This window comes from Candidatus Spechtbacteria bacterium (genome assembly GCA_016188605.1).
GTDB lineage: Bacteria > Patescibacteriota > Minisyncoccia > Spechtbacterales > JACPHP01 > JACPHP01.
Window position 1 is genome coordinate 1 of record JACPHP010000009.1, and the last position, 57,671, is coordinate 57,671.

The window sequence follows — 57,671 nt, forward strand, 5'->3', positions numbered from 1 at the left end:
GCCGTTGCCTAGTTGGATATTCTGGTTTAAGGTGATTGCGGCTTGTGTTAGGCCGCTGATTAGAAACACTGCTATGATAATACTGGCTATAGCGCTCCAGGTTTGTCTTTTTTTTAATATGGGTAGCATATTATATATATAGTTTAATGAATAAGAATATAAACTGGCAGACCTATGAATATAGTATATCATATAATCCCCCCCCCCCCCCTGCGATGGGTAGGGTGTGGATAAGTCTATGGTTGAGGATGGCGCGCAGGACGGACCGACCCTCCTGCGAGGAACATGGAAAACCGTCGGCATAAAGTCGACGGTTATAATAAAAATTATCGATGCGGCAGTTCGAGTAATGAAGCGATGTAGTCAGCATCCGCAGGAACAACCACCGACCGATTAGCGACGGAAAGAGCGGTTGTAGGATCTTTCAACCCATCTCCCGTAAGTGTGCATACCACGATATCACCATCAGGCACGCGCCCTTCTCGCCACGCTTTCAAGAATCCCGCAACTGGCGCGGCAGAAGCCGGCTCCACAAAAATTCCTTCTTGTGTAGCAAGCAATTTATAAGCATACAAAATTTCTTCGTCAGTTACTTTGTCAATTAACCCTTTTGATTCCCGCACAACTCTCGTGGCATCTTCCCACCGAGCGGGATTTCCAATACGAATTGCTGTTGCAACCGTTTCGGGGTGTTCAATAATATGCCCTTCAACAATCGGAGCAGCGCCCGCTGCCTGGTAACCCATCATGCGCGGTAAAACACCCATTAAAGAAACCGACGACGCCCCCAAAAATACGCGAAAGCCAGCATGGTGTCCTATGACCAACCAATTTAGATATTCTTTGTATCCACTCCAATACGCAGTAATATTGCCGGCGTTACCAACGGGAATGAAATGAAAATCTGGAAATCGCCTGCCTAATTGCTCCACAACTTCAATTGAAGCGGTTTTTTGCCCTTCCAGACGATAAGAATTTATAGAATTAACGAGTGTCGCCTGATACTGATTCGCAAGCCTGCGTACTACAACAAGAGCATCATCAAAACTTCCCTCAACCTCAACCAGGCTTGCGCCAAACATCAGTGCCTGTGCCAACTTACCAGGCGCAACATTTCCATGCGGCAAAATAACGATTGCTTTAATGCCTGCGCGCGCGGCATATGCCGCTGCCGAAGCAGAGGTGTTGCCAGTTGAAGCGCAAACAATTGCCTGACTCCCAGATTCTAGGGCCTTAGCAACGGCAACAACCATTCCTCTATCCTTGAAAGAACCAGTAGGATTCTTTCCTTCCAGTTTAAAATAGAGCTCCCCATGAAAACCTATTGATGCAGGAATGCGCATTGCGCGAACCAAGGGGGTATTACCCTCATTCAAAGTTATAGCAGGAGTTAGTTTCGTAATTGGCAAAAATGGAGCAAACTCTTTCAAAATTCCGCGCCATTGTTTAATAACCACGAACTCCTCCCTCTTTAAGGAACTTGCTTATGCCCTTTATATCCCGCTAATTGAACAAAATGTCAACGCCCCCCCCCTGCATCCGCGCTTGAGTCAACTGAGCTCATGCGCTAAAGTAAACTCATGGAAGCATACGCCCAAAACAAAAAAGCCTATTTTGAATACGAAATTGAGCGTAAGATGGAAGCCGGCATCAAGCTTTTTGGTTTTGAGGTGAAAGCTGTAAGGGCGGGGTTGGTTCAGCTGTCCGGAGCCTTCGTTACCATCAAGGGAGGCGAGATTTTTTTGACAAACGCTCATATTAGTCCCTATCAGCCGCTTAATACGCCATCCTCATATAACCCAGAACGACCGCGAAAACTCCTGCTGCACAAGAAAGAATTAAGTTCACTTATAGGCATTTTCCAGCAAAAGAACTTGACCATACTGCCAATTAGCATGTATAATAAGGGCGATAAGATAAAGATTGAAATCGCCGTCGCGCGTAAGAAGAAAAAATATGAAAAGCGCGAAACGATTAAACGAAAGACAACTGAACGAGAGATTGAGCGTGAGATGAAAAAGTAGTCTGCCCTCCTTCGCTCTCTAAGAGCTTCGGAGGGACGCACCTTTTTGTCCGCTCTCAAGGTATCCAGCTTCGCTGGATGAATCCTCGTGTTCTAATATTGCCTGCAGGCGTGGGAAATGGAAAATAAGTTATCTTATACGTTCTAATTCAATTCGCCTAAAGGTATCCAGCTACGCTGGATGAATCCTCGTGTTCTAATATTGCCTGCAGGCAATATTAGAACACGAGGATTCAGGGGACGAAAGGCCTCGATAGGAGTTCTTTATATAGTATGCAAGCCGCGTACTCCGGAATCGCGAAAAACCCTCCTTCGCCCCTCGGGGCTTCGTAGGGGTAAACTTCCGGAAAACAAAATACGTGCAAACGCATTTTCACAGCAAGTAGCGAGCCTTTTTAAGGTTCAAACACCTGCTTTAGCTATCGCCTAACTAAAATTAGCGCAGACAGCCATCCCAATAGATTGATGCTCGATAGGTCTTGAGGGGTGTCATATTTTTTCGAGCTCGCGCTTCTCTGCTCCGAGTGAAGCGCAAAACAAAGGAGCTAGACGCATTAATATTTCGATATCTTCTTAATTAATGCGCCGAATACTCTCGGGGTTAAACTTTAGAGCCACAAGATATCTAAGCTTGAAGAAGTGCTATATAATATCTTTCTACACGCGGGTTCAATTCCCGCCGTCTCCACCATTCTTCGTTCGCCAAAGGCGAACTTCGAATGGCACAGCCATGAGAAGTAGAAGAATGCCCTTCGTAGCCTTGGCGCAGAAGGGTATAAATTGTAGATTTGCCTTTGCTGCATTACGGAATAGTGCAGCACTTAAGTAGATGTATTACATTTATATTATCCAAAGCATTAATTCTCCAAAACAGTTTTATACTGGCTTTTCAGAGAATATTAATAACAGATTGGATGATCATAATAGCGGTAAGTCTACTCACACAAATAAGTTTAAACCATGGAGGCTAATTTACTGTTCTATTTTTATTAATAAGAAGAAGGCATATGATTTTGAAAAATATTTAAAGACAGCGTCGGGAATTGCCTTCAGAAATAAGCGATTAATATAAATTATTTTATAAATCCTATTTGTGCCTAACTACAAACGCTACAGACGACCAGTGCGAAAAGCGCCGATAGCGCTGCCTCGCACCAATCAACAAATTACAGCCCTCGAGGTCCGTCTTTTAGGTGAAGAGGGAGAAAATATTGGCGTTGTTTCAACGCAAGAAGCTCTCCGAATGGCTCGCGAGAAAGGATTAGACTTGGTAGAGGTTTCTGCCAAGGCCGTGCCGCCAGTTGCGCGCATCATTGAGCGTGGCAAATTCCTATACGAATTAGAAAAAAAGGAGAAGAAAACAAGCAAACAACAGAAGGTAGATGACCTAAAGAGTATACGCCTTCGACTAAGCACTTCGCCTCACGATCTGGAGCTAAAGGCAGAGCAGGTAGACAAATTTTTGAAAAAAGGATATAAAGTACAAATTGAGCTCCAACTACGTGGACGAGAGAAAGCGCAAGAGGGAATGGCAAGGGATAGGATCAAAGCCTTTCTGTCTAATATCCATGAGCAGTACCACGTTGGACAGGAGCCAAAAAAGAGCATGAGGGGCATACAGGTTCAAATAAATAAATAACACTATGGCTAAAAAAGGAAAAACAAGGAAGGCATTGACCAAACGATTCAAGATTTCCTCAAATGGAAAGGTTAGACGACGCGTCGCGAGCCAGAACCATTTCAGTGCAAAACAGACACCAAAGAAACGCCGCTCAAAACGCAAAATGGTTGGCCTCTCAAAGTCCGCATCAAAAATGATTCGCCGCATGCTTTCACGATAATTTTATATTTATTAGATCAGGACTTTAAAATTTGAGCGCATTTCTAGGCGCGGCTGAGTACCGGAGTAAACCGTATATAGCATACGGTGTCGAGGAACGGAGGCCGCAACAACGAAATGCGCCAAATTCTAAAGTTCTAAATGTAATTATGACACGCGTAAAACGAGGAACAGTACGAGCCAAAAAGCGAAAATCCCTTTTAATCCATGTAAAAGGTTTTAAGTGGCGCCGAAAAAACGTCTACCGCTTGGCGAAGGAAGCGCTTATGCACGCGCGCGCGGCCATGTTCAAAGGACGCAAACAGCGCAAACGAGATGCTCGCCGCCTCTGGAATGTACAGGTTAACGCGGCTTCAAGAATTGAAGGACTCACCTATTCAAAGCTTATTCATGGAATGAAAGAAAAAAATATTGAAGTAGATAGAAAAATTCTCGCGGAGCTTGCCAAAACTAAACCGGAAGTTTTCAAAGCAATCGTAGAAAAGGCCAGATAAAACAAAAACTAATCCCACGCATGCGTGGGATTAGTTTTTGTTTTATCTTAATTTTGAATTTCGCTTAACATACACGGCCGTGTACGATAAGCTAAATTCAAAATCTGTATTCTAAATCCTGTATTCTTATTTATGTCCATCCTTCAGCATCGCGAGCATCTCTTTCATAGGTCGAGTGTTTATAATATCACTCGCCTCCGCCCAACCTCGGCGAGCTTGGGCAATACCGTATTCCACGTACGGCAGGTGCGCCACGTTATGCGCGTCTGAATCAATAGCCATTTTCACATTCTTTTCAACCGCCATACGAATATATTCGTCTTTTAAATCCAACCTCTCTGGATAGCCATTAATCTCCAGCACCGTGCCGGTATTTTTAGCCTCCTCAATGATACGCTCCACGTCCACTTCATATTCCGGCCGCTGGCCGATGATACGACCCGTTGGATGAAATAAAATATCCACATTCGGATTATTCATCGCTCGCAAAATGCGCTCGGTCATTTCTTTTTTGCTCATGTGAAAAAACGAGTGCGCGGAAATACCAACAACATCAAGCTCGGCCAAAACTTCGTCTGCAATATCAAGCGATCCGTCCTTCATTATATTTACTTCAGCGCCGGTTAGAATTGTAATGCCCGATATTTTCTTATTAAGATCTTCTATTGCCTTCATTTGCTCGCGTAATTTCTTCTCGTCCGAGCCGCCGGTCATTGCCAGTGATTTTGTATGATCAGTAATTGCGATATATTCATGGCCAAACTTTTTTGCCGCTTCCGCCATTTCATCAATTGAATTATTGCCATCAGTCCAATTCGTCTGAATCTGCAAATCTCCCTTCAGGTCGTTATATTTGATGAGTTTAGGAAGCCTACCCTTAAGAGCAACTTCTACCTCGCCCGAAGCATTGCGAATCTCTGGCGGTATAAAGTCCATGCCGAGCTTTTTGTAAACATCTTCTTCCGTTTTCGAAGCCAAAAGAACTTTGCCTTTCCACAGCCCATAATCATTCAAAAGCCAGCCCTTTTTCTCAGCCAATGTCCGTATGGAAATATTGTGCTGCTTACTTCCAGTCCATGCTATAAGCGCCGAGCCCAACGATTCAGAAGACATAACGGAAATATCAGCATCAATATCCGAATCTAAACGAACCAAAGCTTTATGCTGGCCCTGTGAATATACGTGCTTGACCACAGGAAATTTTAGAAATTTTTTAATAACTTCTGCTGGCTTGGTTGAAAAAACGATAAAATCAAGGTCGCCAACTGTTTCCTGCCTGCGGCGCAAAGACCCGCATTCAAACGCGGCCTCAACTTCTTTTATCTCTTTAAGATCTTCAACAATTTTGCGCGCCTGCGGCAACGCCTCTCCTAACAATAGTCTGCCCGAGCTCTTTTTCACAAACTCAATTCCCCGCAGGATATTCTCCTCGGTCTTTTTGCCAAGTCCAGTGATACCGTGAATTTTCCCAGCTTTAGCCGCCTTCTCTAAATCCTTTAGAGTTTTAATGCCTAGTTTTTTGTAGAGCAGTTTTATAGTCTTTGGCCCCAGCCCTTCCACAGATCTAAGCTCCTCAAACTTCACCGGCATCTTCTTTTTCAACTGCTCGTAATATTTAAGTTTACCAGTTTTGATAAGCTCCTCAATATGCTCTGCAATAGAAGCCCCAACCCCCGGAATATTCTCTAGGGCCTCCCGGCCGCCCTTTTTATAGACATCGCTAACTTCTTGATCTAACGATTCCAAAACTTGAGCTACTTTTTCGTAGGCGCGCGGCTTAAAAGGCACATCCTGCATTTCAAGGTAGACAGCAATATTTTTGAATATTTGTGCGATTTGAGCGTTGGTCATATACCGTCATTATTGCCCATCACAAACCTATTGACAAGATTTATGATAGGAGTATAATGATTTCTATCGCTGGAATCAATCATGCATGCTTTTATATAGCAGCGCTTGATGACAGCGGGGTACCAAGCACCTATTTTAGATCTGATACAAGAACACTGAAAATTACGACAAGCTCTTGACAGAAATTTGGTACGGGACTGTAATAGTTTTTACAAAAAATCGCCTCACAATCTTTCTTCTCTACACAGCGTAGAGGGCAAGGATGGTGAGAGGATGAATGTCTGGGTGCCGTGAATTGCCTCACGGAATTGCATCCAGAACTACAAAGCCTCTCTACCACCTCTGATAGGCGGTACCCCGCCTATCCCGCTCCCTGCATAAGCAGAGGGGCTGGTCTACCTAGGTTAATGGTAGGCCGCGAGTTCACCGCAAGAAGACTAACAAAATCTTCTTGCGGTGAACGCCTCCTCTTTCTTCTTCACAGTACGTGGAGGGTAAAGAGGAGGAGGCGTTCCTGTTGGTATCCACTCCAACGGGCTTGAATAACGCCTAGCCCCTCCTTAAAAAGGCGCCAGCCCCTTGCTGGCAAAGACCGCCGGATTATATCGCGCACTCTCGAGTGTCGAATGATACCGGCGGCCCCACCTCTTTTTTCTTCAGTAATTTCTGGAGGCAAAAGAGGTGGGGATTGTGCGTTATTAACGCTCTTGCAGAGAGGGAACCTTTCTGTGTACGGGGCGACAGATGACGCCTACCTCAACCGCTTGTTGAAAAATTCCAAGCTCTCGAGCTTGGGGGTTCACGGAGAATCCGGCAGGAGGATTAGCTACCCCCCCCCCCCTGTCTCTCCACGGTTGGCCTCTATTCCCGGTATCTCGGGCGTGAGGCTCGTCTCTCGTTTTGTCTACCCATCCGTGGGAAGCAACGTAAGCGGGAGAGGCACCCCGCGCGAGAGAGACGGCCTGCCAGTACCTCACGAGGTGCCCTTGTGAGAAGCCTGGCTAAACCGTAGAATTTGTTCTTTATTGGGCTGTGCAATTGCGCAGCCCTCTCCCTACCTAACGTTGTTTTCTAAACGACTTTAGATAGGGGGACGTTGCGTAAAAACCGGAAGTACCGGCGCTACAGCGCGCACGTCTCTGGTAGTTGTAATATTTAGAGGAGGGCACCTAGTGAGCGTTGCCCGAAGTCCTCCGCCTTAAATTCGGAGGAAAAACAAAAACACAGCCGTCCCGACGCCGTCGCCTGGAACTATCGGAATTGATTATGCCGACCGGACGACGGCGTAAAAACCAGTTCTTTGAACGACCCCTCGAGAAAGCTCGCGCAGGAAAAAATTGCGGAGCTTAGAGGAATAGTAAGAAAGGAGCGACTATGTCGCCGCCCTCCACCGCGACCCCGACCATGTGTTACTGCAGAGCCTGACCACCGGCGCCCCCGCGACCCTGTAACCCCCACGCCTGGTTCGCCAAGGAAAGGAGAATGACTTTAGTGTCAATCTGACAAAGGCCCCGATGCAATGCGTCGGGGCCTAATTTTTTATAAAATGAATAAGTACACCTAGATTGCTTCGTCGCTGCTGCTCCTCGCAATGACGAAAGACGAAATTGGAGATGATAATCAATCCCTGTATTCCGTATTCTCTATTCTGTATTCTATTTAGTTTTTTGTAACCACAAATAAATATCTTCCAAGGCTTTTACGCCGTCTCCCATGGAGATGTTGTTTTGTTTATAGAGCACATCGCTTACATCTCCCGCCGCCCATATACCCTCTTGTGACGTGCGCTGTGTTTTATGATCAACTACAACCTCACCGTGTTCGCTAATAGCAACCACTTCTTTTACTAATTCGCTGTTTGGAAGCGCGCCAATTTCCACAAACACGCCGCCAACTTTTAGTTCGTGCTCATCTCCCGTCTTCCCGTCCTTGTAAGCGATAGCGGAAACCATGCCGTCGCCCTTCACTTCCGTTGCCTGCGCATCAACTATTGCCTTCATTTTCGGATCCGCCAGCACGCGATTAACTGTTACCGGGTCTGCCTTGAATGAGTCGGAATACTCCAAAAGCGTTACTGATGTCGCGTAAGCCAGTAGTTGTTGCGCCGCTTCAAAGCCGGCATTACCACCACCAACAACCACCACGTCCTGCCCTTTAAAGAGAGGTGCGTCGCATGAAGCGCAATAAGATATACCTTTATTATCAAGTTCTTCGGCGCCCTTAACCGCGAGTTTGCGCCGCCTGCTGCCAGAGCACACCAGCACCGCGCGCGCGCCATACGCCGCGCCATCGTCTACCTCAACGGAAAAAGTTCCGTCTGTTTTTTTTACTTTTGTAGCTGTATAGCCATCTTTAATTTCAAGAACTTCATCGGCATAAGTTTTCACATGCTCCTCCAAACGCTTTGCCATTTCAATACCCGACACTGAGGGAATACCAACAAAATTCTGAATATCCGAAGACACGACGGACTGCCCACCAAATACCTGCGCAATAAGCAAAGTTTTAATTCTTTTGCGAGCCGCGTAAATTGCCGCCGCGCTTCCGGCCGGCCCGCCACCGATAATTATTAGGTCGTATATCATACTGCAATGAATAGTGAATTATGAATTATGAATCATGAATTGTGAATACTAAACCCGAATGCATAATTCGTGATTCATGATTCAGTATTCAAGCTTGGTTTAATGTTTCGGGAACGCCACCGTCTGCCCTTCTTTCGGGGCTATGGATTCACGAATATAAAAATATCCCGCTACACCGACAAAGTTCATAGTGGAAGCTACTATAAACAACGCTTTAAAACCAAATGCTTCCGCCAAAAACCCTCCCGCCATGCCGGCAACTCCAGCGCCCATTCCAAGCGCGGAACTTTCAATCCCCCACACCTCAGCTTCTTTGCCCTTATTCATATGCCTCATAAAAATACCACCCCACGGAGGAGAATACATCGCCATGCCCAAACCATACAATGCTTGCAGTACATAAATATGCCACGCTTCAGCTGCAAGTAGATAACCAAGCGGCACGAAACTCACAATTCCCATTCCAACAACCATAAACCAAAAATCATCCTTTTCTCCATTATTGATATCTAAGAATCTCCCGATAGGCACTTGAGCTGCTGAACGCACGATAAGCCCAATGCCAACTGCAATACCCGCGACGTGTAAATCTCCCGCGCTAATTGACCGCACGATAAACACTGCAAAAATAGGAGCAATAAAACCCCAGCCAGTGAAAATTACCAAATCTGTTAGTATTAATGTTTTGATGACTCTATTAAATGGAAACATGATAAATAATCTCAAAACGCAAATCTCAAATGTCAAAACTACAGTATCGCCTGCGACGATTTATATAAGTAAATTTTCTAAAAGAAAATTTACACCTTAATTTTGAGATTTGAGATTTGCATTTTGAGATTTAATGAATATACACCGCCGTCCCTACTTCCGCGTAATCATATATTTCTTTCGCCGCTCCTACGCCAAGACGAATACAGCCGTGGGATACTGGCCGCCCCAGATGATCTTCGCCTTCGCGATATCCGTTTGGCCAATATGGCAATTCATGAATATAGTACGCGCCGCTAAAGTTTAAGCTATATGGCATCCACAAGCCGTATGTTGCTGACCAATGATTCTTCTGTTTGCTTAAAATCTTAAACTCCCCCTTTGGTGTCGCGTAGCCCTTTTTGCCACTTGAAATTTCAAAAGCCGCGAATACTCTTCCATCTTTATACATTACCATAACCTGCTGCGAAAGATCGACATCAATGTATTTTCCTTGCGTATATTCTGGCGCGCTAAGCGTAGCCCATTTTCCGGCCAACCTACGAAATATTCTGCCTTGCTGAATATCCGGTAAAGCCACGGGTTCCGTATCTATTACAGGAATCGTTGACTGATCTAATTGAGCTTCAATTTTATTATCCTGCGCAGATGTTTGAAGTGCATTCGACTCGCTCAGCACAGGTACATTCAACTTGCTCAGTACAAGCTCTGCTTGCGCGGGATATAACCTCCAAGCCCAGATTATCGCGCCAGCAATCAGCCATAACTGGCACCAAATAACAATAGCTAGAAATTGTTCCTTTTTATTTAGTCGCGACCATCGCATAACCTTTTGTGGAAGCCTGGCTTCTACGAATTTTATTTTTTATCTCTATTTGGAAATAACATTTTCATTATACGAAATGTAACAATATCAGCGCTCCAGCGAATTAAGTAGACGATGCCCACTAGCGCCACGATCACGTCCCCTATGCGCACTATCAAGCTAAATGCCGCGCCGGTTTCAGCGCTAAGACCGAGCAAGCTAAATGCAAACGCGTGCCCCGCCTCTTGCGTACCAAGCGCCGCTGGCACCGGAATGGAATAGCCCAAAAAGAAAAAAGCAAACGCAACAACTCCAGCGCCAACTTGCAAACCCTTGCCGAGCATAAATATAGCAAGTATATTACGCACCAGCTCAACTCCATTCTTAATAAAAGAAAGTGCTAGCGCTTCCCATAGCCCAGGGTTTCTTACGTTATAGAAGCCCACAACATCGTGTTCAACATCTTGTAAAAATTGCCCTCCAGCGGAATTTTCAAGGCCTAACTGGCGAAGTACAGGCCCAACGATTCTAGTACCATGAAATCCTAACAGGAACAAAATACCGATTGCCGCTGCTAAAAAAGCAAATATCAATATTCCAATAGTTAATGATTTATTAAGTTGCGGCAATCCAGCCTGATAAACAAAAACTATAATAGCAGCAAAGATGAATAAAATAGTCATTGTAAGTTCAGCGATTTTATCAATCGCGATTGAACTCACTCCCTTGCGCATAGGTATTGAAAAATGCTCTTTCAACAACATAGCGCGCACGGGTTCACCGCCGCCAAAATATGTCACATGCGTAATATATGTAACGGCTTGACCTGCGTATCCTATCCCGAAAAGATGTTTGAACGGCAGTTTCATTCCCTGTCTATCCAGGATACGCTTCCACCGCCACATGTTTATTGTATAAGCTACGCAAGTAAGGGCTATGATAGGCACGATACTCCACCAAGGGAATACATAGAACGCGGCAATTACATTTTGTATGCCAAGATGGTTAATAACGCCATACATTAGCATGCCGCCCAATATCGCCAAGGCTATAAAAATGATAGAGCTTTTCATTTGTTGTATTATAACATTTTAATCCTACGGACACTCAAAATAGCGCCTTCTGCGGCTTTGGCTCTTCGCCTTCTTTAAAAATATGAATTTTGCCGTACACGCCGTCATAGCCCGGGTCTATCCATACTTTACCTTCGCGCACTCGCGAGATTCCCTCCGCGACTTCCAGCGTAGTTGCTTCCTTTAATTCATTTTCTGGTGTCTGTAAGAGGATTGTCAATTCGCCCCCCAATTCAGTTAGTAGTTTCTCGTATTCCTTTTGCACGCGCTTGCTTTGAGCGCCCACGCTCCACACATCGCCAATTATTTCTTGCAAAGGTATAAGATTCTTAAACGGTATAGAATCTTTTGGAACAAATCCTTCCGGCCTGTCCGCTAACTCCTCTACCCTACTTAGCACACCGACAATAAGTGGCCTGCCGCATACCGGACACGCATTTGTTTTTCGCGCCAAGCGCTCCGATGGATGCATACTTACATTACAATCCCTATGACCGTCGTAATGATATTTTCCTTCCTCGGGGAAAAACTCTATTGTGTATAAAAATCGCGTACGATCTTTTTTGCGAATCGCGTCCATAATGCCGTTGTACGATAGCTCTGTTTCAAATACGTTTGCTTCGCGCGCGATCTTCGGCGAAGAATGACAATCGGAATTAGAAATTAGTGCAATAGAATCTAGCTGCGACAGCCGCCAGTTCATCGCGGGGTCTGAAGAAAGTCCCGTTTCAATCGCGTAAATGTACGGTGTTAATTCTTCAAAACATTCTTCTAAAGTATCAAAGCCGGACTTGGACCCGAACACAGAAAACCATGGCGTCCACGCATGTGCTGGAATAACCATGCAGTCGGGCGAAGCGTCAAACGCAATTTTAGCAAGTTCCTTTACATCAATGCCAAGAATCGGCCGTCCGTCTGAATGAAGGTTGCCGATTTTTCGCAGTTCGCCGTTTATTTTTTTTACTACTTCGAATGAAGGCGCGAATAGAAGTGTGTGCACCTTACGCACCTTCCCGCCTTTGGAATAAATCGCACTGATTTCTGATGTCAAAACAAAACGAGTGCCTAATTTATCCTCCGTAGCTCGTAGCGATAGCGAAGATGCGAAGGAGGATGCGCCCTTCAACTTATACAGCCCTTCCTCCGCCGGTTCCAGATTTTCCTCCAATTCCTCCAGCCATTTGTGATGTGTAAAGTCACCCGTTCCAAGCACAGTCACGCCTTTTTTCCGCGCCCAAAAATCAAGGTCAACAACATTCATATTTTTTGAAGTTGCCCGAGAATAACGAGAATGAATATGGAAGTCGCCGACGATATGCATGGTTGATATTATACATTATTTTATAGTTTACCCGAGCGGGGATTTAACAGCGACGTTTCCCTTGTATACTACTAGGGGCGTCCGACGACCCTAGTAGTTTTATCCACTGCAGGAGCCTTTATAAACATTAAACCCTGCCGCAAGCCCCGCCACAAGCCAAAAGAGCAAGTTTGTTTGTTGAATCGTCCAGAAATAATGGTCATACATTCCCGCAAGGACTACAAACAACAGGGTACAAAAAAGAAAAACTTTTGCAATGATGTCCGAACGAGATTGCCGCCCTTCGACAAGCTCAGGATAAACTCCTTTGCAATGACGAACTGACCACAGCTCGCGCAGCAACCCGCCGATCAACGACCCCAAAAATGATATAAAAATAATTGCTGCCGATATCCCCGACTCTGCAGCTATCAGTAAATAAATGTTGTGTATTGGCTGATAAATAGAATCTTTTAAATATGTAAACGTCTCGCGGAAATATGATGTGAAGTTGCCAAGGCCGACACCCCACAGTGGATGCTGTTTTATCGCTTCAATGCCAACGACATTGAAAAGATAACGCTCTCCCACTGCCGCCTCGCCCCCCGCTTCAATCGCCATGGCGCGCGCGCTTAATTCTGGCCACAGGAGAATTGTTAAAAACAAAATCTGGATGATGAAAATTGCCGCTAGGAATGTGAGGCTTCTTTTATACGAATTATATATCTGAATGTCATCTCGAGGAGTAGTAACTCCGAGAGATCTCTCGCGCCGCGCTCGAGATGACAGACCATGTTGCGCATTACTCAATAAATACGTAAATACTACAAGTGACAGTACTAAAAACGTCAGCAAAACACCGCGTGAAAATGTTACAAATAATCCGCATAAAAGGACAAATTGGCAAACCGCAATCAATGCCTGTATCTTTTTATTGCCCTTGTATTCCAAAAACAAGAAGAAAGAAAAAAATAGCGCTACGCTCAAAAACCCCGCCAGCACGTTCGGGCTTGGCATGGTGCCATACGCGCGAATCATGCGCGCGCCGTTGACCATAATCTGCGCAACTCTATCGTCCCCTATCACAAGCGGACTTTCACGAAAAATTCTTAATCCTAATGACGATTGCATGGCAAATTGGGCAAACCCAATTATGCTTTGAGCGATGCCAGTACTAACCAGAAGCCAGATAATTTTTTTCTGCGGCAAGATTAGCGGCATTCGCACGGCTATGTAATAAAATAATAAAATCCCCTCGGCTATTTTTACAACGTGATACCAACCTGGTAGATGATTATTACCTACGAGGGTAGATATCACTACGGCAATAAAAAAGATAACAGCTAGAATGAATAGTTTTTTTCTGACACTGTTGAGGCCAGGCTTCCACGGCGTCCACCTTTCACGGCTGTCATCTCGAGCAGCAGCGAGAGATCTCTCGCCCCGCTGTTGCAGGGCTCGAGATGACATTTCTTTTGCTTGTGTGTGTGATAAAAACCCAACAGCTAATAAGACAACGAAAAGCACATCGCTTGCGTACAAAAAAACCGACTGCCATTCGTTGAATGGGTCGGTTGCGTGCAGAACAATTCTAGTCTCAAACGGCAAAGAAAAAATGAACAGAGCCGCGAGAAATGCTTCTAATTTTTGCCACGGCATAGCACCGACGTAGAATAAATTAAAATTAAAAGTCAAAAATTAAAAGTTTAGGTATCGCCTACGGTGATAAATATATCCGTCCCGCAACTGCGGGACTCCATAACTTTACCCTTTTGACTTTTAACTTTACATTTATATTCTATGATTCTTTAGAAAACTCAACACGAACACGAGCAGCACTCTCCTCTTTAGACAACTGAATATCCATCTTGGCGTCTTTATGCGCGCTGACAATTTGCTTGCCAATGCTTATTGCAAGCTGATTCTCACTGGTATGAATTTCAAAGCCATCTTCGCCATACGGCTTGAATGATAAAATTCTATCCATCGGGTCGCGCTCATTCGCCCTATCGGCAATGTGATATATAAGCGCCTCCACTTCTTTACGAATAGCGTCCGGAATATGTTCTACGATAACCATTCCCTCAAATGTATTATCGCGCTTCATGGTGCAAGCCGGACATAATACAAAATTCACCTCCTTGTCCTCTGTTAAATGAGCATAGTCGTCTAATTGGTTTTGATGATGCCAATTCTTGTTAAAATATACCGCCGAGCACTCGGAGCAAATAGCAATTTCTTTTTTACCGGGACCATATTCTTGCTCTTCTTTGCGTGAATCTGGAATATGGCTGTTTAATGAATTTTTTGATAGTTTGTTAACTTTCATAATATTATATTTGTCATCTCGAGCGCGGCGCGAGAGATCTCTCGTACCGCCAAGCGGAACTTCGAGATGACAAACTAAGATAGGTACGAAATCAAATCTTGATTATAAAGAAATAACAAAATTATATATCTCATATACCGCCCCCGCGACAAGAAGCATACATATAGTATACACTGCGATCGTGCCAAATTCTATCTTGTACCCCGGCTCCTTGTCGCCGTTTTTCTTTGCTTGCAAATATATAAGCGCGACAACAACACCGTCTAACGCTCCCATCACGGCTCCGGTAAAACCAATAATAGGAATCAGTTCTCGCAATCCAATAAAGAAAAGGATTATCGGAGCAAATATAGTCAAGCCAGTCGCCAAGAACCCGGGTATTCTAATGTCGTATATCTGCACATTTTTAAGCGCGATGCCAAATAGCAGAAAAGAGGTTCCGACTGCCAACAGGCCGAATAGCGCGCCGACGGTTGTAACCACCAGGCCAAGCTCTGGCACTAGTCCTTGTATTGCTTCAGGTGATGTAGCAACGCCCGATACCCCTACTACCGCAAGGTTGAACAACAAGTATAGCAGAACAGGAATAAATGTTCCCAGAATTATTGCATTTCTAAAATTCTTACCATCAATTGTAAATATAGTGCGTATCTCGGGGATTGCCTGTATACCCATTACCGCGAACAACACGACACCATAAGGCAAGAAGATATTGCTTGGATTAAATTCCCGCAAATACTCTAGGTTAATATGCGGCACACTTGTGCCAATTACAAATATGAGTGTCGCGACGAGAACAGCGGTTAGAATAAGCTCTCCCCTAGCTACTGCTTTGATTCCTTTCCAAATAAGTATCGCGCCGAAAAACCAAAAAACAATACTCCACCAGAACGGAGAAAGTACGCCGGGAAAAATTGTATCCAGAAAATATCCAGAAGCTATAATATAAAGCAAAAGTCCCGCGTATCCGCCAAAAAGAATTGAAAAAGCTACAATGCCCTTCGCCTTTGGACTTAAATATCTCTCCGCATAACCCGCAAGACGATGTATGCCGTTAGTGCGCTCCACTACTTCGCCGTACATCAAATGAAGCGTAGCCATAGCCGTGCCCAGAATGACAATATATGCCGCTCCAACCATAAATCCTGCCTTAGCGGAAACATAAGGAATACCAAAAACACCGACACCAATTATAGCGCCGACAAGACTTGCGACGGCAAATATGATTTCCTTCTTCATGGCACTATTGCAGACGTGTCTTATGTGGGGTATCGGATACCCCACATAAGACAGGAGTAGTCCACATCATTCCGCGAGTACCATTAGAGGTAACGCGCCTCTAATGCGACTATTCTTTTCCCATATTATCTATCTTTTTGGTTTTTTCTCCCTCCGCTCGTACGGTCGGAACTTCAACCAGTTTTTCTGTCCTAACTAATTCCAGCACCTGCTCGATGAGGCGCTTGGGGTCAGAGTCGTATACAATTTTTCCCGGACCGCGATGCATTTTAGACACTATATCCTGCAGCATATCTGCCACACCTCCAGTCCCAAGCAAAACGCCTATTGGTTTATTATCTTCAAAAGCAATTGAAAATTCGTTGAATGTGCCCATACGTCCGCATACGAATATTACGGCATCGGCCGCGCGAGTAAGAATTAAGTTTCTACCGGCATAATTAAACCCCGTATACACTATGATATCAAAATTATCTACTGGAAGTTTGTAATATTTTATATGTTCTTTCTCTGATACCGCTGGAGAAAATCCAATAGACATTCCTCCCTCTTCTTTTGCGCCAATTGCCGCCCAGTAGGGCGCGCCGGTTGTAGCGCCAGTAACCAGCACTCCGTTATGGCGAATAATCTCCTTACCTACTTCTTTTGATTTCTCTAAAGCCTCTGGAGCGCAGTGGCCGGTTTCCGCGGCGCCTGAAACACAAATTTTGTATTGCATAAATGAAAATTATATTTATATAACAAATGATTCTCCCGCGGTTGGCGCGACCGCGTCAACGCCTAGATTATCGCGCAATAATTGCGACAAAGCCAAGGCCGCCGCTTCTTCTCCCTGCACCACAAACACTTTGTTCAGGTGACCCATTTTGTTCATTTCATTAATCCAAGAGTAAAGGCCATCCTGATCTGCATGAGCAGAATATCCGCCGATTGCCTTAATACGAGCGCGCACGGTTACGTCTTGACCAAGAATTTTTACTTCATCCGCGCCATCCAGCAGCCTTCTTCCGAGAGAACCGGCAACCTGATATCCAATGATTAGCAACGTACTGTTTGGATCGGAGAGATATCTAATCTCATGATGCAGTATCCTGCCACCAGTCGACATACCGGAACCCGCAATAATAATTTTGGGCGCTAGGACTTCATTTATCTTTTTTGACTCATCGCTAGTATATGTAAATTGAAGACGAGGAAAATCAAAAAGCTTGTCTCCTTTCGCAATAAGATGCATTGCTTCTTGATTGTAGTATTGCGGATATTTTGCGTAAATCTTAAGCGCGTCGATTGCCATTGGACTGTCAATAAATATTGGCACTGAGGGAATACGATGGTTTTCAATAAGCAAATTAAGCTCATAGAGAAGCTCTTGCGTGCGCTCGACCGCAAACGATGGAATCATCAACACCCCTCCTTTAGTGATTGTGTCTTCTATTGTGTCCTCCAGCATATTCTTTCTTTCCCCCGCTTCCTCGTGGCGCCTATTACCATAGGCTGATTCAATAATAGCATAATCAACACCCTCAATGTTTTCCGTTGGCCTAATTAGAACCGCGGAAGGATTTCCCAAATCGCCCGAGAATGCAATTTTCTTCTCCTCCCCTTTTTCATTCTTCACCCATACCTCGATAATCGCAGATCCTAATATATGGCCTGCGTCACGAAATCTAACTCGAATATCATTGTTTATTAAAAACTCCTCGTTATAGTCCACTCCCCTGCAATGCTCCACCACGTCCTGCACGTCTTCTTTGCTATATAACGGAATTGAATTTTCTCGCCTAGCCTCTGCCTCTAATAAATCCTGACTATCCTCCAGCATGATTTTAATTAAATCTTTGGTGGGATTTGTGGAAATCACTTCGCCCCGGAAGCCGTCTTTGAATAGTTTTGGCAAACGACCGGTGTGGTCGATGTGCGCGTGAGTTATTAAAACCACAGTAACTTGCTTCGGGTCATAAGCAAAAGGCAAGGTGTTTTGGTCTTCCGCGTGCTTGCCTCCTTGAATAAGCCCGCAATCAATAACAATCTTTGTCTTTTCTGTTTCTATGAGATAATTTGAACCGGTGACGCTTCGCGCCCCGCCGTAAAAAGTAAGTGTTGTCATATTAAATGTTTTTTAACATTTTTTTGTTAAAAAATATATCTCGTTACTCAACAATGCCAATAAGAGTTATAAAAAGGAGGGGCTGCCCCTCCTTTTGCCCGCCTTGTATTGCGGATCAGTTGTTAGCACGAGCGAGAATGATTTCACGCGTTCCAACTACATCGGATATTTCGTCAACAACAAAAAGTTTTTCAGTTTGCGCGAGTGGACCATCATACTCCTCACCTGCCCATGTTTCACCGGGAATATAGATACCAAAACAATTTGCTTCGAGCGCTGGCACAACATCCCACTTATAGGCATTGCCCACGCTCACAACGATGTGGGTAGAGAATTGAGCCGAAATTTCATTAAACACATCTGGTGTTTTTTTCATCTTAATATAAATGGCATTTCTCCCAAACCACCTATTGAGCTGCAGTGCTAAAATTTTTTCAGCTTGACAGCGCGGATCTCCGCGCGTAAGCAGTGTGAGCGCATCGCCGTATTCTTGCAACGCGTTAAGAGTTGCTTCCGCTCCGGGTGCTAGCCCAAGCCGTCTATAGTATCGTGGCTCAAAAGCACGCATGCCTATATTATAAACACACCTCGCAACCGATTCATCGTATTGCATCCTAAACTGATGGCATAATTGTTCGTAACAACGCGTAAGCGCTGTGGGGAATCGTTCGATCGTAACTCCGTAAATTTCGCCTGTTTGAGGATTAACTTCCTCCAACATTGCTTGAGAAATAGTTTCTACTTGCCGCGCGATTCTTCCCGCGAAGGGAAGCGCTCTATGTCTTATTACTTCGCTTTCAAGATATTTATAAAAAGCAATAAAGGCGCGGCTGAAACATCGTTCATTCCAAAATAGGGTATCATCAAGATCAAAAATCCATAGAATTTTTTGACAATCCAATTCTTTACCTCCATAAATTTTAAAAGTACCTTTTATTATGCCCCCGAGAGGGTTCGGCTGCGAAAAATTTCCGTTAAGAAATTTTTCGCAGCCCGCCCTGTAATATGACAATATTGACACACTACTTAAAAAAGGACAAGCTTAATCTAGGTCTTTTACTTGCGGGGAGGTGTAAGATGGATTTTTCTCATCTTCTTTATGATAGCGATATTAGATTATATGATAAGGATAATTGGTGGCAGAACGTGCGTAACGCCAGGGAAGCGTCTGGGTGCATAGTTAGAGCAGTTAAGCTTCCAAAAGAAACCGTTGATAGGCCCAGGAGCCCTCTTACGGTTGTGTTTGTTATAGACCATGAACTCTCTGTCGTAATAAGGAATACCGTTGCCCGCGTATCTTTGGGTTTCAGAAAAGGTGTGACTAGTTGTTCGCTCGAAGGCCATCATGACATAGAACCCTTCAAGAGACCCGTTATTCGGATCCTGGGCACTATGGAAGGTACCTGTGTCGTTCGACAATACCCCCCCTACACTACTGATCGCAAAAATGTCGCGGGAATTTTTATTACCTTGCCCGAATCTCTGATTGTGGACGAAGCTCGTACAGAAGAATTAATACGCCAATGGCTAAAGCGCTGCGGCTATGTGCTAGGCGATATATTGAGGCTATACGGCCCGCCTCCCGTGGCTTCGGCGTAATTAATTTTTTGCTAAGGGCTCTTTTTACAAGAGCCCTTTTTATTTATTCTACCAAGTATTTACAAGATATATTTTTATGATATAATTTTATAAGGAGGTGACCTTTGAAAAAACGGTTTATTGTCTCTGGTATCGTCCCTAATATTGGCAGTATACGAGAGTTTGTTTCGGCTTATTCCATCAAACAAGCACTGCTTCTTATTGCTAATCGCCTCAAGAAAAAACACGGTCACACCGTCGTATTTCTTGGCGACTGTGTGGTCACGGAACGCTGAAAGCCCTTGGAGAAATTCGAGGGCTTTTATTGTGGCCGCTTGGAAACTCCTTGAGGTTTAGCCTCGAGGAGTTTCCAAATTCTCAATCGCCTCCGCTTCTAACTTTTTAAACTCTTCACCTAGATTAGCTTCCGCGCCTTCTACATCACCGATACGCGCTTTAGTTTCCGGATGCAGGGGCACAAAAAGTGAGCAGCAGTCCTCGTATGGCTGGGTGGAAATATCATAAGTTTTAATACGCCTTGCCCACGCGATTGTTTCCTGTTTATCTTCTCCGATGTTCGGACGAAGTATTGGAACGTCTGACGCCTTGTCTATTACCGCGATATTTTCCAGCGTCTGTGACGCCACCTGACCAACGCTCTCCCCTGTTACAAGCGCGTGCGCTTGCAAGTCTCTTGCAATGTGGCTTGCAATGCGAATCATAGAACGACGATATAAAATCACGCGCAATTTATCCGGAGCATGCGCGCTAATTAATTTTTGAATATCAAGAAACGCTACCGCATATAGGCGAAGCGGCTCTGGCGACCAATCCTCCAAAACGCGCATGAGATTCTGTACGTTCTCAAGTGATGCGCGAGAGGTTTGAGGATAACTATGAAAATGAACAAACGCTGGAGTACATCCCCGCTTCATCATCTTCCATGAGGCAACGGGCGAATCAATGCCGGAAGAAATTAAAGAAACGACCCTCCCCGCCGACCCCACCGGCAACCCGCCGGGGCCGGCGTATTTTTTGGTGTAAACATACGCTCGGTTTTGCACAACTTCTATATATATCGTCAGGTCGGGATTCTGCATCTGCACTTTTGCTTGCGATTTTTCCTGAACATACGCGCCGACTTCGCGGTCTATATCCATGGAGGTCATGTGAAAATTTTTCTGCGCCCGGCGTGTTTGTATTTTGAATGTCATGAATGATTCTTTCTGCGCAAGACTCCATACTAATTCTTTAAGTTCCAATAAATCTGGCTTGCATTCTTGAACGAATGAAAAATTGGCAATGCCAAAAACCTTTGACAATTTTTCTTTAGCCAAATCTTCATTCTCCCCCTCTACGACTATTCGTCCTTGCAAGACGTTAATGCGCTTAAGCCCTTCGACTCCGCTCAGGGCTTTTTTAATGTTGAACGCCAGAAGATTTTCAAATGTTTTACGATTGCCTCCCTTCAGCCCAATCTCATTATAATGAATAATTATCATACTATTTATCCTGAAATACTGCTTGCATTTCGTTCCAAACTTTATCATCTCCTCCCTTAACCTTCGTCCAATACCACCACTCTGCACCCCACAAGTACGCCGTGTCAAAACCAGTTTGACGCACATAGGCAATATTATCCGCCAGCATATCCGGGCTCATGGTCTTGTATTGATCTTGCAAAGAATACCGTGAAATAGGCGGTTGCACAACCCATGGCTCGGCTTGCACCTCGCTGAAAATAACATCGTCCAAAGGAAACAGCCAGCGCGCCCAAAGCATTTTTCTATAATACATCACCGGCGGATAAGGATAATGCACATAGCCAAGAGTCGGATTATGAATTACGCGATAAAGAGTACTGCCTATAATATTTGCCCGCTGGCCCGCCTCAATCCAAAATGAATTTTCTCCGGTGTCAGAAACTATTATCGGCCGCGACGGATCAAGTTCGCGCACCAAGTAAAGTTCATCGTCTAGCAATTCTTTGTCTCGCGACGGACAAACGCCAAACCGCAACAGCGATTCGTTTTCCACCTGCCACGCCCATATCGTGGGGTCGTTTTTGTAATGCATCACGACGACGCGCAGCATCTTAAAAAGGCGCGCGGATTTTTCTTCCTCGCTTAACCCTTGATACCAACTGGGGAACCTACATTCCGGCCAGCGTGGAAGTTTAAATCCAATTACAAGTATTGCTTTGCCATCGCGCTTTTTCAACTCCTGCAGTTGAAAATCCCATGGCGCAAAATCGTATTCATCTTTTTGCGGCTCAAGCTCGTCCCAATATACGGGCAACCGAAAATTTCTCACCCGCATGTCATCGAGTAGCGCCATGTAAGTTTCCTTCCAATCAAGCCCTAAATCTTTTGCTTGAGATTGCCCAAAGGTAACACCCCATGTAATCTTTTCAGCGGGCTTTGCTATGCCCAGAAATAAATATCCGGAAATAAAGATAAACACAGCCAACACGCCGAACAAAACCCAAAAAAGATAACGTATTAATTTCTTTGCCATATCATTGCTTCAATAAAATAAATAGCCCTATTGCCAACAGCGCCACTCCAAGCCCCCTAACTATTAATGATTTTCCGCTTAGCGTTTCATGCAAGATTCTTGGATCGCGTATGCCAAATACTACAACCATCACCACTAGAAATAAGTACTGCACCCCTTGCAACGCGTTGATGATGGCAATTTCGCCGACGTTGGCAATTGCGATAGCATATTGCTGGGCAAGAAAACCCAACGCCCCACCGCCCTTTCCCATTACCATTGGCAATAGAATATTTTTTCTTTTCAACGGGTTATGCGCAAATACAGTAGCTCGTACTCCGGGAATAATAAGGAGCGAGGCCGCAGCCAAGAATCCGCCAAAACGCATCCAGATAAATCCATTAACAAATGGCAAGAATTCAAAAACCATCTTTGCTGATACAAATCCTGCGGCAAAAAGAAAGGCGGTAATTATAGCGTGAATTAAATCCGTGGCAGATGGGACATAATGCCTTTCTTTAGGGTCGGCGGCCAAAAGGAATGTTGCCGGAAGAAGTATAAATAGCGCGACTTGCAGCTGCTTTGACAGAGAAACGCCTTCCAGCCCATCGTGCAAACTAGAAATTAGTATCAGTGTCATTATGGGCAAAAACGCCCCCACCAACGGTACAACTCTAGAGACATTGCCGTGCAATGTAGTGTGATATAAAGCAAACAATGCTAGCACGCTTATTATTCCCGCGGCAAAACTAAGCGCGATAATCCATAATTGTGGAACAAAAAATCCAAAAGGAATAAAAATAACCGCGGCAATGCCGGTTATTCCCGTATAAAACGTGTAGACTAACGGACGCTGTAACGGACCAGCCAAAAGATAGCGGTCAGCAAGAGATGAAACTGCTAAAAGAAAATACGCGAGAATGGCAAGAAAAATCCAGAGCATTTTATAAAAATGAAAAATGAAAAACTTTGGTATCGCCTATGGCGATAAATATATCCATCCCGCAACTGCGGGACTCCTTAACTTTTCACTTTTAGTTTTTAATTTAGGCATAAATTGAAGTTAAACTTCAATTTATGCTTCGCGTCCGGCAGATTTCTCCGTATATCTTTCCGCTTGGCCGCATGCGCCGCTTGAATGTTTCAAAATTTACTTCCACCAAACCAAATCGCTTAGTAAATCCTGTTTCCCATTCAAAATTATCAAGCAGTGACCAATAGAAATATCCACGCACATCAATCCCTTCCTCCATCGCCTTGTGCAACCACATTAGATGGTCATGAATATACGCAGAACGCTGATCATCATCTTCGTCTGCAATTCCATTTTCTAAAATATAAAGTGGCTTTTTATATCGCGCAGCATTTTTAACCACACGATAAATACCCTCGGGATAAATCTCCCAACCGCGATCGGTTACCTTCTTATTCTCATTCTGATTAAACCACTTCTCGTAATGAGACAGGCGCACGTGAACGCGATTATGATTGTAATAATTGATACCAATGAAATCCTGTTCTCGCCCTATGCGATCCCAAACCCAATTATTGATTATGTATGAAATTATTGGAACAAATAGACGCGAGGCAAGCTCGTTGTGATAGGCATCAAAAAAATTATTCGCCTGCGCCATACCGACTTGCGCTTCATTATTAATTCTGTGCAAAATACGGTACGCGATTTTATGCGCCCTCACCATATTACTAACGGCAATTCCATACCCCCAAAAACTATTTTTCTGAAAGGGAGGCCAGTCGCCAATACGATAGCCGTGAGACCCAAAAATCATCGGCTCGTTTATTGTGACCCAATACTTAACTCCTTTAATATGGCTAGCTACAAATTCAACATACCTACTAAAATACTCTGGCATCTTAGAATTATTCCACCCTCCTTTTTCAGCAAGCCAAATTGGATTAGTAAAATGATGAAGTGTCACGAACGGCTCTATCCCTCTCGCGCGCAAAGCATCAATAACTTTTTGATAATGCTCAATCTCTTTTTCATCAAACCTTCCCTCCTCCGGCTCTATACGCGACCATTCAATTGAAAAACGATGGGCGTTCGTGTTTATTGATTTTGCCAAATCAAAATCCTCCTCGTAGCGATTGTATGAGTCGCATGCTCTGCCGGATCTGTACTTTACGCGCCCGTCCTGCTCTCCCTGCCACCAATCGTTATTGGTATTATCGCCTTCCACTTGGTGCGCGGAAGTTCCGGTGCCAAAATAAAAATCTTTAGGAAATACTATTCCCATCTGTTGCTAACGTCATTGCTTCGCCCCGCCATAGCAGGGCGAAGCAATGACGCACTGAAGCTAATTTCTTGAGTTGCGGATGAGTCCGCCGCAAGGTTCAATGGCGACTCCTTTTTCCTCTAATGTGTCTAAAAATAAATTCATACCAATTGAGTCGGAGCTCATATGTCCAGCTACTATCACGTTGATATGCGCTTGATCGGCGAACTCACGATGCTTTTCTGATTGATGCATCGCGATCACCGTACCCACGCCCGCCTGCGCCATTTTTTCGTAAATATCAGGCGCGCCCTCGGTGCCTCCAGTTATTTCCGTAACCGCGATAATGCCAGCGCGATTTTCTCTATTGCCCGCAAAAAGTTGCGGACCAAAACCCATACGCGTTGCCTGCTTGTATTCGGGAACTTCCATCAGCATATCAAAAACCTCACCAACACGATAAGGCTTTTTTGTTTCAACAAGATTTTTCAAGAATTGAAACGCCATGTTGTCGGTCACGGTGTGCGTGCACATAAATGGCATGTCTGCCAAGCGCGCAATTTCCACCACGCGGTAATGATTGCCGGGAGAAAGATTGCGTGTAACTTCTAAAATACGCTTGTTGAGCATCGCCTCGGCAACATTGATTGGCACGCCATAATCGTTCAGCACGTCTGCCTGCATGTGCATCACGTCGTCAAGCCCGGCAAGCGCGATGCCCTCTGGGTGATGGGCAATACACGCCTCTACGTTTCCTAGCTGCTTTGCAATAATAAGCTCGCCGTCATCAATATCAATGCCGACCATCACTTTTTTTATTTCGCGATCACTCCCGCCGTACAATATGCGCGTATCAGAATAAGGGTTTTCCAAGCGCTCCATGTCGTAATACGCTTTATCTTTTTCTTTCATCGCCTCATATGCCTTGCGATTTTCTTCCAAAACACGACGAGCTCCCTGCTCTCCTCGCGGGTCAGCTTTCATTCCTAGATCCACTGCTTGCTTGTATATATCTTGTAGTTTCATAAGTGAAGATTGGTTTTATTGAATAATTAGTATTTGTCATCTCGAATCCCGCCGTAGCGGGTGAGAGATCTCTCGTCGTTGCGACGACTTCGAGATGACAACACAAATAAAGTATTAAATTACTCAACAATAACCATTGCTAATTATAATTGCACCACTAATTCCGCTCGTATCGGAAAATCGTGTTTAACATGACCGCTCTTGAACGGCGCCGAAAAACGATCGGCCACATTAGATGCCGCGGCAGATTCTGGCTTGATAAACACATCAAACCCAAGTCCGCGCGCCATGCCCACCACTTCTTTAATCATACTTTTAGTTGGCCCGCCCTCGCCAACGTCAATATGAATTTCAATGTTGTGGCGTAAAATCGCATCACCGCACTCAAGCTCCGCCGCGCGCTTCTTTAATAGCATACCCATCTCACAAGCGAGCCACGCTTCGGTGTGAATTTTCTGCTGCATAGTATTAATATTTTCTCTGCGCACGCGGGTAATAAAAAAACGCCCGCCTTGACCCACGCGATGAATGGTTATTGCGACTGGAAAATCTATCACGTTATAACCTTCTCCATCAGATCCAACCGCAATCCGATATTGGCGCTCCGGCGCGTCATTGATGTATGAGCTTAACTCAAAAATTACTTCATCAATACTGGTTAAAACGCCTTTTGTTTGATTAAAAAACCGCATAATGAATACTTCCACCCTACCACGAGATGCTGTCTTTTTCCAGCCCGCCGCCAAAGCAAAACAAAATCCCGACACGATACCGTATCGGGATTATATATTTCTTCTCCATAAAAGAACAAAAAACGAAATGCCTAGGGGAATGAAGAATATCCATCCCAAGTCTTGTTTTTGAGGTGCGGTAACGAACGCCTGGCCTGTATCTTTCAGCTCGCTGCGCAAAATATTGACTAGCTCGTCGTCCTGATACTGTTCAAGGTAAATTCCGTTTGTCTGCGCGGCAAGGTTGCGAAGCCACTCGCTCTGTAAAAAAGAAAAATATTCCTTACCGTTTGATGTGGCATAAGAACCAGTAAAGATACCATCCTCGTCAACCAAGGGAATTGGCGCGCCGTTTTTAGAACCAACACCCATAACAACAAGTTTTAAATGTTGAGCTTGAAATTCGTCTATCATTTGATCTATTGCGCCAGATGAATATCCAGAACCTCCGTCTGTCAGAAGAATTATATGGGACACGTCCTTGTACATCTCTGATGAGAAAATTCTTTTGGCTGCAACCCTGAGAGCATTTATAATATCAGATCCGCGTTCCGGAATCCTGTCTACCACCATTTCATGGGTTATAACTTCCCACAGTATATCCCTATCACACGTAACAGAACTAACAGGAAAAGTTAATTTGGAAAAAAGAAACACTCCGAAGCATGCCTCTGGAACACCATCAATTATTTTTTGCATGACACTTTTTGCTCTATCAAGCTGCGAGGGAGAACTTGGCCCTTCTCGAGCAGCCATACTCGTGGAAGTATCTACGACAAACACATATTGTCCGCTAATCCCTTTTTGCGCCGCGACACCGATAAAGTATGGCTGTGCCATAATTATTATCAGCGAAACCAGGGCAACACAACTCAAAATAAACTTTAATAAAGCGTCTCTCTCCACCCTTTCGTGGTCTTCGTGCAAAGCCTTGCGCACATCTCGTTGTTTTCGCGCCTCTCGCGCGATAAATACAGCAATAAGCGGCAATACCATCAAACCGATAACTGCATAGGGAAACTCTACTTCCATTTAATAATCCTTGGGAGATTCGCCGCGTCCATAACCATCTCCTTTATCATTTCCTTGGCTCGACTGATCCGATTGTTGTTGAGCGGGCGACGACAAGTCCTTCTTATCGGTTTCGTTCTGATGCCTTAGAGAAAGTAAAATTTCTAGATTCAGTTTGGCGTCTTCGTCCCGCGAATCCAGACGCACTGCTTGCTTCAAGGCTTCTTCTGCCGCCCGCGACGGGCCATAGTCTTTGTTTTGAGCGAGTCCCGTGCCAAAATTATACGCGCTTGCCTCGCGTACCTTTTTATCTTTCGCGTCTGACGCGAGTCTAGAAAAAATCTTCAACCCGTCTACTTGTTCTTGTTCGTTTTTCATTGCCCTACTCGCATTGTTGTATAATTCCATGTCATAAGAGAATGGATATGGCCAAAACCACACAACGACAGCTAGCGCGCATCCTGCGACAAAAATCTTTTTCCCCAACCCAAGCGGCCATATAAAGCGTCTTAGCTTGCGCAAAATTTTCATTACGCTCTCCTTTCGCTGTTATAACGATTGGCGACCATAAAGAAAATGTTTTCGGAAAGAAAAATCAAAAGCAACAGCGCGAAGAAAAAAGATGCCGCGGCATAGAATCTTAGGCTTGTATCATATGCGCGATTCGGTGTGTTGAGATCGCGTTGGTATTCCGTATTCTCAATAAGAGAAAAAGCTTCTTTAGTGTCTGCTGGTGATGTTGCGGAGAAAACGCGCACATCATCATCTTCAACGAATACTCGCTGAATATCTTTGGCAACCTCCTGATTTGTGGCAATGCCTAACACATAAATACGAACTCCTTTGGCGCGCAATCGCTTTATTGAATTAATTAACTCTTTGGGATTATCAAAAAGGTCTGTGATTAACAAAAATACTTTGTCGTTCGCGTATTCCGCTTCTTGAAGTATTTTTTCTCCTGCCAAAAATGCTTTTGGCGTATTTGTGCCGCCGGAGAACGAATATAGCTGCGATAGATCATTCTTTGCGGAGATATCATCTTGGAAAAGCACATTTTCCAAAAACACCATATCGCGTGAAGGATATGTGACTATAAAGGAATCATTGCTAAAAAGAATCAGGCTAATGCGTTCGTTCTTTTGACTCCTTACGATTTCTCTAAATGATTCGCGCGCTAATTGATAAGGTGTTAATCCTTCCTCTTTGTCATAACCCACTGATACGCTCATGCTGTATGAAACATCCAACAGCACGATAAAATGCTTGAATAATTCCTTGCGATTTGTTTGGGTAATGTCCTGGGTCGTAATAATCCTAGGATCGGCCAATGCAACAGTAAAAACAAATATACCAAAAACAAGGAGTATCGTTCGAAGGTTTTTCATAAAACCAGCTCTACTGCCGCGCGGCAACAAATCAATATCGCTTACGCTAAATGCATATTGTTTTTTTCGTCCCAGTGATTGATATACCAGCGCCGCAAGATACGGCACGGCTATCAAAAGCAACCAGGGGGAGGAAAAATAAAAAGTTCGCAAAATATCAAACAATGCGCTCATTGTTTTTCCCCCCTTCTTTCAAAGTATCGCCGCAAAATTATCCCTAGTAGTTGATAAGCAAGCACCGCATCGCTCTCTTTGGGATCGTATCTGGCGTACGCTATCTCGATCAACGCCCACAAATTCCCCCATACCGCGCGTTGTTCTTTAGGGAAATACTTCCCCCAAATCTGGATCGATGTAAAGCCCTCGTCTTTTGCAAGACCGTGCGCAAATAACTCAATCTCAAACAGCGCTCTTCGCGAATCATGTAATGTTTTTCCAATTTCTTGATATCGCAGCCGCAAAAGATCATTTTGTGACATAGACGATATTATGCGATTCCGATGCCTCAATTTTCTTTCTATGAAAACAATAATTGGCGCACTAACTAGTGAGATGGCAATAACTGCCGCGTAAATTCTTGTGAGCCATCGCCAATTAAAAATTTCTTTCTTGAGCGGGGCGAAATCAGCTTCTTCGGCGTTCACGCGACGTTCAATTTTTATAATAGTCCGCGGCACACCAATTGTATTCCTTTGAGAAGTTGCTGGGTCTAGAAAGCTAATTTTCGACGGGCCAATCGCATAACTCTCTCCTGGAATTATTTCTACCGCCTGCAAAAGATATTTTCGCGAATAACTTACAATATCGCCCTTCATGCTTTTCTCTTGCGCGTAAGCAATAATATTATCAAACGGTTTAAGAGAAATAGAATTATTTAACTCCTGCTTATCTAGTTCTACAAGCGAAGGCCGGTATGTCACTGTCGCCACAAACCAAAATTCATTACCTGCGTATATGGTTGTCGGATTAGTATCCGCGGTAAAAGAAAATTTTTCTCCGGCGTTTAGATTGCCTACACTAATATTGGCACTATCATATGGCACAAGTACACACGCCGCCAAAGCAATTAGGAGGGCCGCAAGAATGCGCGCGCTCCTACCTTTTACTGTGATTAGTCTGACAAATATTTCCATCTTGCGCCCTCCTTTCTTTAACCAGAGTGAAGTCTTTGCCTAGTTTTGCGACTAAGAAAAAAGTTAGAAAAAACCCCGAATAACCCCCCAAGACTATAGTCGTCAATGTGTATCGACTCAATGCCCGCATTGCGAAAAGCGGCTTGCAGCTCTGTAAATCTTTTTTCATTAGCCGTTTTGATTTCACGCTGATCTTCCGGGGTTAACCACAATTCCCGCTGACGTTCTGCTTCTTCGTCGTATAAGACAAAACTAATGGGAAAGTCAAAGACGGGAAAAGTGTATTCCAGATCGTCTTGCACGATGACTGGAATAATATCGTAGCGATGAGCCAGTTGCTTAAGAACCTTTTCTCTTTCGTCACCCGAAACATACAAACCGAGAAAATCAGAAATAACAAACACGATACTGTGTGGCTCAATTGTTCTGTGCAGATGTTGATATAGCGCTAGAAGAAAATCTTGTTTGCTCGATTTCTTATCTTGCCCGCTCCCCAGCCTCCGATAAAGAGAAAGGAATTGTTGTTCTCCGCGTCGAGGATTAAGATGATTTTTCCAATCGCCTAGAAAGGCAAGCTCAAACGAGCTTTCGTGTTTATAAGCAGAAAAAAGCAACGTGGCAGCAGCGTTAATCTGAATAACTTTTTTACTTCTTAATCTCATAGACGCCGTTGCATCGCCATAGATTACAACAGTCAAATCGCGCAGCGTTACGCGATCAACGATCGTCTGAACGCCGCGTTTTGCGCTAATGCGCGGGTTTACGCGCCTGATATTATCCCCGATACGATAATCGCGAAGAGAATCGATATCAAACCCCTCGCCGTGATACACGCTATCCCACTCGCCGGGCAAAATGCTTACCACTGGATGCAACGGGACCAGTGGAACGCGATATCTTTCCAAGGCTACTAAGAATTTATCCATCTATTTTTCCCCTCTAATCACTTCATCGCAAACCTTTTGCACAAAATTTTGGATTGCTTTTTCGTCCTCCTCCACGCCTAGTTCAAATACTAAACGGTGACGAAGAATACGCAGAGCAACACCTTGAAGATCTGCTGGCGATACATAATTACGTGAATTAAGCGCGGCATGAACCCGCGCCGCCTCAACTAGCGCAATCGGTACACGAGGAGAAGCGCCACCAAAATGGGCAATAATACCCTCTCCGCATTGATCTTGCTCCGGACGCGTTGCCTGTGCAATTCGCGCGGCAAGTTCATAGATACGCCGTTCAGCATGAAGGGAACGAATAGTATCGCAAATTTCCAATACGGTTTGCGCGTCCATTACTTGGGAAATAGCGATGTCTTCTTGTTTTTGCGTAGAATAGCGCCTAGCAATTTCTATCTCATCCTCAAGTGAAGGATATTGCACAAGAACTTTCATTAAAAATCTATCAAGCTCCGCTCTGCCCAGAGGATATGTGCCTTCTGCTTCAAGAGGATTTTGTGTAGCCATAACCATAAATGGTTGCGGCAATGCGAGTGTTTCTCCTCCCACCGTAACTTGCTGCTCCTGCATCGGCTCCAAAATCCTGCTCTTTGATTTTGTACTAGCGCGGTTAAGTTCATCACACAGAAAAAGATTGGTGAATACGGGCCCTCTTTCTACAAGTTTGGTACGTTGATTTTCACTATCAAATACCTCCACGCCCACAATATCCCCGGGCAAAATGTCAGATGCAAACGAAACACGCCTGCAATCCAAAGACATTGCCCTTCCCAAGGTTTTTAGCAAAAGAGTCTTCCCAAGCCCCGGTGCGCCTTCAAGCAACACATGCCCGTTGCAAAACAAACATATAAGCACTGATTCTACCACATCATCCATGCCAACAATAACCTTGCGAATCTCTTTCTGAAGCATGGATATTTCCCGCACCGCCTCACTAATTGTCATGACGCTCATTTTGTTCCTCGCTTTCTTTATATATTGTCAAAGTACGCTCGCCCCTCTCTTTTTACAGAAAAAGGACAATTCCTCTGCACGAATTAATATCGCATGCAGAAAAATTGTCCTTTTAGGGATAGAGTCGGCGTTGCCTGCCATAATGGAAGCAGCTTGCCCTTTCCTTTCCGAAGGAATCGCGCATCATATTGTTACTTGAATGGTTTATCGTTTTTCGTACCACAAAACCTAGCTGGGGTCAACTGTTTTCAGCTTTCTGTATTCTTCTCTGACAACCGTGCGATCGTCCCAAGGAATCCTTCCATCTTTCACCATCATCCACGGCTCGCATCCCTTGCCGGTGACAATGACCACATCGTCTTGCTTGGCTATGTTTAGGGCATGTCTTATTGCTTCCCGACGGTCTAAAATTTCATTCGGTTTCGAAATTCGAAATGCAAAATTCGAAATTCCAAATTTTATTTCCGATAAAATCTGGCTGGGGTTTTCGTTGTAGGGATCCTCATCTGTCAAAATAATTTCGTCGCAATGTTGCGCCGCAATTTTGCCCATCTCCGGCCGCTTCCATTTATCTCGCCCTCCGCCGGCGGAACCTAGCACGCAAATTAATCTGCTGCTAACTGCTGACAGTCGACCGTCTACCGCTGACCGCTGACCGCCCTCGTAAGCAGTTGTCTGTTGTCTGTTGTCGATTGTCTGTTGTCGGTAGACTTCGAGCGTTTTATAAACATTTTCCAACGCGTCTGGCGTATGCGCGTAATCTACAAATACTGTAAACGGATCCTTAATTACTATTTCCATACGTCCTGGCTCGCCTTGCACTTCCGCAAGCGCCTCTTTTATTGTTTCTAATTTCACGCCCTGTGCTTTTGCCGCGCATATTGCCGCCATCGCGTTTTGTACATTAAACTCGCCGAAAAGATTAAGACCAATTCTAGTACCCAGTACATCGAATGAAGTTCCGTTTTTTCCAAGTATTGTATTTTCAGCTTCTATAGTTTTGAATTGCGAATCATGAATTGTGAGTTGTGAATCTTTATGACTTAATTTATAAACCAACTTTCTCTCCGCGTTAAACTTCAAAAAGTAATCCGCGCTGGGATCATCGCCGTTCACCACCATTGTTTTTACGCTCTTGAATAGTTCGCTTTTTGCCTTGCGATAGTTTTCAAATCCGCCGTGACTCTCAATGTGCTCGGGCGTAACATTGGTAAGCACCGCTGTATCAAAATTAATAAACTTATGACGATGCTGCGCGATCCCCTCTGACGTCACTTCCACCACAGCGTACTTGCAGCCGGCATCCACTGCCTCGCGCAAAAACCTCTGCGTCATCATTCGCCCGGGCATAGTCATTTTTAAAGTATTCAAAGATTCTTTTCCCGCGACGCGAAATCTAATAGAAGAAGCGGATGCCACAAGTTGATTGTCTTTTTCCAAAATACGCGCGATTAAATCAACGGTTGTTGACTTGCCATTAGTGCCAGTAACCCCAATTAGCACCATCTTTCGCCCAGGAAAACCGTAATAAGCCGCGGCAAAAAAAGCCGTAGCCCAGTAATACCAGTCCAGCAAAAACCGCGGGATGAGTTTTTTTAGTATACTTTTCATTATCTCTACATTCTATATCTTACCTTTCAATGTGTAAAAAAAGTAAGATATTTTGTTTAAAACAAAGTCGTATGAACCAATATAGTTCACTTCCCGCCCGCCGAACCCTCGCTTGAATCTTGTCACGCCTGGCCATTTTTTCTCATCAATACCCCAAAAATCATAGGTCTCATAATTTTGCTTTTTTGCCTCTTTTATGATTTCCCAGTGCAATTGATATGGCGCCATTAAGTTTCTATGTCCGTAATCGGACGCGCCGTGAAGATAGTAGGCTTGATTTTCAAAAAATAATACTATTGCTCCAGCTAATATCTTGCCATTCTGTTCCGCTAAAAATATTTTGCACGCCGCTCTGCTTTCTACCCCATCCCCCATACCAAAAAATGAAAGTAAAACACGGTAGTATTCTTTTTCATGTGTAAAAAATTTATCTCGCTCCGCGGTTTTTTGAAGAAGATTCCAAAAAATTTCGTAGTCCTCTTCTATATTTTCCAACTGCCTTATTTGCACGCCATTTTTTTGCGCTACACGGATGTTGTAGCGAGTTTTAGGATGCATGCCGACCAGCAATTCTTCTTCGGTCTTTTTTAGATCCATTACAATCGTTGACTGTGGTTGAATAAACTTGGCTGATTTCTTAAATCCAACTTTCTCCAGTACATCAACTTGCCTGGCATCTTCCATCATCGGCTCAAATTTAAAAAACATCGCCTTTATTTCTTGGGCGATTTCTTTTACTTCACTTAGTATCTGTGGGTTGTAGCTTGCGCCAGCCGCGTACAACGACTTTTGCCCAAACGGCATTACTCTTTCCAATACCAGCATGCCATCACTTGTCCGCCAAGTTTTTCGTTGAAGCGCCTTTTGAAATTGCTCCCACTCTTTTGATTGTAAGAAGTGCATAGTGTGTGTAAAAAATTTTCAATTTTCAATGATCAATTTTCAATCAATGACCTAATGTCCTAATTTTCTCCGCCTGAGGCGGATCAGCCTATGGCTGAAAACACACGATTAGAAATTGAAACATTGAAAATTTATTGCGTAGAGCAACGTGGTTGCCACGCAACTCTACGTTGTAAATTGAAAATTGATCATTGAAAATTCAGTTATCGTCCCCCTAAAATCTTCAGCGCCGCTTTAATTTTCTCTTCGGGCGTCACAGGGCCTTCGGGAAGCGCTCGCAAAACTTTTTGCGCATCGCCTCTGGAATAGCCAAGAGTGGCTAGCGCCTCCAGCACATCAGTTTCTTCTTTAATATTTCCTGGTAACGTGCCCCACTCTTCGCCGTACTTATCTTTTAATTCCAACACCACTTTTTGCGCGATTTTATTGCCAATGCCAGACACACGCGTCAGCATCGTAGTATCACCCGAAGCAATGGCGCGTTGAAGCGTATCAACCGGCGCGGCATTCAAAATCCCCATCGCGCCCTTCGGCCCGATACCCGAAACTGTCAGCAAAATTCTAAACATCTGCTCGTCCGCCTTAGTCGGAAAGCCGTAAAGCTCCATCACTGTTTCGCGAATATAGTGAAAGGTATAAAGAGTTTTGTCTTGGCCTATTTCGCGCGCAAATTGCGGAATATCGCGCGGCACGCAAAAAATCCGATAGCCAACACCCTGCACGTCACAAAGCACGGCGTTGTCCTCTACTTCTAGTATTTTACCTCGTAGGAATCCTATCATAAGCCAATTATGGCACTATTTACCCTAACCCTCAAGTTATGCTATAATAGTGTGCTTTGGAAAGTAACAATGAATATGCGTACGTAAGTAAGAGTGTCATCTAGAACGCCCTGCCGTTGCGGGGCGGAGAGATCTCTCGTCGTTGCTACGACTTCGAGATGACAAAATTAGGGAAATAGATAAGCTAGGTAAGTAACTTTATGAAATTCAAACTTGTCTCCCCATTTAGTCCCACCGGCGACCAACCCCAAGCAATCAAACAATTGTCCGAGGGCGTTTTGACTGGAAAGAAACATCAGGTTCTGCTTGGCGTTACAGGATCAGGTAAAACATTTACCGTGGCTTCGGTGATTGAAAAAGTACAAAAACCGACGCTGGTTATGTCACCCAACAAAACTCTCGCGTGGCAGCTGTATCAGGAGTTCAAGGAATTTTTTCCGGACAACGCTGTGGAATATTTTGTCAGCTATTACGACTATTATCAGCCGGAAGCATATATACCCCAGAGCGATACATACATAGAAAAGGACGCGCGTGTTAACGAAAAAATCGACCAGATGCGCCACCAGTCAGTGCAAAGTCTTTTAACTCGCAATGATGTTATAGTCATCGCTTCTGTGTCGTGCATCTATAACCTTGGCTCTCCCAAAGAATATCAAGCTGTTAGCGTGCGCATCGCGCAGGGGCAAAATATATCACGCCAACAATTCTTGCACGAGCTGGTGCGTTTAGGATACACGCGAAATGACATTGCTCCGGGCCCGGGAAATTTCAGCGCTAAAGGCGCGCAAGTAAAAGTGCATCCTTCAACCGGCCTTAATGTAGTACAGATAGAATTTGATAAGAATACTGTAAGTAAAATCGCGATGGTAGATGATACGAAGATGTTGAAGCTTAGCTTCAACGAGCTCGTTGAAGCTAAGCTTCAACATCTTGTGGACACAGTATCAATCTTCCCAGCGCACTTTTGGATAACGCCGGAAGAAAAACTGCGTATTGCAATTGTAAATATAAAACAAGAATTGCAAACAGCTCTGGCGAATTTGCGCGCGCAAGGAAAACTGCTTGAAGCGCAACGCCTGGAAAGCCGCACCAATTACGACATTGAGCTGATTGAGCAAACAGGCTGGTGCCACGGCATTGAAAACTATTCTTCGCACTTGGAGTTCCGCCCGGAAGGTTCTTCGCCCTACACTTTGCTTGATTATCTCGCCGAGTCACAAAAAGATTTTCTCACGATTATAGACGAATCACATCTTGCAGTCCCGCAGGTTGGCGGCATGTATTTTGGTGACAAAGCTAGAAAAACGACATTGGTTGATTATGGCTTTCGATTGCCTTCAGCCAAAGACAATCGACCGCTTAAGTTTAGCGAATTTGAGGATCGTATTGGCCAGAGAGTATATGTAAGCGCCACGCCCGGGCACTACGAATACGACGAAATAAAAATACAGGACGAGGAACAGTCTCTTTTAGGAAGGACCGACCCTCCTAATGCCTCGCTGGTGGAACAGGTCATCCGCCCGACCGGCCTTGTTGACCCATCGATAGAAATTCGCCCCACAGAAAACCAGATGAGAGACGCGATTGCGGAAATTGAAAAGCGTATCGCCAAAGGCCAGCGTTCTCTCGTAGTTACTATTACAAAGCGCCTCGCTGAAGATATTGCGGAATACTTGGCAGAGGAAAATATTACGGCCGCCTATCTGCACTCGGAAATCCACACGCTGGAACGGCCAAAAATTTTGCGCGATTTACGCCTTGGCGTGTATGACGTTTTGGTGGGAATAAATCTTTTGCGCGAGGGATTGGACTTACCAGAAACCTCTCTTGTAGTTATTTTTGACGCGGATAAAGAAGGATTTTTGCGCAACGAAACAACGCTTGTGCAAACTATGGGTCGCGCCGCGCGCCATCTTGAGGGGCACGTAATTATGTACGCCGACCAAGTCACCGGCTCCATGAAACGCGCTATATCCGAAGTTGACCGCAGACGAAAAATCCAGATTGCCTACAACGAAGAACACAACATCACCCCTAGAGGAGTAGAAAAGAAGATATATGATATGCCGGACGGGCTTAATCAAGAGGAAGAAAATGAAGAAGATTACTCCCCTGTCCAGAAACTAGATGCCGGCGCGCAAAAGGAGATTGAAAAGCAAATGAAAATAGCGGCCAAAAATTTGGACTTTGAGAAGGCGGCGAAGTTAAGAGACAAACTCAATAGAACCGCTTTATAAATACTTGCTTAGAATTAAAAACTATGCTAACGTAGCCCATATGCCTATTACTAAATCAGCTAAAAAAGCTTTGCGACAAAGCGCCAAGCGACGCGAGCACAATTCGTCTGCCAAAAAAGCGATGAAAAACGCTATTAAGGACCTAAAGAAGCTCGTCCGCGAAGGCAAAACAGAAGAAGCTAGAAAACAGCTTCCGGCAGTATACAAAGTGCTTGATAAGTCGGCTAAAACCAATCTTATTAAGAAAAATACTGCGGCGCGCTACAAGTCACGCATTGCAAAATCCGTGGCAAAATAGCCACTGCTGTGGCTCGCAGAATAACGCAGACTAAACGCGGAAAAACGCAGACAATTTCTGCGACTGTCCGCGTGTGTCAGCGAGTGCCCCGCTAAAGGCACTGGCGACACGAAGCGCAAGGAGCTCTACACCCAACTGCGGGTCTAGAGCTCCTTGTTTTATTAACACGTCTGTTTCATGCACCGCCTGCATTAAATCTTGAGCAGACTGCCACGAAATGCGCCTTGCCATATGAGATGTTTTGCGAAGAACAAATGGATGAACGCCAGCCAAAAACCCTTTCTTGTTGAAAGGGTTTTTGGCTACCCCCTCACTCTGCGATTTTAGCGCAGTGACAACACGCATCTGCCGCGCGATCATGGCAAGCAGGTAAAGAGGATCATCCCCTGCTTTAATATGGCTTTCAATTTGCGACAAACTATTCTTTACATCACCCGCAAAAAGAGCGTCTATTGTTGAAAAAATTTGTACTTGTTGGGGCGGTGGGGCAAGCATCTCCACGTCAGATTGTTTTATAGTCCCACCCTCAGCATAGGCACGAAGTTTTTGAATGTCGTTAGCCGTCTGCCATGAATCACCTTCACGCCACTGGCTAAATAGCGTTAACGCTTTTGGCTCAAACAAAATACCGTGCGCCTCGGCAAGCTTTAACACCCATGCGCGAAACGCGGGACCGCGTAAAAAAGAAAATTCCTGTTTTTTTTCAGCTATCTTTTCTATCACAGAGGATTCCTTCACCGAGCTTGCCAGCGCTTCATCCCAGAAAACAATAAATGCCTGCGTGTCATCGGCAATGGCGGCGTGGTTTTTATTCGCCCCCAAGTCGCGCAAGAAATCCTTGCTTTCAAGCGCGCGCTCCACAACAATAAGACGCTTTGGCGCAAATAAAGATCTGTCGCCGAAACGCTCCCAAAAAATACCAAAACCGTCTTGCGGCGCATAGATAGTGGACTCTGCGAGACCGCTGCCATATTTACTCCTATATGCCCCAACAAACTCACGCATTTTAGCTCGCGAGCGATATGTGTCTGGTCCGTGCAGAAAGATAATCATCACTGCAATACTAGCACGAAAATCGCTTGAGGATTAGGACTTACGCTTTTGCCTGTCATCTTTAATGTAGAAATACATTCTCTTGTATTTCTTGTTAAACGTAGAAATACATTCTCTTGTATTTCTTGTCGAGGAGTAGAAACTCCGAGAGATCTCTCGTCGTTGTTACGACTTCGAGATGACAAACTATCTATATCCAAATGCATTCAAACGCGCAAATCCTAAGAATAAAAAATTTGCTTGTGTTTTCCTTGTTTATTCTACTGTTGATTATTTTTAGAAACATTGTGTATACACGCCATATCTTATTGTATACAAAAATACACAGTTTGTAATGAAAAATAATCAGACATAGGGCGGGGTGTTGTTTTTGCTTTATTTAAGCCAAAATACAAACTGTGTATAACTTTTGTGAGCAAACATTTTCGTGTATTTTAAGATTGCAGTTGTTTCTTTTTATACACATTGGTATAATAAAAGATGTCCCCATTGTTATACACAGGTCTTTAGAATAAACTTACTGCAGTGGGTTAGACGAATAATTACTATTTCTCTGTGGCCCAGACCCCCGCCCAGCCACCACAAAGAAATAGTAATTATTCGGCTCTTCATTGATGCAATACTATGAAACCTTTTGAAAAACCATCACGAAACATGCAGTTATTGGGCCAGTATCTTAAATCCTTGCGCCTTGATTTTGGGCTAAGCATGCACGAGATAGCACGCCGCACTTCTCTCACTCCAAGCTATATATCTAAAATTGAATCTGGCGCGGTATTTCAATCAATCACAGTGCAAACACTTCAAGAGTTTGCTAAGGCATACAACTTGCCCGTGCAGCTCATTTTGGAGCGCGCTGGTTTTATCGAAGAATCTGCCGATGGCCTGCCAGCCCTCGGCGCATACCTTAAATCCAAACACCGTGCGCCGCACCAGGCGGTGCAGGAAATGGAATTGGCGTGGGAAATAATCAAGAAGAAATATTTATTGGATCGTACTCAATAAGCAATACAAAAGCCTCCACAATTGTGGAGGCTTTTGTATTGCTTATATTATTCTCCTATCCAATCAACCCTAGTCCCGGGATCGGCAATTTGAATCCACATAGTACCCCTTACTAAAAATACTTGTTTGCCATCTTTATCTAAAAACTCTAACGGGCTTGAAAGTTTTCTGGCATCTTTACGCCATTTAGCTTCCTGCCTTATTCCTTTCTGAAAAACCAGCGCGTCTCCCTCGCCCGTCACCGCCACCGTATTGTAATCTTTCTCTAGTTGGTGTGACGGCGCGAACATCACAACCACAACATCCGCGCTAACTTGTTGCTGCGTCAACGCGTCAACTTCTTTCATATTACTGCGTGAACGTAAATATTTACCCGAGGATGGATCATAGGCGTAATCAACGCGGGCGGGATAATAAATCTTCAGTGTGCCGCTTTTATCGTTTCTCCCTTCGTTTGAGATACGGGCATATCCTGCAAATGTAGATGTTAGACTATAATCCAATCCCTGCGCCGCACGCAACATATTATCAACCGACGTAAAGCCGTTATGCGGCGCTCTCACATATGATTTACGCCAGAATGTGTTAAATGGGTTCACTAAAGCATCGATACGATCTATAACATTCAATTTTAATTCGTCTAACGCGTAGTGCGACCCTCCCCAATGAACAAATATCGCGTCAAAACCCGCGGCAAGCGGAATAAAATCGTGGCGCGCGGAACGAACAGACCCTATTTCTGACGACAAACTACATTGAAAAAGCGCCATCATGCGGTTAATGCCATTTGTAATCACCGGCATTTCAATAACAACATCAGCCAACCCAATACCTGAAAGCGGACGAGCGACCTGATCTTCGGCCATCATCACGGCAAACGGCCTGCGTCCCGCGCTCTCGCCTTGCCCTTCCGTAGCTTTAGGCGAAGGAGGGCACGGCTCGCCGCGTAGAGAACTTATTGGTAAAATTATTTCTGGCACATCTTTTGCTACGGGCGCATTATTTTTTTCTTCCAGCGCCTTGTCAAACACCATAATCCTGTTGGGAATAATAAAAATACCCGCCGCGCCGATAAGCCCCGCGCCTATTGTTGCCAAAAAAACCGCCTTTTTGCGGTTTTTTATCTGTATTAGAATATTATCTATCGAAAAAATAAAAATAAAGATTTAATAAATAACCCTTCCTTCGAGATGGTCTTTTGCGACAAACCCGAACCGTCGCGAATCAAAGGAGCTAGCATCAATCTCGTCTCCTAAAATTAAATACAAATCATTCTGGACTTTGCCGTCTTGAAGTTGTTTGGAGAGAATGTTTGAAGAAATTGAAGAAAAAACGTATTTTTGACCAGCCGAATTTACAAGCGGCGTGCCGTTGAGAAGCGCATTCTCTCCTTGGAAAGAAATTTCATCGCCTGGCACCGCGCCAATCTTTTTAATCAATAAGTCATCTCGCGTAGCGAATGCAAGAATAGCCACATCTCCTCTTTGTACTGGATTGCACGAATAGTAACCATAAAGCGAGTGTACTTTCTGCCCATCTTTTAATAACGGGACCATGGAAACACCTTTAACGTTATCGCTTGCCTCTCTGGTTATGCATGCGGTTTCATGGCTCTTCTTCGTCAACAAAAACCCCCCTGCGGCTAGGATAATAGCGGCTGTAATGATTAGATACAGAAGCCTTCTATCGCGCAATGCGTTAAGCATTTTTTCGCTAATATATTGCATATAGAGGCTATTCCTATAAATCTTTTTTAATTTTTTCAATGATTTCAGCCGGTGTGAACTGTGCCTTAACTAGATAATCTTTAGCGCCCAGCGCTCGAGCGCGCTCAACGTCATCTTCTTGTCCCAAATTAGAAAGCACAATGACGGGAATGTTCTCTGTCTCTTTTTTCTGTTTAAGCTGGCGAAGAACCTCGAAACCGTCAATGCCCGGCAAAATTATATCAAGCAAAATAATCTGCGGCTTGTTGTTGAGCGCCTTATTTAATCCCTCCTCCCCATCAATCGCCTCGAAGACAGTAAAACCCTCTTCAATAAGCTTATGAACAATAAGATCTCTAAGAAATTGATCGTCTTCAACAACAAGAACTGCTGTAGATTTGGTTGTATCAAAACTATCTGTTTTTTCACTCATCTCTTGATTGTTTATTTTATTATCTTTCATAAATATTATGGCTCTTAATTTTAAGAGATGCTTTGCATCTCTCCCCAGGATTCTCCAACTTTAAGATCGACGGTCAACGGAACAGATAATTCAACAATACTTTCTAAAAGCAATCGTATCTCCTGCGCCCTTTTCTGTATTATATCATCATCAGCTTCCCACAACAATTCGTCGTGCACCTGCAAGAGTAATGCTAGGCCCGGAAACTCTTTCTCCGCGCGCACCATTGCTAGTTTTACAATATCAGCGGAAGTCCCTTGCACTGGCATATTAATTGCCGCGCGCTCCGCGGATTTGCGTATGCGCGGATCGCGCGAGTCAATATCGGGGATAAATCTCTTGCGACCCCACAGTGTTTCCACGTATCCGTGTTGGCGCACAAATCTCTTGGTATTCTCCATGTATGCGGTAACGCCTTTAAAAACAAGCATATATTTATCTACAAAATCGCTGGCATCCTTGTTAGAAATTTTTGCGCGGCGAGCAAATGCCCGAACACCCATACCATATATAAGGCCAAAGTTTAGGGATTTGGCGCGAAACCTCATCTCTTTTGTCACGTCTTTTTCGTCAACTCCAAACACGCGGGCGGCCGTGTGCGTGTGGATATCCTCTCCCCTGCCAAACGCTGCGATCATTTCCTCGTCGTGCGCCAAATGCGCGATGACGCGCAATTCCATTTGCGAATAATCCGCGGATAAAAATTTCTTTCCCTGCGCGGGAATAAACGCGCTGCGTATCCCAGCACCTATATTCGTATGAAGCGGAATATTCTGTAAATTCGGATTAGAAGAAGAGATTCTGCCGGTCGTGGTGCCAAGTTGATTAAAAGTTGTATGAATGCGCCCATCTTTTGCCATTAGCGTTGGCAGTGGCAGTAGATATGTTGAAAGCAACTTTTGAAGCTCGCGATATTCTAGCACAAGCGCGATTATAGGATTCCCGTCGCTGATACGTTCAAGCTCCGGCGCGGATGTAGAGATTTCACCGCCGGGAGTTTTGCCCACGCCCTTGGAGGATATGCCTAGCTTTTCAAATAAGGTGTTTGATAATTGTTGAGGCGAATTGATATTGAACTCACCGCCTGCCATATCAAAAATCTTTTTTTCAAGCTGCCCAATATTTGCAGATATATCCTTCTCTATCTTCTGCAGGGCGCTGACATCAAGCCTTATTCCCCTTTTTTGCATCGCCTGTAGAACCGGCGTTATATTAATCTCCAAATCATAAATCTGTTTCGAGAAAACTCCCTGCTTAAACTCTTCTTCTATTTTTTCTTGTATAGTCGGTTCTTTCTCTACGCCAAACAGACTGCCTTGTTTGGTCTTTTTTACTTGCGCCGACGCGAGTGTGATTGCTTGGCCATCAACCCCAAGCTCTGTGATTCTGCGAAATAATGTGGAAAAACCTAGCTGTTTAAATAAATCTTGAATCTGATTTGCGTCAAAATTCTTCCAGCGCGAAGCCGGAAGTGAAAATTTTACTGGCGCGTCTATGCGAATTGTCGCGAGCATCTTACTAAAAAACGCATCGTCCTTATGGGTTCGCAACAACTCTAATATGCGCGGCTTAATAGACGCGGGACTATCTTCTTTAATAGCCTCATATAAACCCTCTAGGGTTATAAATTCGTGCAACAACTTCATGGCTGTCTTCTCTCCGATACCGGGCACGCCAATAATATTGTCCGAAGGATCACCGCGCAGACCGCGATAATCTGCTAGTTGATCCGGCTTTAATCCATAGCGCTCAAATACTTCTTTCTCTCCATACAACACCGTGTCGTTTATTCCCTTCCGCATGGTAAACACACGAGTGTATTTATTCACCAACTGCAAGGCGTCCATATCGCCCGTAACAATAATAATTTCTAGATCAGTAAACTGGTGTTTCTTTGGAGCTTGAGCTACTAATGTGCCAATAATATCATCTCCTTCAAAGCCCTCGTGCTCATATACGGGTATATGAAAAGCTGACAATACATCTTTTACTCGAGGTATTTGATTATAAAGCTCATCTGGAGCTTTAACGCGTTTTGCTTTGTATTCGCGGTATTCTTTGCTGCGGAACGTCGGAGCTGCCATGTCAAAAGCAGCCGCGACATAGTCTGGATTAAACTCCTTTAGTACTTTTAAGAGTATTGCAGTAAACCCATAGACTGCGTTGACCAGCTCCCCATCCGGCGCCGTTAGGGGTGGCAACGCGTGATAGGCGCGATGCACAAGCGCGTTTGAATCTAATATTACAAATTCTTTATGTTGATTTTTGTTCATTACTTATTACAAAAATGATATTTTCCTAGCGCTATCCTTAATAGAAAAATAAATTTGTATCATTCCCTCGGGGTAAAGCGAAGGAAATTTATCTGCCCACTCAACCAACACAAGATGTGAAGTATTACTAATAATTTCATCCCACTCAAGAATTTTGATATCTGATGGGCTAGAAAGTCTATACCAATCAAAGTGATAAAACGTGGAAATACCGTGTAGTGTTTTTGGCAGTACAAGAGGCCTCATAATAATAAAAGTTGGGCTCTGGACGATCCTCGTAATACCGAGTCCTTTTGCTATGCCTTGCGTGAAGGTTGTTTTACCTGCTCCAAGCTCCCCCTCAAGTCCAACACAAAGAGCGCCTGACCTAGGACGCTTAATAGCATCTATAATAAACCTTGCGGCAATCTTCTGTGTTTCTAGCGGACTATTCGATATATATTCCATAGCGAATATCTCAAAACGCAAATCTTAAATCGCAAAACTACAACTCAAATCTAAAAACTACAAGAGGCTTATGGCGAAGATTTTAGATTTAAGATTTAGTAAAAGATTTTCCGCCCGAGGCGGATCAGCCTCTGGCTGAGAGTTTTACGATTTAGATTTAAGATTTGCCATTTGAGATTTGAGATAAATAATCGAATGTGAGACAATAATCTATTACACATCTAGCAACCCTATGAACACTGAGGCTGCAACCGACCTACTTACCGACATTATTGCACAGACAAACAAGTTTCAACACCCCAAAGTCAGCTCGCAATCACTAAAGATTGCATCGATTCTTGTTGAGAAGGGGGCCGATTATCAGAAAGCCTCACAAAAACAAAATAACCAAAGATCTCTATCTTCACTATATTTATGGGGTGAGGTACTTAGTAATCTAACGTGTGATAATGAGGTTGGTACATGCTGGAGCGTGCTAGCAGAATCTTGCTTTATTAAGACCAAAACTACACCGATGCAAATCCCACGTCTTCTTTTGCAACTTCGCAATTATATTTATCCCAAAGAAACAGTTATAATTCTCTGGAGCGATCCGCCGCAAACAAAATCCCGCTCCCTTTTTGGAAATCGCGCTCTTATTTTAAGTTCCCGTACCAATTTCAGTGCTTATCTACAACCTATTGAATTTGTACAGAAGAATATTTTTCTAGCTACATATCTTCAGGATAAAGAAATATTTGAAGCATCAAACGACCTGATAGAGCACTTGGGATTCGCTCTGTCAAAAAAAAGCTAATTGCTTGCAATTGGCTAAAATGCATAATTTAGGTACGATACAAAATATGGAATCTCCGTTTGTAATACCAAAAGAACAACAACGCGAACAAGAGCATGAAATAACCTCTTTACGCGCCAAGGAAGAGGAAGAATTTGCAAAAAAACTTGCGGAAGATTTGAATCTGCCTTATATCAATCTTTCTTTTGTCCCCATTCAGCAGGAAGCGGTACAAATTATTCCTAAAGACGAAGCGCGAGAAGCTGAAATTGCTATCATCCAAAAAACCGGACGTGTAATTCAGATAGTCGCTCGAGACCCGCGCAATAAAAACGCGAAAAATATTATTGACTCACTAAAAAACCAATATATTCGCGTTACTATATTTGTTGTCTCCGAAACAAGTCTTAAAAAGGCGTGGGGGCAATATCCAAAATCAACAGGGAAAACAAAGATTACCGGCGAAGTAAGCATCTCCCCCAATGCGGTCAAAAGCCTGCGAGAATCAATTCATTCCTGGGATGATTTGCGCCAAAACCTCTCAACGCTTTCCGAAGAGCGGGTATCTAGTGTTCTTGAGATGATTCTTGCTGGGGCGCTTAACTTACGAGCGTCGGATGTGCATATTGAGACACAAGATAAAGATCGCTCCGTCCTACGCTTGCGCATCGATGGAATCCTTCACAATATCACGGAGATATCCCCTCACGCCCAACGACTATTGCTTTCTCGTGTTAAATTATTATCTGGCATGAAATTAAATATCAAGAACACATCGCAGGATGGACGCTTTTCTCTAGCGTCTGGTGAGGATCAAATAGAAATTAGATCTTCCGCGCTTCCCGGAGAATATGGAGAAAATATAGTCTTGAGAGTACTAGATCCGGCTTCACTAAAATCTGTGGCTGATTTAGGCTTCCGCCAAAATTTATTTGAACTTATAGATTCTCAAATCCACCAGCCAAACGGCATGATACTTGTAACAGGCCCGACGGGATCAGGAAAAACTACCACGCTATATGCTTTTTTAAAAACACTAGCTACTCCTGAGGTAAAAATCATTACGCTTGAAGATCCCGTAGAATACCATTTGGAAGGAATTACTCAGACACAGGTTGACCCAAAACACAATTATACGTTTGCTAGCGGTCTGCGTTCCATACTGCGCCAAGATCCGGATATTATTCTTGTTGGAGAAATTCGTGACGACGAGACGGCCGATACTGCAATTCACGCCTCGCTTACAGGCCACCTTGTTTTTTCAACACTGCACACAAACGATGCTGCTGGCGCTATTCCCCGCCTTATGTCGCTTGGCGGAGACCCCGCCGTTTTAGGATCTGCGCTTCATATGATTATCGCTCAACGATTAGTACGCGTGCTTTGCGCGGCTTGCAAAAAATCATATACGCCGACTAAAGAGGAGATGGCATATATTCAAGACGTTATCAATTCGCTTCCTATACAATTTCCCAAGCCGGTTTTCTCGGTAACAGATTCGCTGTATATACCGGTAGGTTGTGAGGAATGTACGGCAACTGGTTATCGCGGAAGAATTGGTGTTTTTGAAATTTTGCCGATGACACCAGAACTTGAACAACTAATTCAAAAACATCCTACAATCGCACAAATTAAAGATTTAGCTTATTCTATTGGCGTTACAACTATGGAACAAGATGGAGTGCTTAATGTGATTGCCGGTAATACAACTATTGAAGAAGTTAAGAGAGTTATGGGAGAGGAATAGATATATAGAGAGCACCCTCCTTCGCTCTGATAAGATCAGGGCTTCGAAAGGGTTGTTTTAATAAGTCCACAACCATGGACTTATTAAAACAAAAACCCCTCGACAAGCTCGGGGCAAGACATCCACAAAGATGTAGGCAACTCCTGGCATGGGAACCGAGGATTTAGGATTTTTCCGAGGAACGCCTCAGTCGGAACCAAAACGCCCGGTGTCTAAGAAAAATCCCGTGTCTATCATAGGACAGACGTGTTGCCCACATCCTTATGGATGTATCGATACATGTTAGCAAATTAAGAACTATTTGTCAAGGAAGACGGAATAACATATCATTATCTCAAAAATCAAATCGCAAATTGCAAATCTAAATCTCAAATCTTCAGCCCGAGGCTGATCCCCGCCAAAGGCGGGCAGGCGTCTCTGGCGGAAAAATACCGTAGTTTGTAGTTTCAAGATTTGAGTTGTAATTTTGAGTTTTGCGATTTCAGATTTGAGATTTAAATTTTACTATGTCCGACGATCCATTATTATCAAAAAATCACCTATCTGAAGACGTGACCCTCGATCTGGCTCTCCGCCCTCACTCTTGGGACGACTATATCGGCCAAACAAACACTAAAAACAATTTGCGCGTGTTTATTGAGGCCGCCAAAAAAAGAAGCGATCCTCTTGATCATGTGCTTATTTACGGGCCCCCGGGTCTTGGCAAAACGACCCTGGCCCATCTTATCGCTAGAGAATTAGGTACATCGATTAAACTAACCTCTGGCCCGGCAATTGAGCGTGTTGGCGACCTTGCTTCAATCCTCACCAATCTTACGCCCGGCGAAGTTCTTTTTATTGATGAAGCGCACCGTCTAAATAAAACAATTGAAGAGGTGTTGTACCCCGCGATGGAAAATCGCACGCTTGATATTATTCTCGGAAAGGGTCCCTCTGCGCGAACAATTCAACTTGAGCTCCCCCCGTTTACGCTCATTGCGGCAACAACACGCATCGGCCTGCTCTCATCTCCCTTACGATCTCGCTTTGGCATAACGCTGCATGTAGAATACTACAGCCATGAGGATATTGGCCAGATACTTACTAGGTCAGCGCGAATGCTGGGCATACAGAGCAGGGGCAATGCACTGCCTTTAATTGCTAGATCTAGCAGATCCACTCCTCGCGTAGCAAATAGACTTATTAAAAGAGTGCGTGATTATGCTGATGTGCGCGGCGAAGGTATTATTACACCAGAAATTGTAAAGCACTCGCTTAATATGCTTGAAGTAGACGAGCTGGGGCTTGAAACAACAGATAGACGAATTTTGGAAATTATTATAAACAAATTTCGCGGCGGGCCTGTTGGCATCTCTACTCTTGCCGCAGGCACCTCGGAAGAAGAGGATACAATTGAAGAAGTATACGAGCCATACCTTCTCCAACTCGGATTTATCGAACGCACGCCGCGCGGACGCATCGCCACCCCCCTCGCCTATCAACACCTCGGTATTGACCCAGTTAGAAACAACTCCGCGGAAACCTTGCAGACTCGTGTTAGTAATGCTAATGAAACTTCTAATGAGGTTGACATTACAAACCAAAACCAACAAAATCTGTTCTAGATAGAGATATACACATCCCGCTTGCGGGATTCCGTAATTTTTCAATTTTCGCTTTTAATTTTTAATTAGGTATGTCTGGACACTCCCATTGGGCAGGTATTAAACACAAAAAAGAAGCTAACGACAAAAAACGAGCTCAGGTCTTTGCTAAAGCCGCTCGCTTAATTACTGTCGCCGCGCGTGTTGGCGGGGGTGATGTTAATATGAACGCCACACTTCGTACTGCGATTGAAAAAGCGCGAAGTCTTAACATGCCTAAAGACAACATTGATCGCGCTATTAAAAAAGGCGTTGGAGGTATTGATGGTGAGCAATTCGAAGAAACAACTATGGAGGCATACGGACCTGCTGGAACCGCCCTTCTTATTAAGGTTATTACCGACAACAAGAACAGAACCCTTGCCGACGTAAGACACGTGCTTAATCAGCACCAAGGCAAAATAGCAGAGGGGGGAAGCGTGCAGTGGTTGTTTGATAGAACGATTGTATTTTCACTTCAATTGCCAGCCGGTCAATCTAAAGATGATTTTGAATTGTCGGTTATAGATGCCGGAGCAACAGACACGGAGTGGGACGAGGATACGCTTTTTGCATACTGCGCTCCAGATCATGCGGAAACCTTGCGAGTTAATCTTGAAAAACAGGGTGTAATAATTCAATCTTCAGAGCTTGAGATGCGCGCTAAAACAGAGACTGCCGTAGACACCCCTACTGAAGAACAGTTGCGCAAACTTTTGGAAGCGCTTGATGATTTGGATGATGTACAGAGCGTTTACAGTAATGTAGCTTTTACTGAATAACCTCAAAACTTAAATAGTAAATCTAATCCTTAAATCTTCGCTGTAGTTTTCAGATTTGAGTTTTAGTAAAAGATTTTCCGCCCGAGGCGCCTGCCCGCCTCTGGCGGGGATCAGCCTTAGCGTAAAATTACATTTTGTTGTAATTTTTGTTAAACGTAGAAATACATTCTGTTGTATTTCTTGCTCTGGCTGAGAGTTTTGCGATTTGAAATTTGAGATTTATTTCTATGAACATTAGAGTACTCGGAATTGATCCTGGCACCGCGCGCGTAGGTTTTGGTGTTGTAGAAAAAAGCACTAGAGGCGCTGTTCATATTGCGTCTGGATGCATTACCACATCCGCCAAAACAGATCCGACTGAACGCCTGGCAACGATATTTACCCAAACTCAACAACTTATTGAAACTTACAAACCTCAATTATTCGGAATTGAAGATTTATTTTACTTTAAAAATCAAAAAACTATCATTCAGGTAGGACAAGCGCGCGGCGTTCTGCTCCTTGCCGCCACTCTTGCAAAAATCCCTGTTTGTTCGTATACTCCCCTGCAGATTAAACAGGCTGTCACCGGCTATGGCCAGGCTGATAAGAACCAGGTCCAAAAGATGGTTCAAAAACTCCTGGGGCTTGAAAGCATACCTCGTCCCGATGATGCGGCCGATGGTCTTGCGATTGCAATATGCTGTCTCCATTCTTGTTTATAGAAAATCTAATTTCATACGCACCAGGCGCAACAGCCGCGGGATTTACAAACGCAACACTGCATTTTGTTTTATTTGCGCCAATTTTAATTGTTTTTGTTGTTGCCGCAAGACAAATCATCGGACTGCGTGGTGTCGGAATCGCGGCGCCTCTTGTTTCAATATATCTGGTTGCCCAAACGGGTGTTGCTCTTGGATTTATTGTTGTCTCGTCTGTGATTGCGGCTGGTTTTATAACGCGCCTTTTTCTAAAATATACCCATCTTCTGTTTCTTCCTCGTATCGGACTATTTATACTCGTTGCCATAGGCTCTACGCTGCCTTTCGTATTTATTGATATAAACAACCGATCAACAATTCCTTTTATAACGCCGCTTATAGTTATCACCGCCCTTGTGCTCACAGAAAGGCTATTTGAGGGCAATAGACCGCCAGTTTTTGCCGCGGCAGAATTTTTATCTATTCTTCTGGCTGGTGTAATTATTATACGCATAGAAATTCTTGATTATATATTCTTGGTTTATCCTTGGCTATCATTTGCACTCGGGGTTATTTTATTGGTATTTTTAGGACGTTGGACCGGACTGCGCCTGACCGAATATTTTCGTTTCAGGTCGTCTCTTGACCAATAATGTGGGGTATCGGATACCCCGCATAAGATGTCTCACATAAACACTCTGCTATTCTCTTCTTAATTATGAATCCTTTTTTTAATGGCCTGCTTGGCATTAACGCGCGCAATTTGCTGTTTATACAGCGGTCAACTTCGCCGTACACGCGCGTATTAATAGACAATAAACTTAAAACAAAAGAGATTTTAGAAAAAAACAATATTCCCACGCCAAAAACATTCGCTGTTATTCGATCGGCTGACGAAGCTCTTAATTTTAACTGGTCGTCGCTTCCTTTGAGTTTTGCTCTTAAACCAAATAAAGGATTTGGTGGCGCGGGTATTGTGGTGGCATATGGAGAGTGTAAAAAAAATCACTCGCGAGCTGTAGGCTCGCCCCACATACCCACTCGCACATGGATCGGTTTACGCCGTACTCATCTGGACACCAATTTTCTCTCAAAACATATTATAGACATCCTTGATGGAAAATATTCCATAAATGGAACGCAAGACACCGCGTATTTTGAGGAAAGGATTAAACTACTCAAAGAATTTCGCATATTTACATCCAAAGGAATGCCTGATATTAGGGTTGTGGTTTACAACAGCATTCCTGTTATGGCGGAGTTGCGCTTGCCGACAACAGAATCTGACGGAAGGGCAAACCTGCACTTGGGCGGAGTTGGCGTGGGCATAGATATCTCTACTGGTAAAACTACTTTTGCAATTCACCACGACAAACCAATAACATTTCATCCCGACAACTTAAGGATTCCATTGGCAGGCCTCGCCATCCCTTATTGGGAAGAAATACTTGAGCTTGCGATTGCTTCTCAACAAGCTATTGGATCAAATTTCCTGGGGGTTGATATAAGCATTGATAAGTATAGAGGGCCTATGATCTTGGAGTGCAACGCGCGCCCTGGACTCGCTATTCAGCTTGCCAATAGGGCACCACTTTATTCACGCCTTCAGCGCGTAGAGGGGTTAAAAATACATTCTATAAAACAAGGGGTACAAATTGCAAAAAATATATTTTGTGACGACAATTCGCATGAACAGGAGGGGTTACAGCGCACTGATATTATTGGTATAAGAGAAAATATTTCTATAATCACGCCTAATGGTATCACACACCCTACCGTGGCCAAGATAGACACCGGCGCCTATCGCACAACGCTTGATGTAAAAATAGCGGAACAATTAAATCTAACTGGGATAAAAAAGTACAAACATGTTCGCGGTGTGCTAGGAAAAGAAAATAGACCAATTATTGATCTTGTTTTTGAATTACGAAATAAAAAAATAAGCACAGAAGCATTTGTGGCTGATCGAGAGGAAATGAAACACGATATTATTATAGGCAGAAGAGATCTTAAACGATTTTTAGTCGATCCCGCAAAAAATGTTAGAATTCCTTACAGTGAATAGCAAAAACTCCCCGCCGCGGCGGGGAGTTTTTGCTATTCACTTATTTTATGCGCACCCTTGCAAATTTTCTTCTTCCAACCCTAACAACACTTCCGTCGCTAGGTGTAATGGTTTGCCGCCAGTCTTCAATTATTTCATCATTAATAAATACCGCCCTTTGCTCCACCATGCGCTTTGCTTCGCTTTTTGAAGGCACGAGGTTAAGCGCAACAAGAAAGTCCATTATATTTATCTCTTTTTTGGATATAGTGATGGCTGGTATATCTGAAGGTATTTGATGTTGCGCAAAAACCCTATCAAATTCTTCCGCCGCTTCATCAGCGTCTTTTTTACCCCAATAAAATTCAGTGATTATGTGTGCTAGTAGGGCTTTGGTAGCGCGAGGATTGCCTCCCTCTACAAGGTTTTGTATTTCTTCCTTAGATAATTCTGTTAAGTAGGTGAAATAATCTCTTACTAAAGCGTCTGGTATGCTCATTAATTTTCCGTACATAGAGTTTGGCTCCTCTGAAAGTCCAATATAATTACCCAAACTCTTGCTCATTTTTTGTGCGCCGTCCGTGCCGATAAGGTATGGGGTTAAAACAACGTCTTGCGGCTCCATGCCGGCTTGTTTTTGCAAAACGCGCCCCGTAAGAATATTAAATTTCTGCTCGCTTGCCCCAACTTCCACATCCGCCTTAACCATTACAGAATCGTACCCTTGAAGGAGCGGATATAACATTTCGTGTGCCATAAACGGCCGCTCGTTTTCCAAGCGCTTGCGAAATGTTTCATGACTCAAAAGATAAGATACTGACAGCCGTGATGTTAGTTCCAAGATGTCTTTTAGGCGAAATTTGTTAAACCACTCGCTCTGAAAATGGAGTTCTGTCTGATCTTTTTTAAGAATTTTTAAGATTTGATTTTTATACAAAGCGCTGTTATTTTTAATCTCTTTTAGAGATAACGAATGGCGCGTAGTATCTTTACCCGACGGGTCCCCTATAGAAGCCGTGTAGTCTCCAATTATAATAACCGCGGTATGACCAAGCTCCTGGAAATGTCGCAATTTCCACAAGGGTATAGTGTGGCCAAGGTGAATATCTGGCGCTGTTGGATCAATCCCAAACTTAACACGCAATTTTTTGCCCCCTCTAAGGGCTTCTAACAGGTGGTCCTTCTCGATAATCTCTACTACGCCACGCTCTATAACCTGAATAACAAGTTCTTGAGTGGCCTGTGTATCGCTTGTTTTTTTTATTGACATATAATATAAAGGTGAGGCTAATATAAATCTGTCTCGAAAATAAATTTTAAGCACTAAATTTATTTTGAAATTTTATTATCTTAAATCTCAAATGGCAAATCTCTCAGCCAGAGCAAGAAATACAACAGAATGTATTTCTACGTTTAACAAAAATTACAACAAAATGTAATTTTACGCTAAGGCTGATCCCCGCCAGAGGCGGGCAGGCGCCTCGGGCGGAAAATCTTTTACTGAATCTAAAATTTCAAAATTTCTTCCGTAGATTTAAGATTTGAGTTTTAGTTTTGCGATTTTAGATTTGAGTTTTGAGATAACCATAATTAATCTAAATATAACATAACGCCCATGACTGGTCTATTAAAAAAACTTCGTACTATCCTCCTTTATTTCATAGCTTTAATCATGGGGCTTTTTCTTGTTGGCGGCGGAGTAGTCGCCTACTATGTTAAAACCCTCCCCTCTCCTCAAGACTTAACAAATATGCGCGTAGTTGAGTCCACAAAAATATATGATCGCACGGGTACTGTGCTTTTATATGATATTTATGATGAACAGAAAAGAACAATTATTTCTCAAGATCAAATTCCTAATTTTATTAAATGGGCGACAATTTCCGCTGAAGATGATTCTTTTTATACTAATTTTGGCATAGATGTTAAGGGAATAATCCGCGCTATGTTTAAGAACATTCAAAGCGGAGGCATGCAACTTCAAGGAGGTTCAACAATAACCCAGCAGTTTGTAAAGAATGCATTTTTAACTCGCGAGCAGACAATACCTAGAAAAATAAAAGAGCTAATATTAACGCTTGAAATTGAATGGCGCTACCCCAAAGATCAAATTCTTACATGGTATCTTAATCAAATTCCTTATGGCTCAAACACTTACGGAATTGAGGCTGCTTCCGAATTTTATTTTAACAAACACGCGCAAGATCTAACTATAGCGGAATCCGCCCTCCTTGCCGCGATTCCCCGCGCGCCAACATATTACTCTCCTCATGGTAATCATCCTGATGAGCTTATAGCGCGCCAACAATATATTTTGGATCGCATGCGAAAATTTGATTATATCACGCAAGAAGATTACGATAATGCGCTGAAAGAAAAACTTACTTTCCAAAAAAATCAAGGGGGTTTTAAAGCGCCTCATTTTGTGCTTTACGTAAAAGAACAGCTTGAAACAATATATGGACCTAACTATCTCCAGTCATCAGGTCTTGTTGTGCGCACAACACTTGATTGGGATCTGCAAAAAAAAGCTGAGGAGATTATTAAAGAAGAGGCGCTTAAAAATCTCAAAAATAAAGGGCAGAATGCCGCCCTTGTTACTATCGACCCTAAAACTGGCCAAATTTTAACGATGGTGGGGTCTCGCGACTACTTCGCCGACCCATCTCCGGCCGGTTGTATCTCGGGAAAAAATTGCGCCTTTGACCCTAATGTTAATGTTGCTATTCGTCCGCGCCAACCAGGATCGTCGTTCAAGCCTTTTGCATACTCAGAAGCCTTTAATAAAGGATACACTCCTGATACTATTATTTTTGACATACCTACAGAATTTAACGCCTACTGCGCTCCTGATGGGTCGCAAGATAAAGATCAATATGGCTTAAAATGTTATCACCCGCAAAACTACACAGGAACTTTCCGCGGCCCCGTAACAATGAAAGAAGCGTTGGCGCAATCAATTAATATTCCTGCCATTAAAACCCTTTACCTTGCTGGCGTATCGGAAACAATTAGTCTTGCTAAAAAAATGGGTATTACGTCTTTGCGCGATCCAAGCCGGTATGGATTGTCTTTAGTTTTAGGTGGCGGCGAGGTAACTCTTCTTGAAGAAACGTCCGCGTATGGAGTGTTCGCGACAAGTGGGAGTTATATGCCCACAACATCCATTATATCTATCACGGATACTGAAGGAAATGTTGTTCAAAAACACAACGAAACACCACAGCTAGTGCTTGATAAATCAGTCACTGATTTAATTAGCGGCATTCTCTCTTCTGACGATCTAAGAGCGCCTGTTTTTGGTAGGCATGGAAATCTTTACACTCCCAATATATCAACTGCCGTAAAAACCGGCACAACGCAAAACTATCGCGATGCGTGGACTGTGGGATACACGCCCGATATTGTTGTTGGTGTATGGGTTGGCAATAACGATGGCACGTTTATGACGCAAGGGGGGGTTAATGCCGCAGCTCCTATTTGGAATAAAATAATAACATATATCTATAATCGCCCTAAATCAAATAGTGATTTTATAGTTTCTCGCGCTTCTACTCTACCAGTATTATCACCATCGCAGACAGGAAACCTTATTCTCGATGGTAATATAGCCGGACTTGAAACCGTAGATGGGGTATTTCATACAATCTTATATTTCCTTGACAAGGACAATCCTCGCGGACAAGGAAACTCTCAAGGCGACGCTCAATTTTCTCAATGGGAGGCTGCTATATCAAACTGGATTAAAACTAACCCTATTTTAATTCCGCCGCCGCCAACAGCGCCGCAACCTAATAATCCAACACAACCAATACCGCCCATATCTATTGATTTACTATCTCCAACGCAATACCAACTCCAAAAAAATTCTCAAAATATTGCTGAGATTATTTTAATATCAACCACGCCAATCTCTACTCTTCGCATAACGCAAGATGATAGGATTATTTTGGTAAAGGATTTATCTGATCAAAACACATTGTCTTTTACTGCGGATATTTATCTTAATAAACCTATTAAAGACAGTAAAACCTCTACTGTAAGAATAGAGGTTGGTAATAAGTCGGGAGAATCTTTGTCTAAATCATTTCCTTTTATATCTAACTAATTATTGAAGGTGATAAATGATTTGTTTTGGCGCAATAACTATTATTAATTTTTAGGCACAGGGTGGTTATATATAAATAAAATATTCTGAATCGGAAATCGCGTTTTTACAACAATTTTTTCAATCAATGCTTTTTTATTACCCTCAAATTCACTCACCCAGATCGGTTGGCTAACAAAAACTTTCAATATGTTATTTTGCACGCCCACTGCCTTGCTGTATATACTAGAACTAGGGTATAACTCCTCCACAACACTCTTCCATACTACACACACTTCATTCTCTTTAAATGGAGCTTCTAGACCCTTTTTTTTAATATAATCGGCAATAGTAAAAGAAAGCTTACTCCACATAAAACATAATTATTTCCTTAGTGGCATCACAATATAACGATATTCTTGTTTTGAAGACGGCTCAAACACTATCGGGCCGTCTTTTTGTTTTATTTTAACTATAACATCAGAATCCTCTAGGGGTTGCAAGCCGTCAAGCAAATATTGATAATTAAACACAATATCTTGATCTTCACCTCCCTCAATATTGCAAGACACGCGAGATTTAAATGACCCCCTGTCGTAATCTTCTGTTGATATTTCAACGCATTTCTGCGCTGGTAATACACGAATACCTATTTCTCTTAGCTTATTTGCGAACAATCCGGCGCTTTTTATTGTATTTAATAATTCTGATTTAGAAATAATTACTTTTGTCTTCCATTCTTTGGGAATAATTTGTATATAATCAGGATAATCACCATCAATAAGACGAGAGATAAGTGTTAGTGCCGGAATATTTGATTGTTCGTTGGGATTATATTCAAACAATACCTGGCCCTGGCCCAAATAACAAACTAGCGGTGAAATTGATTCATCTTGCTGAAAAATACGTATAATTTCCTGAGCTGCCCTCATTGGTAAAATAAAATTTATATCATCATCTGATTTTGACTTATATAGATCTGTATTTTCTGCTAAACGAAAACTATCTGTAGCAACGCAAATAATTGAGTTGGGTGTAAATTTTACTAATATGCCCGTTAACTCTGGCTTAGTATCAACAACGGATAAAGAGTGTATAACGCGTTCGAGCGAATGCGCAAATTTATTCGCCTCTATATTAAAACCGTTATCGCGAGAAAGTTTAGGTAAAAGAGGATAGTTTGTCGGGTCATCGCCTTTTATTTGAGCCACAACGCCTTCATTTACTCCTGTAATAATAAGTGTTTGTTTTTTTTCAGCTCCTATAATTGAATCATCTGACATTGTCCG

Annotated in this window: 54 protein-coding genes and 1 other RNA gene (1 of these 55 running past the window's edge); 18 read left to right on the forward strand and 37 right to left on the reverse strand. The window is 43.6% G+C overall.

Features of this window, described 5'->3' with window-relative positions:
• Positions 1-326: 326 nt before the first annotated feature.
• Positions 327-1,451 carry a threonine synthase gene (locus HYV65_01430; GenBank protein MBI2462878.1) on the reverse strand — a complete coding sequence of 375 codons (1,125 nt, stop codon included), beginning with the start codon at positions 1,449-1,451 and terminating at the stop codon, positions 327-329.
• 129 nt (positions 1,452-1,580) lie between these two features.
• Between HYV65_01430 and smpB the strand changes: the two genes are divergently transcribed.
• The 6 genes from smpB (at position 1,581) to rplT (ending at position 4,357) form a co-directional block, all read left to right on the forward strand.
• Entirely contained in the window at positions 1,581-2,024 is a 444-nt protein-coding gene (gene smpB / locus HYV65_01435; GenBank protein MBI2462879.1) for an SsrA-binding protein SmpB, read from the forward strand.
• A 235-nt stretch (positions 2,025-2,259) separates the two neighbouring features.
• Positions 2,260-2,714: a transfer-messenger RNA gene (gene ssrA / locus HYV65_01440) on the forward strand.
• 138 nt (positions 2,715-2,852) lie between these two features.
• Positions 2,853-3,095, forward strand: a complete 243-nt coding sequence (locus HYV65_01445) for a GIY-YIG nuclease family protein (GenBank protein MBI2462880.1) — start codon at positions 2,853-2,855, stop codon at positions 3,093-3,095.
• A 21-nt stretch (positions 3,096-3,116) separates the two neighbouring features.
• Positions 3,117-3,662 (forward strand): translation initiation factor IF-3, encoded by a 546-nt coding sequence (gene infC, locus HYV65_01450; GenBank protein ID MBI2462881.1) that lies wholly within the window; start codon positions 3,117-3,119, stop codon positions 3,660-3,662.
• Between the two features lie 4 nt (positions 3,663-3,666).
• Entirely contained in the window at positions 3,667-3,864 is a 198-nt protein-coding gene (locus HYV65_01455) for a 50S ribosomal protein L35 (GenBank protein ID MBI2462882.1), read from the forward strand.
• A gap of 148 nt (positions 3,865-4,012) precedes the next feature.
• Complete coding sequence (gene rplT, locus HYV65_01460; protein MBI2462883.1) at positions 4,013-4,357, forward strand: 50S ribosomal protein L20; 345 nt, start codon at positions 4,013-4,015, stop codon at positions 4,355-4,357.
• A 126-nt stretch (positions 4,358-4,483) separates the two neighbouring features.
• Here rplT and polX read toward each other — a convergent pair whose 3' ends face one another.
• The 12 genes from polX to HYV65_01520 form a co-directional block, all read right to left on the reverse strand.
• Entirely contained in the window at positions 4,484-6,208 is a 1,725-nt protein-coding gene (gene polX, locus HYV65_01465) for a DNA polymerase/3'-5' exonuclease PolX (protein MBI2462884.1), read from the reverse strand.
• A 1,655-nt stretch (positions 6,209-7,863) separates the two neighbouring features.
• Entirely contained in the window at positions 7,864-8,793 is a 930-nt protein-coding gene (locus HYV65_01470) for an FAD-dependent oxidoreductase (GenBank protein MBI2462885.1), read from the reverse strand.
• A gap of 99 nt (positions 8,794-8,892) precedes the next feature.
• Positions 8,893-9,504, reverse strand: coding sequence for an MFS transporter (locus HYV65_01475; protein MBI2462886.1), 612 nt, complete (start codon positions 9,502-9,504; stop codon positions 8,893-8,895).
• A gap of 130 nt (positions 9,505-9,634) precedes the next feature.
• A complete protein-coding gene (locus tag HYV65_01480) occupies positions 9,635-10,330 on the reverse strand; it encodes a L,D-transpeptidase (protein MBI2462887.1) in 696 nt (231 codons plus the stop codon).
• A gap of 32 nt (positions 10,331-10,362) precedes the next feature.
• Entirely contained in the window at positions 10,363-11,382 is a 1,020-nt protein-coding gene (locus HYV65_01485; GenBank protein MBI2462888.1) for a flippase-like domain-containing protein, read from the reverse strand.
• A gap of 34 nt (positions 11,383-11,416) precedes the next feature.
• On the reverse strand, positions 11,417-12,703 hold the full coding sequence (locus tag HYV65_01490) for a DNA helicase UvrD (protein ID MBI2462889.1): 1,287 nt from the start codon (positions 12,701-12,703) through the stop codon (positions 11,417-11,419).
• A 99-nt stretch (positions 12,704-12,802) separates the two neighbouring features.
• The gene (locus HYV65_01495) at positions 12,803-14,341 is read right to left on the reverse strand and encodes an O-antigen ligase family protein (GenBank protein ID MBI2462890.1); all 1,539 of its coding nucleotides are present in this window, start codon (positions 14,339-14,341) and stop codon (positions 12,803-12,805) included.
• A 139-nt stretch (positions 14,342-14,480) separates the two neighbouring features.
• Entirely contained in the window at positions 14,481-15,011 is a 531-nt protein-coding gene (locus HYV65_01500) for a hypothetical protein (GenBank protein ID MBI2462891.1), read from the reverse strand.
• Between the two features lie 102 nt (positions 15,012-15,113).
• Positions 15,114-16,250, reverse strand: a complete 1,137-nt coding sequence (locus tag HYV65_01505; GenBank protein MBI2462892.1) for a hypothetical protein — start codon at positions 16,248-16,250, stop codon at positions 15,114-15,116.
• 109 nt (positions 16,251-16,359) lie between these two features.
• On the reverse strand, positions 16,360-16,968 hold the full coding sequence (locus tag HYV65_01510; protein MBI2462893.1) for an LOG family protein: 609 nt from the start codon (positions 16,966-16,968) through the stop codon (positions 16,360-16,362).
• Positions 16,969-16,983: 15 nt separating this feature from the next.
• On the reverse strand, positions 16,984-18,357 hold the full coding sequence (locus HYV65_01515; protein MBI2462894.1) for an MBL fold metallo-hydrolase: 1,374 nt from the start codon (positions 18,355-18,357) through the stop codon (positions 16,984-16,986).
• Between the two features lie 115 nt (positions 18,358-18,472).
• Positions 18,473-19,258, reverse strand: coding sequence for an HAD family hydrolase (locus tag HYV65_01520; GenBank protein MBI2462895.1), 786 nt, complete (start codon positions 19,256-19,258; stop codon positions 18,473-18,475).
• Between the two features lie 176 nt (positions 19,259-19,434).
• Between HYV65_01520 and HYV65_01525 the strand changes: the two genes are divergently transcribed.
• The gene (locus tag HYV65_01525; GenBank protein ID MBI2462896.1) at positions 19,435-19,956 is read left to right on the forward strand and encodes a hypothetical protein; all 522 of its coding nucleotides are present in this window, start codon (positions 19,435-19,437) and stop codon (positions 19,954-19,956) included.
• Positions 19,957-20,288: 332 nt separating this feature from the next.
• Here HYV65_01525 and thiI read toward each other — a convergent pair whose 3' ends face one another.
• The 15 genes from thiI to ruvA form a co-directional block, all read right to left on the reverse strand.
• A complete protein-coding gene (gene thiI, locus HYV65_01530) occupies positions 20,289-21,437 on the reverse strand; it encodes a tRNA 4-thiouridine(8) synthase ThiI (protein MBI2462897.1) in 1,149 nt (382 codons plus the stop codon).
• A 1-nt stretch (position 21,438) separates the two neighbouring features.
• Positions 21,439-22,452, reverse strand: coding sequence for a hypothetical protein (locus tag HYV65_01535; GenBank protein MBI2462898.1), 1,014 nt, complete (start codon positions 22,450-22,452; stop codon positions 21,439-21,441).
• A 1-nt stretch (position 22,453) separates the two neighbouring features.
• Positions 22,454-23,374 (reverse strand): hypothetical protein, encoded by a 921-nt coding sequence (locus HYV65_01540; GenBank protein MBI2462899.1) that lies wholly within the window; start codon positions 23,372-23,374, stop codon positions 22,454-22,456.
• Positions 23,375-23,501: 127 nt separating this feature from the next.
• Positions 23,502-24,689 carry a glycoside hydrolase family 1 protein gene (locus HYV65_01545; protein ID MBI2462900.1) on the reverse strand — a complete coding sequence of 396 codons (1,188 nt, stop codon included), beginning with the start codon at positions 24,687-24,689 and terminating at the stop codon, positions 23,502-23,504.
• 60 nt (positions 24,690-24,749) lie between these two features.
• Positions 24,750-25,694, reverse strand: a complete 945-nt coding sequence (locus HYV65_01550; protein ID MBI2462901.1) for an NGG1p interacting factor NIF3 — start codon at positions 25,692-25,694, stop codon at positions 24,750-24,752.
• Between the two features lie 143 nt (positions 25,695-25,837).
• Positions 25,838-26,461 (reverse strand): hypothetical protein, encoded by a 624-nt coding sequence (locus HYV65_01555; protein ID MBI2462902.1) that lies wholly within the window; start codon positions 26,459-26,461, stop codon positions 25,838-25,840.
• A 15-nt stretch (positions 26,462-26,476) separates the two neighbouring features.
• Positions 26,477-27,457 carry a VWA domain-containing protein gene (locus HYV65_01560; protein MBI2462903.1) on the reverse strand — a complete coding sequence of 327 codons (981 nt, stop codon included), beginning with the start codon at positions 27,455-27,457 and terminating at the stop codon, positions 26,477-26,479.
• Positions 27,458-27,967, reverse strand: a complete 510-nt coding sequence (locus tag HYV65_01565) for a hypothetical protein (GenBank protein MBI2462904.1) — start codon at positions 27,965-27,967, stop codon at positions 27,458-27,460.
• Positions 27,967-28,995, reverse strand: coding sequence for a VWA domain-containing protein (locus tag HYV65_01570; protein ID MBI2462905.1), 1,029 nt, complete (start codon positions 28,993-28,995; stop codon positions 27,967-27,969). Before HYV65_01570 ends, HYV65_01565 begins: the two co-directional genes overlap by 1 nt.
• Complete coding sequence (locus tag HYV65_01575) at positions 28,992-29,954, reverse strand: hypothetical protein (protein MBI2462906.1); 963 nt, start codon at positions 29,952-29,954, stop codon at positions 28,992-28,994. Before HYV65_01575 ends, HYV65_01570 begins: the two co-directional genes overlap by 4 nt.
• 17 nt (positions 29,955-29,971) lie before the next feature.
• Entirely contained in the window at positions 29,972-30,880 is a 909-nt protein-coding gene (locus tag HYV65_01580; protein MBI2462907.1) for a DUF58 domain-containing protein, read from the reverse strand.
• Positions 30,881-31,864 carry an AAA family ATPase gene (locus HYV65_01585; protein ID MBI2462908.1) on the reverse strand — a complete coding sequence of 328 codons (984 nt, stop codon included), beginning with the start codon at positions 31,862-31,864 and terminating at the stop codon, positions 30,881-30,883. It lies immediately after the preceding gene.
• Positions 31,865-32,092: 228 nt separating this feature from the next.
• A complete protein-coding gene (locus HYV65_01590) occupies positions 32,093-33,475 on the reverse strand; it encodes a UDP-N-acetylmuramoyl-L-alanyl-D-glutamate--2,6-diaminopimelate ligase (GenBank protein ID MBI2462909.1) in 1,383 nt (460 codons plus the stop codon).
• Between the two features lie 12 nt (positions 33,476-33,487).
• Positions 33,488-34,378 carry a peptidoglycan bridge formation glycyltransferase FemA/FemB family protein gene (locus HYV65_01595; GenBank protein ID MBI2462910.1) on the reverse strand — a complete coding sequence of 297 codons (891 nt, stop codon included), beginning with the start codon at positions 34,376-34,378 and terminating at the stop codon, positions 33,488-33,490.
• A gap of 203 nt (positions 34,379-34,581) precedes the next feature.
• Positions 34,582-35,160: a Holliday junction branch migration protein RuvA gene (ruvA, locus tag HYV65_01600; protein ID MBI2462911.1), complete on the reverse strand. Its 579-nt coding sequence runs from the start codon at positions 35,158-35,160 to the stop codon at positions 34,582-34,584.
• 200 nt (positions 35,161-35,360) lie between these two features.
• Between ruvA and uvrB the strand changes: the two genes are divergently transcribed.
• Positions 35,361-37,400 (forward strand): excinuclease ABC subunit UvrB, encoded by a 2,040-nt coding sequence (gene uvrB / locus HYV65_01605; protein ID MBI2462912.1) that lies wholly within the window; start codon positions 35,361-35,363, stop codon positions 37,398-37,400.
• 40 nt (positions 37,401-37,440) lie between these two features.
• Positions 37,441-37,698 (forward strand): 30S ribosomal protein S20, encoded by a 258-nt coding sequence (rpsT, locus tag HYV65_01610; GenBank protein ID MBI2462913.1) that lies wholly within the window; start codon positions 37,441-37,443, stop codon positions 37,696-37,698.
• Between the two features lie 30 nt (positions 37,699-37,728).
• On the opposite strand, the gene holA is transcribed toward rpsT, so the two are convergent.
• Positions 37,729-38,751 carry a DNA polymerase III subunit delta gene (gene holA / locus HYV65_01615; GenBank protein MBI2462914.1) on the reverse strand — a complete coding sequence of 341 codons (1,023 nt, stop codon included), beginning with the start codon at positions 38,749-38,751 and terminating at the stop codon, positions 37,729-37,731.
• 624 nt (positions 38,752-39,375) lie between these two features.
• Here holA and HYV65_01620 point away from each other — a divergent pair.
• Positions 39,376-39,756: a helix-turn-helix transcriptional regulator gene (locus HYV65_01620; GenBank protein ID MBI2462915.1), complete on the forward strand. Its 381-nt coding sequence runs from the start codon at positions 39,376-39,378 to the stop codon at positions 39,754-39,756.
• A 47-nt stretch (positions 39,757-39,803) separates the two neighbouring features.
• Here HYV65_01620 and HYV65_01625 read toward each other — a convergent pair whose 3' ends face one another.
• From HYV65_01625 to tsaE, 5 genes are all read right to left on the reverse strand, one after another.
• Positions 39,804-40,853, reverse strand: a complete 1,050-nt coding sequence (locus tag HYV65_01625) for a DUF3048 domain-containing protein (protein MBI2462916.1) — start codon at positions 40,851-40,853, stop codon at positions 39,804-39,806.
• Positions 40,854-40,922: 69 nt separating this feature from the next.
• On the reverse strand, positions 40,923-41,483 hold the full coding sequence (gene lepB, locus HYV65_01630; GenBank protein ID MBI2462917.1) for a signal peptidase I: 561 nt from the start codon (positions 41,481-41,483) through the stop codon (positions 40,923-40,925).
• Between the two features lie 13 nt (positions 41,484-41,496).
• Positions 41,497-41,895 carry a response regulator gene (locus HYV65_01635; protein ID MBI2462918.1) on the reverse strand — a complete coding sequence of 133 codons (399 nt, stop codon included), beginning with the start codon at positions 41,893-41,895 and terminating at the stop codon, positions 41,497-41,499.
• Between the two features lie 50 nt (positions 41,896-41,945).
• Positions 41,946-44,198 (reverse strand): hypothetical protein, encoded by a 2,253-nt coding sequence (locus HYV65_01640; protein ID MBI2462919.1) that lies wholly within the window; start codon positions 44,196-44,198, stop codon positions 41,946-41,948.
• 6 nt (positions 44,199-44,204) lie between these two features.
• Entirely contained in the window at positions 44,205-44,645 is a 441-nt protein-coding gene (gene tsaE / locus HYV65_01645; GenBank protein MBI2462920.1) for a tRNA (adenosine(37)-N6)-threonylcarbamoyltransferase complex ATPase subunit type 1 TsaE, read from the reverse strand.
• A 232-nt stretch (positions 44,646-44,877) separates the two neighbouring features.
• Between tsaE and HYV65_01650 the strand changes: the two genes are divergently transcribed.
• The 7 genes from HYV65_01650 to HYV65_01680 all read left to right on the forward strand — a co-directional run bounded on the left by HYV65_01650 (position 44,878) and on the right by HYV65_01680 (position 52,316).
• Positions 44,878-45,441 carry a hypothetical protein gene (locus HYV65_01650; GenBank protein MBI2462921.1) on the forward strand — a complete coding sequence of 188 codons (564 nt, stop codon included), beginning with the start codon at positions 44,878-44,880 and terminating at the stop codon, positions 45,439-45,441.
• 46 nt (positions 45,442-45,487) lie between these two features.
• Complete coding sequence (locus HYV65_01655) at positions 45,488-47,167, forward strand: type II/IV secretion system protein (protein ID MBI2462922.1); 1,680 nt, start codon at positions 45,488-45,490, stop codon at positions 47,165-47,167.
• 506 nt (positions 47,168-47,673) lie between these two features.
• A complete protein-coding gene (ruvB, locus tag HYV65_01660) occupies positions 47,674-48,771 on the forward strand; it encodes a Holliday junction branch migration DNA helicase RuvB (protein MBI2462923.1) in 1,098 nt (365 codons plus the stop codon).
• Between the two features lie 71 nt (positions 48,772-48,842).
• Positions 48,843-49,571: a YebC/PmpR family DNA-binding transcriptional regulator gene (locus HYV65_01665; protein MBI2462924.1), complete on the forward strand. Its 729-nt coding sequence runs from the start codon at positions 48,843-48,845 to the stop codon at positions 49,569-49,571.
• Positions 49,572-49,804: 233 nt separating this feature from the next.
• On the forward strand, positions 49,805-50,275 hold the full coding sequence (gene ruvC / locus HYV65_01670; protein ID MBI2462925.1) for a crossover junction endodeoxyribonuclease RuvC: 471 nt from the start codon (positions 49,805-49,807) through the stop codon (positions 50,273-50,275).
• The gene (locus HYV65_01675; protein ID MBI2462926.1) at positions 50,251-50,904 is read left to right on the forward strand and encodes a hypothetical protein; all 654 of its coding nucleotides are present in this window, start codon (positions 50,251-50,253) and stop codon (positions 50,902-50,904) included. The genes ruvC and HYV65_01675 overlap by 25 nt, the downstream gene beginning before the upstream one ends.
• Before the next feature lie 65 nt (positions 50,905-50,969).
• Positions 50,970-52,316, forward strand: a complete 1,347-nt coding sequence (locus tag HYV65_01680) for a hypothetical protein (GenBank protein MBI2462927.1) — start codon at positions 50,970-50,972, stop codon at positions 52,314-52,316.
• A gap of 40 nt (positions 52,317-52,356) precedes the next feature.
• Here HYV65_01680 and HYV65_01685 read toward each other — a convergent pair whose 3' ends face one another.
• Positions 52,357-53,565 (reverse strand): tyrosine--tRNA ligase, encoded by a 1,209-nt coding sequence (locus HYV65_01685; protein MBI2462928.1) that lies wholly within the window; start codon positions 53,563-53,565, stop codon positions 52,357-52,359.
• A gap of 345 nt (positions 53,566-53,910) precedes the next feature.
• On the opposite strand from HYV65_01685, the gene HYV65_01690 reads away from it, so the two are divergent.
• Positions 53,911-56,403 carry a transglycosylase domain-containing protein gene (locus HYV65_01690; GenBank protein ID MBI2462929.1) on the forward strand — a complete coding sequence of 831 codons (2,493 nt, stop codon included), beginning with the start codon at positions 53,911-53,913 and terminating at the stop codon, positions 56,401-56,403.
• Positions 56,404-56,447: 44 nt separating this feature from the next.
• On the opposite strand, the gene HYV65_01695 is transcribed toward HYV65_01690, so the two are convergent.
• Together HYV65_01695 and dnaN are read right to left on the reverse strand one after the other, a co-directional pair.
• The gene (locus tag HYV65_01695; GenBank protein MBI2462930.1) at positions 56,448-56,756 is read right to left on the reverse strand and encodes a hypothetical protein; all 309 of its coding nucleotides are present in this window, start codon (positions 56,754-56,756) and stop codon (positions 56,448-56,450) included.
• A 9-nt stretch (positions 56,757-56,765) separates the two neighbouring features.
• Positions 56,766-57,671, reverse strand: the 3' portion of a protein-coding gene (dnaN, locus tag HYV65_01700; GenBank protein ID MBI2462931.1) for a DNA polymerase III subunit beta. Its footprint extends 234 nt past the window's final position; 906 of the gene's 1,140 nt are visible here — the last part of the coding sequence; the start codon falls outside the window, past its right edge — the gene reads right to left on this strand; the stop codon is at positions 56,766-56,768.

What these genes read in the sequence shown, in the direction of transcription:
- HYV65_01585 (MBI2462908.1), bottom strand. Translation starts at nt 31,864, where the DNA reads ATGAGCGTCATGACAATTAGTGAGGCGGTGCGGGAAATATCCATGCTT.
- uvrB (MBI2462912.1), top strand. Translation starts at nt 35,361, where the DNA reads ATGAAATTCAAACTTGTCTCCCCATTTAGTCCCACCGGCGACCAACCC.
- HYV65_01595 (MBI2462910.1), bottom strand. Translation starts at nt 34,378, where the DNA reads ATGCACTTCTTACAATCAAAAGAGTGGGAGCAATTTCAAAAGGCGCTT.
- HYV65_01635 (MBI2462918.1), bottom strand. Translation starts at nt 41,895, where the DNA reads ATGAGTGAAAAAACAGATAGTTTTGATACAACCAAATCTACAGCAGTT.
- HYV65_01620 (MBI2462915.1), top strand. Translation starts at nt 39,376, where the DNA reads ATGAAACCTTTTGAAAAACCATCACGAAACATGCAGTTATTGGGCCAG.
- rpsT (MBI2462913.1), top strand. Translation starts at nt 37,441, where the DNA reads ATGCCTATTACTAAATCAGCTAAAAAAGCTTTGCGACAAAGCGCCAAG.
- HYV65_01490 (MBI2462889.1), bottom strand. Translation starts at nt 12,703, where the DNA reads ATGCATATCGTCGGCGACTTCCATATTCATTCTCGTTATTCTCGGGCA.
- HYV65_01455 (MBI2462882.1), top strand. Translation starts at nt 3,667, where the DNA reads ATGGCTAAAAAAGGAAAAACAAGGAAGGCATTGACCAAACGATTCAAG.
- HYV65_01485 (MBI2462888.1), bottom strand. Translation starts at nt 11,382, where the DNA reads ATGAAAAGCTCTATCATTTTTATAGCCTTGGCGATATTGGGCGGCATG.
- HYV65_01550 (MBI2462901.1), bottom strand. Translation starts at nt 25,694, where the DNA reads ATGAAACTACAAGATATATACAAGCAAGCAGTGGATCTAGGAATGAAA.
- HYV65_01570 (MBI2462905.1), bottom strand. Translation starts at nt 28,995, where the DNA reads ATGAGCGCATTGTTTGATATTTTGCGAACTTTTTATTTTTCCTCCCCC.
- holA (MBI2462914.1), bottom strand. Translation starts at nt 38,751, where the DNA reads ATGATTATCTTTCTGCACGGACCAGACACATATCGCTCGCGAGCTAAA.
- HYV65_01500 (MBI2462891.1), bottom strand. Translation starts at nt 15,011, where the DNA reads ATGAAAGTTAACAAACTATCAAAAAATTCATTAAACAGCCATATTCCA.
- HYV65_01565 (MBI2462904.1), bottom strand. Translation starts at nt 27,967, where the DNA reads ATGAAAATTTTGCGCAAGCTAAGACGCTTTATATGGCCGCTTGGGTTG.
- HYV65_01480 (MBI2462887.1), bottom strand. Translation starts at nt 10,330, where the DNA reads ATGCGATGGTCGCGACTAAATAAAAAGGAACAATTTCTAGCTATTGTT.
- HYV65_01495 (MBI2462890.1), bottom strand. Translation starts at nt 14,341, where the DNA reads ATGCCGTGGCAAAAATTAGAAGCATTTCTCGCGGCTCTGTTCATTTTT.
- HYV65_01475 (MBI2462886.1), bottom strand. Translation starts at nt 9,504, where the DNA reads ATGTTTCCATTTAATAGAGTCATCAAAACATTAATACTAACAGATTTG.
- polX (MBI2462884.1), bottom strand. Translation starts at nt 6,208, where the DNA reads ATGACCAACGCTCAAATCGCACAAATATTCAAAAATATTGCTGTCTAC.
- HYV65_01695 (MBI2462930.1), bottom strand. Translation starts at nt 56,756, where the DNA reads ATGTGGAGTAAGCTTTCTTTTACTATTGCCGATTATATTAAAAAAAAG.
- smpB (MBI2462879.1), top strand. Translation starts at nt 1,581, where the DNA reads ATGGAAGCATACGCCCAAAACAAAAAAGCCTATTTTGAATACGAAATT.
- HYV65_01650 (MBI2462921.1), top strand. Translation starts at nt 44,878, where the DNA reads ATGAACACTGAGGCTGCAACCGACCTACTTACCGACATTATTGCACAG.
- HYV65_01445 (MBI2462880.1), top strand. Translation starts at nt 2,853, where the DNA reads ATGTATTACATTTATATTATCCAAAGCATTAATTCTCCAAAACAGTTT.
- thiI (MBI2462897.1), bottom strand. Translation starts at nt 21,437, where the DNA reads ATGATAATTATTCATTATAATGAGATTGGGCTGAAGGGAGGCAATCGT.
- HYV65_01675 (MBI2462926.1), top strand. Translation starts at nt 50,251, where the DNA reads ATGCTGTCTCCATTCTTGTTTATAGAAAATCTAATTTCATACGCACCA.
- rplT (MBI2462883.1), top strand. Translation starts at nt 4,013, where the DNA reads ATGACACGCGTAAAACGAGGAACAGTACGAGCCAAAAAGCGAAAATCC.
- HYV65_01515 (MBI2462894.1), bottom strand. Translation starts at nt 18,357, where the DNA reads ATGACAACACTTACTTTTTACGGCGGGGCGCGAAGCGTCACCGGTTCA.
- HYV65_01680 (MBI2462927.1), top strand. Translation starts at nt 50,970, where the DNA reads ATGAATCCTTTTTTTAATGGCCTGCTTGGCATTAACGCGCGCAATTTG.
- HYV65_01545 (MBI2462900.1), bottom strand. Translation starts at nt 24,689, where the DNA reads ATGGGAATAGTATTTCCTAAAGATTTTTATTTTGGCACCGGAACTTCC.
- HYV65_01560 (MBI2462903.1), bottom strand. Translation starts at nt 27,457, where the DNA reads ATGGAAGTAGAGTTTCCCTATGCAGTTATCGGTTTGATGGTATTGCCG.
- HYV65_01655 (MBI2462922.1), top strand. Translation starts at nt 45,488, where the DNA reads ATGGAATCTCCGTTTGTAATACCAAAAGAACAACAACGCGAACAAGAG.
- HYV65_01535 (MBI2462898.1), bottom strand. Translation starts at nt 22,452, where the DNA reads ATGGCAAAGAAATTAATACGTTATCTTTTTTGGGTTTTGTTCGGCGTG.
- HYV65_01575 (MBI2462906.1), bottom strand. Translation starts at nt 29,954, where the DNA reads ATGGAAATATTTGTCAGACTAATCACAGTAAAAGGTAGGAGCGCGCGC.
- HYV65_01470 (MBI2462885.1), bottom strand. Translation starts at nt 8,793, where the DNA reads ATGATATACGACCTAATAATTATCGGTGGCGGGCCGGCCGGAAGCGCG.
- HYV65_01580 (MBI2462907.1), bottom strand. Translation starts at nt 30,880, where the DNA reads ATGGATAAATTCTTAGTAGCCTTGGAAAGATATCGCGTTCCACTGGTC.
- HYV65_01690 (MBI2462929.1), top strand. Translation starts at nt 53,911, where the DNA reads ATGACTGGTCTATTAAAAAAACTTCGTACTATCCTCCTTTATTTCATA.
- HYV65_01665 (MBI2462924.1), top strand. Translation starts at nt 48,843, where the DNA reads ATGTCTGGACACTCCCATTGGGCAGGTATTAAACACAAAAAAGAAGCT.
- ruvA (MBI2462911.1), bottom strand. Translation starts at nt 35,160, where the DNA reads ATGATAGGATTCCTACGAGGTAAAATACTAGAAGTAGAGGACAACGCC.
- tsaE (MBI2462920.1), bottom strand. Translation starts at nt 44,645, where the DNA reads ATGGAATATATATCGAATAGTCCGCTAGAAACACAGAAGATTGCCGCA.
- HYV65_01525 (MBI2462896.1), top strand. Translation starts at nt 19,435, where the DNA reads ATGGATTTTTCTCATCTTCTTTATGATAGCGATATTAGATTATATGAT.
- HYV65_01510 (MBI2462893.1), bottom strand. Translation starts at nt 16,968, where the DNA reads ATGCAATACAAAATTTGTGTTTCAGGCGCCGCGGAAACCGGCCACTGC.
- HYV65_01540 (MBI2462899.1), bottom strand. Translation starts at nt 23,374, where the DNA reads ATGCTCTGGATTTTTCTTGCCATTCTCGCGTATTTTCTTTTAGCAGTT.
- HYV65_01685 (MBI2462928.1), bottom strand. Translation starts at nt 53,565, where the DNA reads ATGTCAATAAAAAAAACAAGCGATACACAGGCCACTCAAGAACTTGTT.
- HYV65_01640 (MBI2462919.1), bottom strand. Translation starts at nt 44,198, where the DNA reads ATGAACAAAAATCAACATAAAGAATTTGTAATATTAGATTCAAACGCG.
- HYV65_01590 (MBI2462909.1), bottom strand. Translation starts at nt 33,475, where the DNA reads ATGAAAAGTATACTAAAAAAACTCATCCCGCGGTTTTTGCTGGACTGG.
- ruvB (MBI2462923.1), top strand. Translation starts at nt 47,674, where the DNA reads ATGTCCGACGATCCATTATTATCAAAAAATCACCTATCTGAAGACGTG.
- lepB (MBI2462917.1), bottom strand. Translation starts at nt 41,483, where the DNA reads ATGCAATATATTAGCGAAAAAATGCTTAACGCATTGCGCGATAGAAGG.
- HYV65_01505 (MBI2462892.1), bottom strand. Translation starts at nt 16,250, where the DNA reads ATGAAGAAGGAAATCATATTTGCCGTCGCAAGTCTTGTCGGCGCTATA.